Here is a 50,663-nt window from a genome sequence, read left to right as displayed (position 1 = left end):
CCCAGATAAATCGTCTGCCCAATCTTCACAAATGGTTTGTGGAAATTTTCGCTAAACCCACATAGCTATTGGATCATTCTTTTTGTGGAGGCCTCTAATGCCACAAGTACCACTAATGCTTCCTGAGCATAGTAGTCAATTTTATGACCCGAGTTATAGGGAAGATTCAAGTTTTTAGCGACTGGCTGGAGAACGGTAGCAGCATCTTTTGGTGTAACTTTACAACCCTTAAGTTTGTTGTATAGATACTCCACAGCTTTGTCAGGAATGTCGTAAGAGTAAGTCACTTGTTCCCGATTAGGGTTGATTTGCTCTACTCGGTAATAATCCTCTAGGTAGTAGACTCGGCGAGAGTTACGCAGTTCGACTTGCCCAATAAACTTAATCAATGGTTCCTCCTCTTTTAGTTGAGCGGTCGCATTTTTATAACTTCGTTTTGTAGCGGTAAGGAGGCATTGTCCACCTACAGATAGAGCTGGTGCGTAAATCCTGTTCGTATTTAGAAAGAGATGGTTTGCGAAGCCTAATTCTACCTATCTATTAACGGCCCAAATCTTCCTCAAGTTTGCGTTTCATGTCCCCAGAGAGAGGTAAATTCCGAATTTCTCCACACAGACGCGATCTTGATTCTCCGTTTTGAAGGCGCTGTCTGTAAATCCCAATTAGCACTGCTTCAAGACCATACTTAGACAACATTTCTGTAGCTAAACCTATCATTCCAAGCATTGCGATTCCGCCTAACATACCTGCTGGGCCACCTAACGCTGCTAAAGCTGCTGTAATTGCAGCCGCACCTGCTAAACCTGTAGTTCCCATCACAATTACCAGCATAATTGCGGGTAATCCCAATGCCGCAGCTTTTCTAACAAATTCATCCATTTTACGATACCCCACTCTTTTAATTAAAATGTCCATTCATGGCCTGGAACGACACCCCGCAAGAAGTGAGTCTTCCCGTGACAGCTAAAGATCGAGAATTAACCTGTACTTTTTAATATAACTTAACCAACATTAGCTGAGAAACTAATAAGCATTAGAAATTGTGTTAGAATTTGATTAGGAAAACTCCAAAAACCTATCCCCTCCAATGGCATCCTCTAACGATCGCTTCCCCGAAGCTGCCCGCGACTGGGACTTAGAAACCCTTTATACAGACCTCGCATCCGCCAAAGGCAAGCGTCTCACGCCCACAGAGAAACAACATCTACGGGGCCTACTCTGCGGTCACAGTCCCACCGAAATTGCCGAAACGCTCAGTAAAAACCCCAAAGGGATTGCCGTAGATTTCTGTAATACTTTATACCAATATGTCAAAAATCTTGTAGGCAAAGCTGATGAAAAGGTAGAAAACTGGAGGAAGATTTGTGAATGGCTGGAGGACGCAGGATATAAAACTCAGTCGTCTCCCGAACCTGAATCAGGCGATTGTTTATCGGCAAAAATTATAATAAAAAAAGCAAATGTAGTTCTTGATAAAAATCAAATCATAGTTGATATCAATCTGCGAATAGTAGCCTCCTCAACTTCAGAAATTCCCATTATAGAAAAGTTTGATATCAATGGCAATGGTGCAAACTAAGGAAAATGCGATCGCACGCATCATACCAAATCATACTTAAATACCCCTTTATTCTTCAGTCCGCGAAGGCGGACGAAAGTTTGTGTAGACGCGGTTTCAACCGCCGAGTATCTTTTTAACATAATTTGCGACTTTAGATAGGGGCGAATTCTCAAAGCACAAAGTTATACTCCTAAAATCCCTGAAAACCGATCGCCCGCCCCAACCAAAATGCACTCCCAAATATTGCGAAAACCAGACGGCCGCCCACTGACACTCTACAGCCGCTACCCAATCCCAGAAGGAATCGCGGCCGTAAGTCCCAGCAATGAACCCGTACAGGCAAACCCGCACTTTCGCTGGCATCCTTTGCGGGGGGAATGGGTAGCATACGCCAGCCACCGTCAGGGAAGAACTTTCATGCCGCCGCCGGAATACAACCCGCTGGCTGCGACAATTAATCCCAAATTCCCGACAGAATTGCCACCTGGAGATTACGATGTAGCTGTTTTTGACAACCGCTTTCCCTCGATGACTTTTCAGGCAAAAAACGCACCTGCAAATATTGTCGAAACTTTGCCTGCTAAGGGCATTTGCGAAGTCGTTGTTTTCACTCAAGATCCGCTGGCTTCCCTCGGTTCTTTAGAATTATCTCACTTAGAATTGCTGTTAGAAGTATGGGCCGATCGCACTTCAGTTATCGGCAGCAATCCAGAAATTCAATACGTCTTGCCTTTTGAAAATCGCGGCGTCGAAGTTGGAGTGACTTTGCACCATCCCCACGGTCAAATTTACGCTTATCCCTTCGTGCCACCGGTGCCGGCCCGGATGTTAGAATGTCAGTCGGTTTACTATCAAAAAAACAGTTCCGGTTTGCTCCAAGATTTGATTCAAAAAGAGATTGCTGACAAACAGCGAATTCTTTATTTAGATGAAGAGGCGATCGCCTTTGTGCCCGCTTGCGCCCGCTACCCTTACGAAGTTTGGATTGCGCCCATAACTCCCGCTGCCACATTTATCGATTTGACGGAAAAACAGCGTCAATCCCTCGCTAAAGCCTTAAAAACAGTCACCCTTAAATACGACGGTTTGTGGCAGCGCCAATTCCCTTATTTGATGGCTTGGTTTCAAGGGCCGACAGACGGGAATCCGCATCCAGAGGCGCATTTGCACGCTGAATTTTATCCGCCCTATCGATCGAGCGATCGGCTAAAATATCTAGCAGGAACCGAACTCGCCGCCGGAATGTTTGCCAACGACGCATTACCTGAAGAAAAAGCCAAAGAATTGCAAGCAGTAGCTGTAAATCTATTTTAGATTTTAGATTTTAGATTTTAGAGATTTACCGTGGAGAGGGGCGGGTTTAGGAGACGAGCGTTTTTAGGCAATTATTGTTAGTAAACCCGCCCCTACAAGATTGCGGTTAATCGACCAGACATGATATTATATCCGTTACACAATCCGCTGCCGAACTTTCATCTATGATAAACTCATTAAATCCAGAAGTCGATCGCAAACTCGAATTCATCCGCAAAACCTTAACCGAAACCAGAGCGATCGCCCTGCGGTTGCGCGGCACGGATTGGTTTGCCTGGGCCACAGCGGGCGGTTCCAATACAGTATTGCTAACCGCAGAAACCGGAGTTGCAGAAATATTAATTACCGCCGAAAACGCTTTTGTGCTGACAGATGAAATCGAAGCTCAACGCTTGCAAGATGAAGAACTTCCCGCAAATTTTCAAATGCACATCTATCCTTGGGCGGATGTTGCACAGCGCGAGAGTTTTGTCAAAGAAATCACTGCGGGCGGTAACGTGATGTGCGATCGACCAAATTCCCAAGAAACGCCAATAATCGCATCTTTACAATCCCGCAAACAGACAATAATGTCAAGCGAATTAGAGCGCTATCGGCGAGTCGGAAGTTTAGCCAGCGAAGCAATGACAGAGGTACTTTCAGCAGCCAAACCAACATGGACAGAATATCAGCTAGCGGGTGCCGGTGCAGAGGCATTGTGGGCTAGAGGCTTGCATCCAGCCCTGACATTAGTTGCTGGAGAAAGGCGTTTGCCGCTGTACCGCCACGCCACCGCCACCGCCGAAAAAATTGGGCGACAAGCAATGCTAGTATTTTGCGCTAGGGGAGGCGGTTTGTATGCCAATTTAACCAGATTTGTCTGTTTTGGTTCTCTGGAAAAACAGCATTCAGAATTGCACCGACAAGTTAGAGAAATTGAAGCTGCTGGTTTAGATTCGTGCCGCCCGGGAGTATTGCTTAATGCTGTTTACGAGACACTAAAAACTGCTTACGAACAGCACGGATATCCTCAAGCAATTCGGGAACACCATCAAGGTGGAACTACGGGATATTTGGCGCGGGAAATTGTGGCGAATCCGGCTACTTCAGATATTTTAACAGAGAATACGGCTGTGGCTTGGAATCCGAGTTTGTCTGGAGCAAAAATTGAGGATACGTTTGTAATTTCCAGCGATGGAAAGTTGGAAAATTTGACATTCGATGCGAATTGGTCGAGTGTAGAAGTAGCAGGCAGGTTGCGCCCGGTGCCGCTGGAAATATAGCCGAAGCAAAGCACGACGCGGATTTTGATACGGATACACGAATTAATTATCGAGTTATATCAAATCCGGTACATCGGAATTAATAATTACCCACAATCAGGACACGGCAGTGCCGTTTCCCTACCCCGATTAATTGTAGGGACAAAGGCCAAGCCCTGTCCTCTGGATTTAGTCTTAAACTCTCAATACAGGTCTTTCGGGATTTTCGGGATTGGGAACTAGACGCTGATTCTTGCAATCTACCAGCAAATCTAATGTTTCTAACACAGTTTGACCGATTAGCACCATATCCCCTAAAACCATTGCTGCCTCAATCGTCTCGCGTCCTTCCAGTTCAATCAGAATAGGCCCGGTCAATCCCACAGTTTCTTGTCTGCCATCAGCATATTTGGCTATTTCTTGACTCCGAATTCTTAAGCCGAGGTGTTCGCAGACTTCTAGGGGAATTGCTGTGCGTACTGCACCACTATCTATCAGTGCTTCTGCTTCATACACGCGCAACAGATTTGGATTGAGCAATCCTCTCTTGACTAACTCTTCATCAATGGCATTCGTTAGCTTAACTTTGACTCGAACTGCGCCCATATTTTTGCTGATTTGAATTCGATCGCAATTTATCATAAAAATCGCCTCTCTTTCGTCTACAAAGTCTACCTTTGATTCTAGCTTGAAATTTGTGCAGCCACAGGTTTTAAGGGTACATCTCAATTTTGTAAGGGCGAAGCATTTCGGCAGACAATTTATTAGTAATAACCAGAGATTTACTGCCGAAATGCTTCGCCCCTACGAGTATATTTGCAAAAATGGGATGCTCCAGGTCTTAACCTGTAGGCTGCAACAACATTCGGCTAAATATGTCTAAAGACTATTCATCTTCAGCATAGATATACCGATACAATTCGCTCGGATCGGGTTCGGGGCTTTTCTCCGCAAACTCTACCGCATCATCAATTACAGCTTCGATCTTTTTGTCGATCGCCTTTAATTCCTCAGCAGTCGCCAAAGTGCGATCGATCAAATCAGCAGCCAACTTCTTAATCGGATCGCGCGGGAACCAATATTCCTTCTCTTCCTTAGAGCGCAATTCGTCAGGATCTGCCAAAGAATGTCCGCGAAAACGATAAGTCAAAGCCTCGATCACAGTCGGCCCTTCGCCGGCCCGCGCCCGCGCTACAGCTTCCTTCGCGACTTCCCGCACCGCCAAAACATCCATCCCGTCAACCTCAACTCCAGCCATGCCAAAAGCATGAGCTTTCTTGAAAATCATCGGGTCAGAAGTAGCTCGCTCGTGGGCCATGCCGATCGCCCATTTGTTGTTTTCCACAACATAAAGAATCGGCAATTTCCACAAAGCCGCCATGTTCAAACACTCGAAAAACTGCCCGTTATTTGCCGCACCATCGCCAAAAAAACAAGCAGTCACGCCATCGGAACTTTCATCTCCCAAAGCTTCGCGCCGGTACTTCGATTGAAAAGCCGCCCCCGTAGCTACAGGAATCCCCTCAGCCACAAAAGCATAGCCTCCCAACAGCCGATGTTCTGCCGAAAACATATGCATCGAACCGCCGCGGCCCTTCGAGCAACCGGTTTCCTTTCCGAACAACTCCGCCATTACTTCCCGCGCCGGTACGCCCGCGCTCAAAGCGTGAACGTGATCGCGGTAGGTGCTGCTGACGTAATCCGTACTATCGCGGCGCATCGATCGAATCACCCCAGTAGACACGGCTTCTTGGCCGTTGTACAAGTGGACAAAACCAAACATTTTGCCCCGGTAGTACATCTCAGCACACTTGTCCTCAAAAAAGCGCCCCAAAACCATATCCTCGTAGAGCATCAAGCCCTCATCCCGAGAAATAGTTACGCTTTGTGCGTCAAAAACTGGTAGAGTCCGTTCCATAAAAAATTAATACCCGATCGGCTGCCTAAACATCTAAATGTAAACCGACAGAGGACACAACCGCAGCATAAAATGGGCGAACATTTTCCCAGCAGCAGTTACAAGCATTGTTAAAATGAGCTTAGTATGGGAAATTTGCCAAAATAGGGAGAGCCAACTGCCACATCGACCCGCTGCGGTTGTGTCTAAAACTTAAGATCGGTCTTGTTCAAAGTGGGGCAGGATGCGAACCTCACTCTAAAACGCCGTAGAGGGAAACAGTCGGAGTACCTTGAAGGAAGTTCTCGATATCCTTAACAGGACTCAGAAGCTCACATCAAAATCATATTTTTGAGATTTGATGTGAGAGCATCACCTAAGATAGGCTAATTCAGTTGCTAGCGCTTTGGGGAAGTGGACAGTGCTCATTCCACTAGATTACTACCGTATTTTGGGTCTACCGATTCAAGCTACTGCCGAACAGTTGCAGCAGGCTCACCGCGATCGCACTTTACAGCTTCCACGCCGGGAGTATTCCGAAGTTGCGATCGTCGCCCGCAAACAACTGATCGATGAAGCCTGCGCCGTTCTGTCAGACTCAGACGGGCGCAAAGCTTATGATGTCAGTTTTTTAGCCAAAACTTACGATCGAGAGTCGGAAGCAGCCATGGCGGCCAAGCAGAGGTCGAAAACCTCTACTGGGCCGGCCACAGTCCTGCAAGATGCAGGAGAAACCGTTGCGGCAGAGTCTAAGGCTTTAGACGCTGCTCCTGACCCCCACACTCCAAGTATTGAAATCGATGACAACCAATTCGTAGGAGCCCTGCTCGTACTGCAAGAACTGGGGGAATACGAACTCGTACAGAAGCTGGGGCGCCCGTATCTCAACAATGGCAGCATCGCGATCGACGAAGGCCGCTTCGGCGACCCGCAGCTCGTGCGGCCCGATATCGTTTTAACCGTAGCCCTGGCCTGCCTAGAACTCGGCCGCGAACAGTGGCAGCAAGGTCAATACCAAAATGCGGCAAAATCACTAGACGCAGGTCAAGAACTGCTGCTGCGCGAAAGCTTATTTCCAAGCGTGAGGGGTGAAATGCAAACCGATATATACAAACTCCGTCCGTACAACATTTTAGAATTACTATCGCTCCCCGAAGAAAAAGTCTCCGAGCGCCGCCAGGGACTGCAAATCCTGCGAGAAATGCTGGAGGAACGGGGCGGCATCGATGGCTCGGGGGACGATCGATCGGGTTTAGGAATAGAAGACTTCCTCCGCTTCGTCCAGCAACTCCGCAAACACCTAACCAGTAGCGAGCAGCAGACCCTATTTGAAGCTGAAGCCGGCCGCCCCTCCGCAGTGGCCACTTACCTCTCGGTCTACACTCTGTTAGCCCAAGGATTTGCCGCCAGACAGCCTTCGATGATCCGCCGCGCCAAGCTGATGCTGATGCAGCTCGGCCGCCGCCAAGACGTTCACCTCGAAAAAGCTGTGTGTTCGCTGCTGCTGGGCCAGACAGAAGAAGCCAGCAGATCTCTCGAACTCAGTTCGGAAAAAGAACCCCTCGCGTTCATTCGCGAACATTCCCAAGATTCTCCCGATTTGTTGCCAGGACTCTGCTTGTACGCCGAACACTGGCTGCAAGAAGAAGTGTTTCCTCACTTCCGCGACTTGGCAAACCAGTCAGTCTCTTTGAAAGATTATTTTGCCGATCCGAAAGTCCAAGCTTACCTAGAAGCTTTGCCCTCGGATGCCGAAACCGCCAACGAATGGGTCGTCGTGCAACCGAGATCGGGCAAACCTCAGGGGAAACTGCAACCACCCGGCGATCGCCCGCCTGCACCTCCACAGCCTCCCGCCGCCAAACAGGCAGCCAGTAGTCTCACCTTGACCCCCGTACCGACTGACAGATCCAGCGCAGCTTCAGCGCCGAAATATCAGGCAACGGCGGCAGGAATTGGGGCTGCGGCGGCCGTCTCTCTCCCGACAGCTACGGCGGGACGGCCTGCGGCCTCGACCTCCAAACCGCGCAGGAACCCGAGTTCGAGCCGGCGCAGCGGAGCGATCGGCCAGGGGTTAACAGGTTCTTTTGCCGATCGGGCGCGCACCCTAGCAGCCCAAATTGGGGCCCAAGTCAAGTCCCTGCCACCAAACAAGCTGGCTCTGCTTGTCGTCGCAGCCGTCCTGAGCCTGTTAATTCTGTGGTTAATACTCAGTCTGTTTTTGAGTGCCTTGCAAGCCCTCTCAGGCCCATCTCTCCAAGGAGAACAAGCCCGCGTCAGCCTCGATGCACCGCCCATAGAAATCCCCGCACTAGCCCCTGCCCCAGAGCCTGGCGCCCCCGCCCCCGCCCCAGTGTCGGGAGCAATGACGGAAGAAGGAGCCAAACAAATAGTTCAAGACTGGCTGTCGGCGAAAGCAGCGGCTTTGGGCCCCAATCACGCTGTCGAAGAATTACAGAAAGTTCTCACAGAACCGGCTTTGTCTCGCTGGCAATTGATGGCAGATGCCCAACAGAAAAACAACGCCCACCAGCGTTACGTGCACAAGCTAGAAGTTAAAGGAGTTAAGACAAATCCGACTAATCCCGATCGCGCCGAAGTAGAAGCCCAAGTCAGCGAAAAAGCCGAAACCTTCGATCGCGAACAGTTAGTTACTTCCCGCAACGAAAACCTCCGCATTCGCTACGACTTGATCCGCCAAGAGGGACAATGGCGGATTATGGATTGGCAAGTGATGAAGTAGGGAATTGGGCATTGGGAATTGGACATTGGGCATTGGGTGTCCCAAGTAACGGAGGAGACGGCAATGCCGTTTCCCTACTCCAAAATGATCGATTATCCTCGGGCGAGGAGGAGACGGCAATGCCGTTTCCCTACCACGATTAATTGTAGGGAAACGGCAGTGCCGTTTCCTGATTTTGGGTAATATTAAATCCGTTTGCATCGGAATGATATAAATGGAGGAGACGGAGGAGACGGCAGTGCCGTGTCCCTACGATCAATTGTAGGGAGACGGCACTGCCGTCTCCTCTATATTATTCCGGTGCAGCCGGAATTGATATGATATTACATCCCGTACATTGCTCGTTAGCCGAACTTTCTTCTGCTAGAATTTTAAATTCTTAGATCGGAGTTTTGAATTGCAAATTATTGTTGAATGCTGGCGTTTTATTTGTCATTCCTATTGCGTATTCAATCAATTTCAACTATTAGAAATGCTCGTAGGCGTAAGCCGGGGCGTAAGCCATCGCCCTCCAGGACAAATTGAGCTTTTTCACCGGGATACGCCCTACGTAGACGCAGCTTGGGAGACAAAAGTTAGTTTGTTCGATCGCCCGAATGACCGATTACTCCGCAGCATTCCGAGCCCTCGGGAAAATCAGTCAGCCGACGTGACGCTGCGAATGCACTGCCCGTGGGACTTTGCAGCATCCAGCAGCACCGAAACTTGGGTATTTGCAGCGACAGAATGGGGGATTATTACCAGTACAGTATTGCAGGCGATCGGCGTTAAGTCGATCGCCCAAACTCCGGTTAATTCAGAAGTAAAAATTATTACACCTTCGGCGTGGTCAAAAGCGGGCTTAATTCGTAGCGGAGTTGAGGGCGATCGAATTGCGGTTGTACCTTTGGGAGTCGATCCTCATATTTATTATCCTGTTTCGGGCGATCGGCGTCAATTGCTGCGCGAAAGCTTCGGTTGGTCAAACTATTTTATATTTTTAAACATCGGAGGACAAACCGATCGCAAAGGGATTCGTCCTTTATTAAAAGCCTTCGCGGCGGTAGTTGACAAATATCCAGATGCGAGATTAGTTTTGAAAGGTTCAGAATTGCTTTATCCGTCTAGAGACGAGATTGCTGAAGCCTGCCGAGTTGTGCTCAACGATGCTGAAAGAGCGAGGGTTTTACCGAGATTAATTTATACTGGGAGCCAGCTATCTTTTGCTCAAATAGCGGAGATTTACCAAGCAGCAGATGTTTATGTTTCTGCTTATTTGGCGGAAGGTTTTAATCTGCCGGTGTTGGAAGCTGTGGCTTGCGGTTTGCCGGTGATTTGTACGGAGGGCGGGCCGACTGATGATTTTACTCGATCGGACTTTGCACTGCGAATCGAGAGTAAATTGACGGCTGTGGTAATTGAGGGAGAAACCTTATTTATGTTAGCTCCGGAGTGGGAACATTTGACTGATTTGATGCAGCGGGCGATCGAGCAGCCTGGAATTGCCGCGAGAGCTCGGGTTGCGGACCCGGGTTTTGTGGCTGATAATTTTAGTTGGGGGCGATCGGTCGATCGGCTACTTGAGGTTATGGGAGGGGATAAAAGGAGTGAGGAGAAGTCTATTTTTGAGCCAATAATTTTGTAATTTGGGCGTTTCAAGCCCTAGATGGGGAAATAGGTATTTTCCGGCGTAAATGACATAATTGAACAGCTTCGGCATGGAGGAACCCCTGGTTTCAATCCCTGATAGGGTTTTAGGTATTTTCCGGCTCACGCATAAGATATACCAATTTAGATAAGATATCCTGTTTCAATCCCTGATAGGGTTTTAGGTATTTTCCGGCACAAGGTTTTGGTTCCTTACACCTACCCGATAGGTATGTTTCAATCCCTGATAGGGTTTTAGGTATTTTCCGGCAAGGTAAGCGTTTTTGGCTTTACGTTGGTTTACCCGAGTTTCAATCCCTGATAGGGTTTTAGGTATTTTCCGGCTCTGAGCAGTTTTGTTGAGCGAGAATTCATTGATTGTTTCAATCCCTGATAGGGTTTTAGGTATTTTCCGGCCTTCCCCTGACGAAAGATCCCAGCCTGGCACTCAGTTTCAATCCCTGATAGGGTTTTAGGTATTTTCCGGCTTTAATTTAGGTAGGTAAATATGCCGATTGCTTTGTTTCAATCCCTGATAGGGTTTTAGGTATTTTCCGGCCAGGGAGGGAATCAGTTCCTCGCTTCGATCGGACGGTTGTTTCAATCCCTGATAGGGTTTTAGGTATTTTCCGGCTTTAACACAGCAAAGAATTGATGTCAACAAACAAGTTTCAATCCCTGATAGGGTTTTAGGTATTTTCCGGCTCATGAGCCGACCTCGGCTTTGGGCAGCTCCTGTGACCAAACCAAGTTTCAATCCCTGATAGGGTTTTAGGTATTTTCCGGCGAAAAAATCGATGTCTTTGTCTCTCTGTGCAAAGTTTCAATCCCTGATAGGGTTTTAGGTATTTTCCGGCCCTGATGTGTTGTTGAAAAAGATTGTGTTCTGAACGGTGTTTCAATCCCTGATAGGGTTTTAGGTATTTTCCGGCACCGAAGATCCGTCTCTACATCCGCGACGAGAATGTTTCAATCCCTGATAGGGTTTTAGGTATTTTCCGGCCGCCCGCTCCAGAAGCCTTGGTGTATTTGGTTTTCAAGGTGCAGTTCCGTGAATCTAAAACAAAAGTACCATTCCAGCCCTAGGCTTGTCAATCCCCAATTTTTCATACTCACCCCAAAGACGTTATCCTGTAAAGCTTTCAGATTTTCCGTGAATCGTTTTTTGAGACTAGGGGCATCAAACTCTTGCTGCACATCAGTTTCAGCCAAAAAATTTGATACCCCTATTTTAACACCTACTGGTTCACGGAAACTAGGCAAAAAATATTGTGCGATCGGCAGGAACAACCCCACCAATACGTTCAATCTTACCCTGACAGCACGCGCACAGCGGAAAAAACATAATACTGTCTTCGTTTGGTTTGATGACTTTGTTCAGGCGCGATCGCAATTTAGCGTATTGCGTCTCAGTCAAATCGGCACACTCGAATACACTGTACTGCATCCACTGCCCATAAGACTTCAGCATTTTGTGAATCTTTGTCCGGCGCTTGTCTTCCGAAATATCGTAAGAAATCAGAATGTGCATATCTAGTACAAAACTAAAGGTGGATATTTGTCAATCTCGCCCATCAAATATTTCGCCAACAGCCGCCCCTGAATCTCAAAAGCCTCTCGATAAGTGCACTTGCGTTTCAAAACCGGATGCTTAAACTCAGACTGCTTTTTCTTTTCATACAACCTCAAAAACTCTTTCCGTCCCGTTTCCGACAGTCGCATCACATTACTCAGCGGTTCCACAGTAAAATCATTCGGCGTCAGAATCCGGCGGTTAATCGCGTTGAGAATTACACTGTCAGCCACCAACGGGCGGAACTCTTCCATCAAATCAAACGCTAAACCCACGCGGCCGTAGCGCTGGGTATGAAGGTATCCTAAATAAGGGTCAAATCCCACAATATTAATCGCGCTTTGGACATCGTGACGTAGCAACGTGTAAGCAAAATTCATCAAAGAATTCACCGGATCGGTAGCAGGGCGGTGTCGGGGTTTAAACACAAAGCCTTCCGCCCGAATTAATTGGTTGAAAACTCCGAAATACGCCGCACTCCCAGCACCTTCGTGTCCGCGCAAAGAGTTAATGTTGTCAGTTTTGTCAAGTTTGGCGATCGCATTTGAAATCTGCATAATTGCCGAACTTAAATTTAGTTCCGAATGTTCCCGCTGAGTTTGAGATAAACTGGTGCGATAGTTCTTCAATTTTCCCCGAATAAAACCCTGGACAACATGAATAGCTTGCGGAGTTTCCCCCGCCGCTTTCCACTGAGCATTCCGAACGAAAATGTTTTTACTTAATTCCGGTTCCAGCTTACCCAAATAGTGACCAGTATCGGTGATAAAAGTCAGAGGAATTTTCCGCTGAAGCAATTCTGCAACCGCAGCCGGGGAAATAGTCGCCCGTCCCACAATCACCACTCCATCTAAATGAATCAAAGGCACATCTTGTAACGTTTGATTTTTTGCTTTGACATTGAGGCGTTCATCTGTTTTGCCGATAAACACATCATCTTGATTGATATAAAGTGTTCCCATGATCGACTCCAAAAAACGACGTTTAATTAGCTTCTTGATAGCGCAGAACTCTCTCAGCAGCTTGAGGCAAACATTGCTGATAAAGGCTGCAACCCTGACAGCGTTTGCTATAATGCGCTGGAGGAATTTTGCCAGTTTGCAGTAAAATTTGGATAGCGTTGATAGTGGCGATCGTCTCCTGTCTCAACCCCTCAGAAATCTCCACTAATTGCCGTTGATGCGACAGCGCGTAATACACATATCCAGTCGCAATACTTTTCCCCGTCATCTCCTCCAAACAAAGGGCTTGAGCGCAAACCTGCAACTCATCGTTATCCCATTCGCCCTTGCGCCCCCGCTTGTACTCAACGGGATACAACTCACCATCGGTTGATTCAATCAAGTCGGATTTCCCAATCAGCATATACCTTTCAGACTTCAGCCAAATCGCCCGCACCTGCCAAGTCTCATCGCGGTTGATTTGACTGAGAGTGTGAACGCGATCGTGCAAACTCGTCCCTTCGATGGTATACTGGTTATCCGTGAATTCCCCCGCGCAAGACATTCGCCAGCAGCGGTGGGGACAGTAAGAGTATTGGTTCAAAAGTGCGATCGAAATGTAATCAAAATCGTTCATAATTTTGATAGTTTGTAGGAGATTAGTAATTGAAATTAGCAACAGGCAAGATGCCTGTTCCACAAGAGTTTAGTGTTATTGTGGGGTGGGCATCTTGCCCGCCCTCAAAATTGGGAATTAGCAACAGGCAAGATGCCTGTTCCACAAGAGTTTAGTGTTATTGTGGGGTGGGCATCTTGCCCGCCCTGGACATCCATAATTAGCAACAGGCAAGATGCCTGTTCCACAAGAGTTTAGTATTATTGTGGGGTGGGCAGCCCGCCCTGGACATCCATAATTAGCAACAGGCAAGATGCCTGTTCCACAAGAGTTTAGTATTATTGTGGGGTGGGCATCTTGCCCGCCCTGGACATCCGGCATCTTGCCCGCCCTCAAAATCGGTTCAACTCTTATTAACAACAATCCGTCGAGTCATCCCCATCCCCATCGGAGTTTTCCTCCCAACCCCGCAGTAAAGAGCAAAATCCGCCAAAGCATTAATTTGCTTAATCACCAAAGGCTCCACATCACCCAAAATCCGATAACTAACCTCCCCAACCATGCCCACAAAATTGCTTTCATAGTTAGTCAATCTTTCAGTTTTGATATTGACAAAAGTTGAAAAAAGTGCATCCAATGGCAAATTAGGAATCTCAATCCCGCTGTACTTATTCCAGCGACTCAGTAGACTATTAAAAACGCAATCTCTAGTAGGAATCACCGAATCGAACTTCCCCTGTCGAAAGGTAGTAGGCGTCGCAAAACTGAAGGCAATTAAGCGATTAGTTTCCGAAGCTTGTTCGTAAAGTTGAGAGTAAGTACAAGCATTCGCCCAAGGTTGATCTACTTGAGGTGTTCCGAGAATCTTCGTAATCATCAAATCCGCCGGGCCAAGATGCCACGGACGGGATGGATTGAGATTCAGCCAAAGGTGAGTTAATTTGCCAAATAAAGTGTCATCCAGCAGACTAATTCGCCACCAACAGAGAGAGTGTTCTGGAATTGGTTCTGTGTGTTCCCATTGGAGGGAATGGTGTTTTTTGAAAGGGCATTTTTTAGTTTGCAAAGGGCTGAGGGTGAAGGATTTGTCGGCTGTGGCATCGTGGAGGCGATCGCCGAGTTGTTTGTCAACGGAGCTCACGAGGGTGAGAAACAGGGCGTGCAGGTGTCTTCCCGTGAGGTATCCGGGGGGAATTGGGGCGATGGGAAGAAGGTTGAGGATGAGACTGTGCGGCATGATGGTTATGGTTGGTTGTGTTGATTAAGGTGCGATCGCTCTGTTAAGTCGTCTCCTCTAATGCCTTGGTGTAGGTAATAATTACTGATTTTTTCTGAGCCGTGTTGCCATACTGATATAATAATTTTTCATCAAACCCATTTGTTTTCAGCTTGATGAAAACTCCTGGAAGTTTCACAAAACCTAGTTCTGGCTCATAGGAATATTCTGGATTCCCATCTAGCATGGATGCACCATCATTACTTCGATGTATTTTGATGATAATATCTTTTTGATAGGCAAAGCCCCAGCGTAAATCACGCCTTTCCCATGATGTCTTTTCTTGGTCATAGTAGCGTTCATAAACATGAGTATTGGCATACTGATTACTCTTATCTTTTTTGATGGTTAAACGGTCAATTGGCACTGTCACTTGAGGCATATTCTCAATTTTGTCGCCATGAGTTCCATCGTCATAAACTAATGTTGCGGATGGTGTCCAACTTCGAGTAACGACTAACCCTTTTTCGTGAGCCGGTTGACAAGCTAAGTCGGCACTGTAAACATAGTCATGAAGCATGGAGAATAATTCGACTACTCGGTAGTCATCAACTTGTTGCGATCGCAAAATACATTCAGAAATTTTCGCAGTGTTAAAATCAGTTAGCTTTTGTAGAGTCTCTGTATAAGTTTCCCATCCAGATTCATCCAGCGTATTAGCAAATTCTTGGATAGTATTCCCCACCAATATCACCTTAGCATTTGGAACATTACCTCGACGATTGCAGCGTCCAGCCCTCTGAATCAGGTTTTCTGGCGGACACATTTCAGAAATTAAGACCTCACTATTCAAATCGCACCCAACTTCGATCGCACTGGTAGTTATCAAAATATAAGGCAGATGGTTTTCATCGCGATTTTTCAGGTTTTTGTAGCGAGTCGAACGCGAAAATTCTGAGTCTTTTGGAATGTCAGAAATGCGGCCATGATAAAGAAACAAGAATTGTCCTTGAGTATCAGTATTAAACGCCAACTCATTTTTAACCTGCGTGTAAATTTCGACTGCATCTGTGACAGTTTCAACTACAGCAATAATGCGACGGTTAGATTTAGATTTCCACTCTCTTAAAACAATTTGAGCAACTTGAGTTTGGAAATGGAGAGGATTAGTTGAATCGCGCTGAACTTCATTCAGCCATTCAAAAGCTTTTGTTTCATAGCTTTGTTGCTGAAATTCGCGCAGGGAATTAACATTTTCAAGATTATTGATGTAATCAATTACTTTCAGATAATCAAAGCGATCGAGATGTTGTTGTGGCATTGTAGCAGTCATTAAGACGATGGATCGTCCCGCTTCATAAAGCGACTGCACCAAGCTATGAAAGTTTGTGAAAGATATATTGTCATAGCTATGAGCTTCATCAACACAGATTAGAGTTTTTTCACTATGAGTTTTATCCCGATGAATCCTCAAAGGAAAAACAAATGACTTTTGCTTGTCTCCAAAAGCAAAATAGCGATAGAGAAACTTGTCCAGCGTTGTTAAAATGACATCTCCTTTATAAAGATGACGGCGAGAATTGATTTTACGCTCGACTCGCTCCCCGTTTTGGTAAATTAATCGTTCCATTTGGGAACCCGTATCTACTACTAACGAAAATTCCAGGTCTTTATTTTCAGGTAAGGCCGAAAATGTCTTGATATACCGCTCAATCCGTTGTTTCTGATCTTCTACTAAACTTCGGGATGGCAAAGGTAAAATTAAGCGATAACCTTTAGCTAAACATGGAAATAGAACAGCCTCCATTTTGCCAGAACCAGTGGGAGCTTTGAGTAAAAATGCTGGGTTGGGATTGGCGATCGCATCCCAGACATCTTGTTGCATGGGGTTAGAAATATACTTGCCTTTGCTGAGTGCTTGATACGCAGTTTCGCAATTCCAATCCTGAGAACTATCTACTAATGAGTGAGATTTAATACCAACCCTCTTTGGGTTCTCTTCTTTAGCTTTTCCTTGATGAGGCTCTTTTTTAGCTTTTCCTTGATGAGATTGCCACCATTCTTTGACAATATTGTTGATTTTATCTTCCAGCTTATGAGGCTTATCTAACAAATTTCCTAGCTCTTTCTTGTCCTCTTCACTAAGTTTCAGTGACCAATAGGCAAAAGACAAGGAAATTTCGTCCTTATTAAAAGGAAAATTAAAAGGAAAAGGATCTATCAGATAAGTTGAATTGTCTAATTTGAACGTGGTATAATCCATGAATGCACGAGACTCTGCTTGTTCATCATTTCCAATTACCCGACAAGCTAATTCTGCCTCAATCTGATCGCACATTTCCAAGATGTACAGTTCACGGCCATAAGTCAGAGGTTCTCTTGTCAAGATTTGTTCATATTCTTGTGACTCTTTTTTCAATTTATAAGCATCACGACTAATATCACCCACAGAGAAATCGTGATGTCCTATAGCCAGATACTTTGCCCAAATATCAGGACTATCAGCTAAGAATCTATGCCCTTTGAAGGAGTAAATATATTCTTTAAATTTACCTTCTTTCGTGGCTTTAGCCTCCAGTTTAAATTTAGGCGGTTTGCCAATGTCGTGAATTCTAGCAGCTTCATCAACTCGTGCTTTTGATTCTTCCCGTTCAGTTTCAGTGATCCCTGGAAAATCCTCAACTTTCCAAGCTTTGACTAGCTTTCTGACATTACAAACATGATTGCCAAGGGGCTGAAAGTAAATTACATCAGGAATAGGATTAGTTTTGTCTGGAAAAAATACTCGACCGAAATCGAAACTGCGCTGGCGTTTTTGCTTAGACATTAACTTCACCTCTTAACAAGTTAACAAGGGATACGGGAATATAAATTTCCCCATCGGTGTAGTAATCCAGAGTTGGAAAATCCTCCCCAGGTTTTGGGTAATAGGCAGTAACAAAGGGAATAAATCCATCTACAGGAGTTCGAGTATTATCTAAAAATCCTGCCTCTTCTGAATCTGTTTCATCATTAGTTTGCCAGTGGTAGCGGTAGAGATTGTAAATATCACAGCCGCCGATAAATTGACCGCTTTGCAACAAGGCTTCCATCGGTACAATGGTTGATGGATAAGCTTGAACTGTCTCGCATTTCAACTCAATGAGTTCAGAAACTTCTGTCACTACCGCAAAACCTTCTTTGCCTAGTTTGCAACCATAGGTTTCTAAGTCTTGGAAATGTTCTAAACCTTGTAAAGATTCGCTGACAACATAGCCCGTTAGTTCTTCTACAATTAAATATTCCCAAGTGTGGAGTTGAAAGTTAGCTTTGTCTTTTTCTACATACAATCGGGAAAACACATCGTGATTAAATTCCCGCATTCCTTTGCGGTAGGTTTTATGCACTCCTCGCCAACTTTTTGAGCTAGGATAGGCTCCCAGCGCTACATAATGACGGGGTAAAGCATAAAATGGTGGGTCATCTTTGTTGATTCGAGTTTCAGGAATTTCTAAGCCTACACTGAGCATTCCTAGCCTTCGTAAAAATCCTGATAGAGTTGTTGGTGGTACAAAAGGATAGGTGGCAATATTGAGAATTGACCCTGGCAGAATGCGGAATGTCATTGCTGCGGTAGGTGTGATGGTGAGTTTTATGCAGTACATAGATCACGCCTGTAAAACGGTTTCAACGAATTTCGCAGCGTATTCTTGTAATTTCTCTAATGCTGCATTTCCAATCCAGCGATCGAAGTAAGTTGCTTGGATGCGATCGGTGTTATCTTCTGGATATTGGGCAAGACGGAGGAAGTCTGCGATCGCCTGTTGTGGATCTGTGACAGATGGAGAAATAATCGGGCGTTTTCCTCTGGGTACTAAGTAGCGATCGACAACTAGCAAAGGGGTTTGATTATCGGATTCGGCGATCGCAATTCCCTTGGGATTTCCTGAACCAATGCGCGGTAAAGAATCCAGAAAAGCATAGGCGACAGAGGAAAAATCTCGATCGGTAACACTCAAGGCATGATTAGAAACTGGATAGAGAATACCAGGCTGATTGTACTGACGCTTAAATGGTATCGGCGTTTCATCTTTTTGATTTACCAAACGTGCCGGGTGCATTGCCCGTTGCTTCTCTACTGGGTAGATATCTTGAACCGCAACACCGCCACCGTGAGTAACGCGACCAATTAAAGTGCTTTTTCCGGGGTCAAGTGCACCATAGGTGGCACAAATAGGACAGTCTATTTTGGCGCAAGTTTTAGGAATACCACATTGTTGTTTATCTCCTAGTAATTCCCCACTTTTTACAGGAGCCCACAGCAAGCAACGTCGCTCAACGCCTCGTCGTTTCGTTGGGGAAATATAACATTTTTCAAGCGATTTCCCATCCTTAGTAGTTAGCTTCACTATCTCCACCAAGTTGACATTTACTTGTACTTCATGCCCAAAATAAAGCTCTTGCGAACCTTCAAGAATGGCATAAATGTCAAAGTGCATTCGAGGATTGTTTTCATCAGTTTTAGGTAATCCACTCGTTACTTTGGATTGCTTAACCGTCTCAGAAGTGTTTTCGGATTCATCATTAGTTGTTTGAGATTTTTTAGTTGGCATATTTACTTCTCCGTTGTGGATTTTTCTTTGCGAATCAATTCAGGAAAACGAGTGTATAGTGAAAGCTTGACCTGATAGGTTAAATCTTTCCAATCTTTCTCTTGTTTATAACCATTTTTAGGATTTGAAAAATAGGTATAAACTCTTGTCAGATCCTCTGGATACAGAATCATGGAAACCGATTTAGTTTCTGGATTTTCTTTTTCTCGTTCTGAAATACCCAATTGTCCCAGTAACTCCTCTTTTGCTAATAATGCCTTGGCTTGTTCATAAACAAACTGGGTGTCAGGGTTACGGTAAAGTCTTACTTGAGTCAATGTTCTTTTGTCACTTTCTATGGCTTGATCGCTTCCAATGGTAACGATTGTGCAGTATTTACAGAAGGAGTAACAAAAGGCCGCCGGATTCTTTTCTATTTGTTCAATTAATTTGCTAACCTCTCGTTTGGCATCTTCTGGCTTTTCCATTGTCATAGCATTTTTTTTAAAAGCCAAAACAAAAGCATAAATTAAGCCAGTCAATGCAGCTACATCTCCATATAAATTGGCTTGCTGTAACATGGGGTTATCTGACTCCATAAGGCCTCCTTTTAATTTCAAATTCAAACCTTCACAAATTTTCTTCCAGTAGGCTGCACGAGTGTGTTCTAATCCCCGACTATAATCACTACCGGAAACTTCTGATATTTTTGCGAGGGTATACTCTGCCATTACTGGTAAATCATCCTCTACATAGCGTACAGCATCACCCAGTTTCATATTGATATCTTTTCCCAAAACAATTATGGACTGCCCATAGCCTTCTATCAAACCCTTAATAAAAATTAGATGTCTGCTACTCAAAAGTATTGACTGACTTCCCTGAATAATCAGTGAGAATTTAAAATCAGCTAAAACCTCAAGGGGAAAAATTGAAGCTACTTTGGCTAGTGCATATTGAACCTGGCCGAGTTTCTGAGATGCTAAATCACCGCCACCAGTTCGATCGGAGGCTAAGACTATATATCGACCTGCACTTAAATGTAACTCTTTATTAGTTAACATTCTAATGTAGTCTTTAACTTTGAGTTTAGCAGGTTCACTTCGATCGACTGGTTCAAGCTTCAAAATGATACTTTCATCAGTCACTTTTAGGGGTGACGCAAATGCTAATGCTGAACAAGATGCACAAATATAGGGTTGCTTTTCCCTGGATGATGATTGACAACGCTGGGAAGGTCGCTCGAACATAAATCTGGCTACTTCCCATTTAGCATTTTGGAGAGTAACACCGCAGGAATAACAAAAATGTTTACCGTCATCTCCCGCCGATCGCACTTCTTTGATACTTGGCTGTTCACTCAGCAATGGTTCAGGGAATGGATCGCTTGGCGGATTTTCCAAAAGGCGATACATCTCTAGAATACACTGAGTAAAAATATCTCCACGAGTTGCATTGATCTGGTCTGTAGCAGTTTTAGTGAAACTTTTGGAAATGTTAACAATGTCTTTGAACCGAGCGGGGTTTTGTTGGCGATCGCACTGAATAAACTTAAATGGTTCACCCTCAGACTCTGCAAATAAGCGAATCTTTTGCTGGACGGAATCTTGAGTAAAAATGATTTGAGTAACTAGCTTATCTTGCTGTTTTTGTAACTTGTTTTTCTGTGCTTTTGTCAACCCTGAGTCTGCTAATTCACTGTTAATTTGAGTTAGATTTTGCCAAATACACTTTTGTTCATCAAGGACTTTACCAAAGGACTTTTGAAAAGCTTCGTTGTACTTTTTCGCTTCCTTTAACTGCATCTCCTCCTTGTCTAGTAACTTTTTTTCTAAAGATGTGCGGTCTTTATCACTTGTGTCAGGATGATTTATTTCTGTTATGAGAGCCTTAATTTGCTTCTGACGATCTGTTTGACGCTTTTCTACCTCCCGAATAACTGCCAAATACCAAGCCGCTAAAACATTAGATTGCTGCTGTGTCAAAATCGGAATTTCCAAGGTACTGAAACCGCGTCCGGCTAAAGTGACACTATTGAGCATGACAATGAATGTCTGTACTAATCCTGGTAAATTGTGCTTGGGAATGCCATAAGTTGAGAAAGCAATATTTTCGATGAACTCTCGCCAATATTGATTAAAATCTGCCGGCTCTTTTCGATGGGGAATGAAAACGTGTACGTGATAGTCACTTTCGTGGAGTACCGCTATTTGATATTGCTTCTGCAAATACTCTAAAAATCTATCTATGGCGCTTTCAATAGATAATCTTGCCTGTAACTCTCCTGGTAATGGCGATTTGTACAGAATCTGAGTTTTGCCAATCTCTTGACCTTGATATATGACTCGATTTTTTTGAAAATCAAGTTTTTGTAACTTCTTAGTATTGAGGTTGCGGGTGAGTCTTAATTCTCTAATTAGCTTGGAGTTTGCAAAGGTTTTCGCGATATCTATTACCCCTGGCTGACTCGCTAATGCCCCAATCAACTCTGACTTCTGAGTAGATATCACACCCGCAGCCGAGGCACTAATTAGTATTGTGGTTTGATTGCTCTCATTCATCCGATTTAATCTCTTGATGAAGTTTTTGTATGTGGGAGTCGGCAAAAACGATGCGGACTCCCATCTTTTGGTTGCTCTAAAGCTTCTACTGACAGTCGGCGTAAGATATCACATCACCTTCAGAATTAGTGATGTCGAGCCACATCAACTCTGTAACTCGCCTTTTGAGCTTCTCAACCTGCATCAGAAGGTTCTCAATCTGTTCCTGATACTCAGCAATTTCTCTTGCAATCAGATCTGATTCGTACATTAGCCGTCTCCTTAGTAAAAAAGTTTTCACCAGAGCCAGTCGCCATGCTACCTTTGAGATTGCGAGTCTACATTGGTAGTCTGAGCTTCCTGCTCTGGCTGCCTTTCAGATTAGCACAAAATTTTAACGTCCGAGAAATATAGAGCTAATCACCGAAGCTCATTTGTGCTATCATGGTATGTAGCCTCTAAAAAAATCCCTCTATCAGAGATTGAAATCGAGACATATATGAGGTTGAGGATTTTATCCTCCACACAACCACAAATCCCTATCAGGGTTGTCGGCCAGAGTTTTGCTCTGGCTTTTTTAATAGCCTGTATAAAACCCTCATACTCTATCCGTAAATAACTTATAATCTGAGAATAGCGCGACTCATAGAGGTTGTCAAGCAATTACACAGCATAAGTGTCCGTATAAATGACTCGTCAAGATCAGTCCATCACCCTATCGGTTTCCGATCGCGACAAAGCCGAGTTAGAAGCCCTAGCCCTAGAATTCGGCATGAAGTGGGGCGATCGCCCTAATATCTCTAAGCTGGTAAAAGCGATCGCCCAACATAAACTCCTAATTGCCCCTAACAACGATTGGAAAGACAGCCGATTAAAAGCCCTTAAACACGCCGTCGATGCCTTAACCGACCTCGGCAAAGTTCAAGAAGCCAAAATTATTGCTCAACTGCTAGTCGATCGCAGTGAACTTCCAGATCCCCTGCGGAGAGAAATAGAGGCATTTTTAAATAACACCTCTATTCCTTGGCGGTTAGAGATAGACCGTTATATGAAGCGGAACCAACCGTTTGAACTCACCTACCAAGATGCAGCCGATCGCACTTGGCACTTCCACATCCGCCATGCTCAAATCAACCCGCATGAAGATCGAGAATATCTCGATTGTTGGTGTGAAGAAACAGAGGGGAATTACGATTTGCCAGAACTGAAGCATAATCGGTGCTTCCGTTTAGATCGGATTCCAGAAGCCGCGATCGCACCCATTGACGGAAAATGGTTGCCCAGTTTAGCCGAGATTGAGGTAGAAATGCACCTCTTCCGAGGTTTGGCGTTTGCCTACAAAACGAAAACGGGTGAAGATACGTTCAATGAATGGTTAACAGACTCTCCGCAAGTCCGACGAATAGTGAAGAAAGTATCCAATACTTTTTGGTTTTTCCGAGAAATATTGCGGTATGGGGAAGATTGCGTGATTGTGTCTCCAGACAGTGTGCGCGATCGCTTCCAACAAAAACTGATCGCCCTCTGCCGTCAGTACAACCTGGAAATCCGCGATTAGAACACGAGATTAGACTCTGACCCAAGAAACCGGGTTTTTTAGCGAATCTGTCGGTCACAGTCAAGTATTCTCGTAAAAAACCCGGTTTCTGACCACCCGTGCGATCGCGAAATCCGCGATTAGCCGTCCAACAAAAAGCAGCCCGTTACAGGCTGCACATCGAAAAAAACCGTTGTTTTGTTGGAGGAGAAAACTTTACATCGAATTCAAATTGCCGTTATATCAAGTCTCTGGGACTCCGGCGGGCGATCGGCTGCCAACCAATTTCGCCATCTTTATCTACCGCTAACTCACCTTACCATCAGAACAAAACTGCAAATCCTCGTTACGCTGAAAGTTCGTTGACCATTCTCACCCGGCCTTTGAGCACTGCCCGCAGCAGGCGGTTGACACAGCATCTATCTTCGTCATTCAGCGACTCGTCTAAGGTGGCGGCCATCAAACCGTAGCGATCGGCTAATGTCAAAACGCCTGTGTCGGTTACAGAAGCGAGGATTTCAGAGATAGCGCCGGGGAGGAGTTGTAAAGCTTTCATGGCAGTGCGGTTGAATTCGATATATTCATAATCGCTTGGTTTCCTCAAAAGATCGGTGATATTAAGTAGGTTCCGCAGGTGATTATTTTGGATGAAAGCAAGTGATCGGAGTAGAGTAAATGTGTGACACGAATCACAGCACTACAGGTGCGGCAGGTAATTGCATCCCAGCCTAACCTTTGGTAGAACGCGGGATTGATGGCGTTTCGCTAAAATGATTTAATCTCTCAACCAGTTGAAATTTTACCCCTGTACCGAAAATGCTTGATTTTCTGAATCCCATTTTGGGCCGCAAGCCCGATCGCATCAAAGCCAATGTTGAAATTTATACTTGGCAAACCTGTCCGTACTGTATCCGCGCCAAAACTTTGCTGTGGTGGAAAGGCGTCAATTACACGGAATACAAAATTGACGGCGACGAAGCTGCTAGAAATGCCATGGCCGATCGCGCTAACGGAAAGCGCAGCGTGCCCCAAATATTTATTAACAGTCAACACGTCGGCGGCTGCGATGACATTCACAAACTTGATGGAGATGGAGAGTTAGATGCACTGCTAGCTCAAGCAGCCGTTTAAATATTGTTCATAAAAGGTTCGTAGTAAGGACTTTAGTCCTTGAATTCTTAAAGAAAGGACTAAAGTCCTGACTACGAACCTTTGGCATATGAGGTTCGTAGTCAGGACTTTAGTCCTTAAATTTCCCAAGAAAGGACTGAAGTCTTTACTACGAACCTTTGGCAAATTTACTTAGGTTATCTTGCCGCCATTTAGCATCTGTACGCCTGTTTGTTGGCAATTCTAAGACCCGAATCCCGTTATTTGGTAGAAAACTTAATTTTTGTTGGAACTGCTCCCAATGCTCAATTATCTCGTGTTCCACGCCGTAAGTTGCACACAATTGAGCAAAATTGATATCCTGCGGTGTGGCAAAAAACTCTTCAAAGGGCGGGTCAAATTTAGCAACTGGCAACATTTCAAAAATCCCGCCACCGTTGTTATTAATTAAAACAATTGTCAGATGACCGACAAATTTATTTGTAATTAAAAAGCCGTTGGTGTCGTGCAAAAGTGTTAAATCACCTGTTAACAAAATGCTGCTTTGATTGCGGTGGGCGACTCCTAAAGCTGTTGACAATGTGCCGTCTATGCCGTTGGCGCCGCGATTGACAAAAGGTTTTATTTCTAAGTTGTTCGGCTTCCAGAAAAACTCGACATCTCGGACTGGCATACTGTTGGAAATAAATATGGGTGTGGCTGGTGGCAATATTTGGGAAAGCAGCCAAGAAATTTTTGGTTCGATGATGTTGTTAATTGCTGATAGTTTTTGGTCTATTGTTTGTCTGACTTGGGTTTCGGTGTTTCGCCAAAGTTGGAGGTATTCGTGGGATGGAGAGGTGAGAACCCCCCCTAGCCCCCCCTTATTAAGGGGGGGGATTTGAGGGGAGTTTGTGGGAGAGGTGAGAACCCCCCCTAACCCCCCCTTGCTAAGGGGGGGGACATGAAGGGAGATAGCAGTTGCGAGGTTTTCTATGGAGGTTCGTAGGTGAATTGTTGGGCCGTGTAGGGGATCTAAGTTGTGGTGGCCCGGATCGATTATGTAGCGTTTGGGTTGGGTTTTGTCTAACCAGTTTCGCAATTCTTTGCTTGTGGGTAAGTCTCCGATTTGAATGGCGATTTCTGGGGTTAATTTATCTGCTAGTTCGCGGTTTCGCAGGATTAAATCGTAGGTGGAAATTAGATGGGGGTTGAGTTGGGCGCGGTTTCTTAAGGGCGATAGTCCTTCTGCTAATACTGGCCAGTTTAATAGTTGGGAAATTTTGCCGATCGCACTACAATACTTTTCTGCATCTTCAGGCTGGGCTACACCTGCAATAATAATCCCTTTACTGCATTCGGGCCATTGTTCTATTGCACTTCTTACTCCCCCCCTTGGCAAGGGGGGGCTGGGGGGGGTAGAAGTTTCTGCTGCACAAATCGGTTCTATTGCACTTCTTACTCCCCCCTTTAACAAGGGGGGGCTGGGGGGGGTAGAAGTTTCTGCTGCAAAAATCGGTTCTAATCCTGCAAAGAAATATTCGATATCGAATTGTGTTTCTAAAGCTTCGACAGCAATGTCTGAAACTGGTACAAGCGGATCCCGAAGGGGGATGTTGAGGTGGACTGGGCCTGGTGTCGGAAAGGTCGATCGCTCGATCGCGTACACGATCGTCTGTCGCACATAGTCTAGCATTCCTATGGACGCTGAAGGGATGGCTAATTCCGCTTGCCAGTTGGGATAATTGCCGTATAGTTTAACTTGGTCGATCGCTTGTCCGGCGTGACAGTCGCGCAATTCGGGGGGTCTATCTGCTGTGAGAATTAGCAGCGGAATTCGACTTTCACGGGCTTCGATAATCGCCGGATAAAAGTTGGCTGCGGCGGTTCCTGAGGTACAAATTAGGGCGGTTGGTACACCGGATTTTTTGGCGATTCCTAAGGCGAAGAAACTCGCAGATCTCTCGTCGAGGATGGGGATAGTTTCTATTAACTTATTCTGGGCGAAGGCTATGGTTAGCGGGGCCGATCGCGAACCGGGACAAATTACGGCTGTGGTTAGTCCCAGTCGCTGCAATGTCTCGGCTATGATGGAAGCCCAGAGGGTGTTTGTGTTCCGAAAGTCAAGCATTTTGTTGTTTTGGCGATCGCTAATATTTTATGACATCTAACGGTTCTCAATCAAAGCTCAAGAAACCGGGTTTTTTCGAGATTGAGGGTTTTTGGCTAGTATTGGCTGAAAAACCCGGTTTCTGGCTACCCATATCTAAGTCTTAAGTTACCAAATTTGTCGCTACATAGTTATGAGATATAGCAGTTATCGCAAAAGTAAGGTATGCCCTATGCCCTATGCCCTATGCCCTATGCCCTATGTCTTATCTCATTTTTCGCTCGAAAGGCTATATTATTCTTAAACTAAAGCATTTAAAAGTGCTTGCAGTTTCAGTTGAATTTCTGCTAGTTCTTTATCAGGTTCGGAACCTGCCACAATTCCAACACCAGCATGAAGTATAGCCCGAGATCCATCGATTAAAGCCGATCGAATGCCGACAGCAAATTCGCCGTTACCAGTGCGATCGATCCAGCCCAGGGGTGCTGCATACAAAGAGCGATCGCAGCTTTCGCAGCCCCGAATTTGCTGTAGTGCAATATCCCTCGGTACCCCCGCTACCGCTGGCGTTGGATGCAGTTGGGCTAAAATTTTCAATAAGTGAATATCTGGGGGAATTCTAGCCCTGATGGGTGTCCACAAATGCTGAATGTTGGATAGTTGCAGCAGTCTCGGTAGCGGGGAAAAGTCGGGATGGATGCCGAGACTCGAAAGGCGATCGATTATAAAGTCAATTACAGCTTGATGTTCTCGAATATCCTTTTCGCTGTTGAGTAAATCTTTGCCTAAATTACCATCTTCTGCTTCAGTTTTTCCCCTCGGTGCAGAACCGGCTAAAGCATCTGCGATCAACTGATTGTTGTGAATGCTAATTAAGCGTTCTGGACTGGCACCGATAAATTGCTGACCTTTGCCGTTACTGGTAGAAAACACGTAGCAACCTGGATAGGTGAGGCGCAAGTTATTTAAGGAATCTATTACGCTAAAAGGTGTTTGGCAAATGACATTTATAGCTTGGGACAACACAATTTTACTGAAATATTTAGACTCGATTAATTCTAAAGCGGACTTGACAGATCTTTTAAATTGAGCGGCATCATTGACAGGAATTTGTTTTAATGGAAGTGAGTTTTGGCTGTTAATTAATTTGATGTATTTTTGAGAGGCAATTTTATCAAATTGTTTGCTAATGGTTTCAGTAATAATTTTAACATTTATATCTCTATCTATTTTGGCATTGGCGACAATTGTACAGCTATCGTTGAGGCGAGTAATCTGCCATTTGGGTAAAAATATGGTACCGGGGGGAAAGTAAGAATTGGTGGCGACATTCTCATCAAAAAAAGCAAAGCTACAAAAAAAGTGCGGCCCGCTAAAGGGCAAACGTTCCGTACCGATGGTAATTGTCCGGGCTAGACTTGATTGAATAAAATTTTGAGCGAGGGCAAATCGATCGCTTCCTGCTACTGTGAGATGGATTGCCGAATCTAGGGCGGCGATCGCAAAACTGTTGCCGACAATGGGGTCTCTTTTTTCAAAATAAAAGTGTCTGTCATCGGGTGTGGCAATTTCTTGCAGTACCGCTAGCGGATCGACGGGGGAAATTTCCTGAGAAATACTAACTATTTTTGTTTGATCTTTTTCGGTTAAAGACTGCTGGCAATCTAACAGCAACTGATGCAGTTGATTGCGGTCTTGCAAAAGATTGGCGCGGTGCGGTATTACTGTCATGAAATCGAGAATAGCAGATTTGTCAGAAAGAGTGCGGTTTTGTCCCGCTATAATCCCTATTTCGATCTAACCACGCTCGGGCGATCGCCAAACATGACCTTTCGAGTTTCCCGACTGTTTGGGCACGCTGGAGGGAGAAAACAGACGATTGCGCGATCCATCGAAACATTTAGACATAAAACTTAAGATTGAGAGGGCGACTCTCGGTAAAAGGCGATCGACCCCGCAGAGGTTTGCAGGTGGGCATTACCGGGCGTGCGATCGCCCGCAAAGACTATCAACGGATGCCGGAGGCGCACTCAAGCGGAGACTTAGCAGACATTCTTCACCAATAAAATTGTAAAATTACTGAGCTGCTATCAATTGCATCAAGTTTGTGTAATGACAACAAAGATAATTGAGCGTTCAAATAGTAAATTGTGGCTGGCGGCAATCAAGCCGCCCATGTACAGCGTTGCTGTTATTCCTATTTCAGTAGGAACTGCAATTGCTTTTGCCGAAACTCAAACGATTAATGCGTCAATTTTTTCGACATTTTTAATTTCAGCCATTTTAATTATAGCATGGCTGAATCTCACCAATGATGTATTTGACTCGGAAACAGGGATAGACAAAAATAAAGCACATTCCTTGGTAAACTTAACCGGAAATAAAGCTTTAATTTTCTGGCTTGCCAATCTATTTTTAGCAATCGGAGTGTCGGGAATCTGCGGTATTTCCTGGTGGCAAAAAGACCCAACAGTAATTTTGCTAGTAGTTTTGTGCTGCGCCCTCGGCTACACTTATCAAGGGCCGCCGTTTCGTTTGGGCTATCAGGGTTTAGGCGAAATTATTTGCTTTTTTACCTTCGGGCCGCTAGCTTTAGCTGCTGCTTATTACAGTCAAAATCAAACTTGGTCTGCTACTAATTTCGCAGGTTCGGCAATAGTGGGAATTACTACGAGTATCATCTTATTTTGTTCTCACTTCCATCAAGTTGAGGACGATTTGGCGGCGGGTAAAAAATCGCCGATTGTCCGAATTGGTACGAAAAAAGGCGTGCAGTTGTTGCAGTGGTTGTGCGGCAGCGTTTATGCTTTGACTCTGCTGTTTGTGGCGCTGCGAATGTTCCCAATTTGGACGCTGTTGATTTTTGGAAGTTTGTTTTTTGCGATCGACCTTTGCCGCCATGTCGCAAACTATCACGACCAACCCGCAAAGGTCAGCAACTCTAAGTTTATCGCAGTGGCGCTGCATTTTACGAGCGGTTTGCTGCTAGCGCTGGGGTTTGTGCTGTAGTTTGGGCGATTATCGAGAATTTCGGTAAAATAGAACTATGGTTCGTAGTCAGGACTTTAGCCCTCTCTGCAAGATTTTAGTCAATAAGGACTAAAGTCCTTACTACAAACAGTTTGATATTGAATCGAAAACAACGAGAAGGAAATCATGAGTACGCCAGTAAAAACTAGCCCAATCCTCACCCTAGAAGAAATTTTTAGTCTGTATCCTGATGAGTGGGTACTCATCGTCAATCCTGAATTAGATGAAGAATTAAGCGTGATTCGAGGTGAAGTTTTAGCCCATGCAATAGAACGCGATGAAATTCATAGTAAGCTTTCATTAAGGAATGGAAAATCGGTGGCAATAGAATATACTGGATTGATACCTGACAACCTAGTAATGATATTGTAATAAAAATAGGAGCTTAATGGTGTAGATGAACAAATCTAAAAAATATCAATTTTACTATTCTTTAACTGAAAAAAAAATCAGCCACTAATTTTATTACTCCACGGATTCACGGGCGACAGTCAAGACTTTGACCAAATCATTTCCTTACTATCTCAAACTTATTGTTGTCTAGCAGTTGACCTTCCCGGCCACGGACAAACCAGAGTCAGCGGCGACGAAAGTTGCTACAATATGTCAAATACAGCCCAAGCATTGATTCACTTATTAGATGACTTACAAATAGACAAATGTTTGTTGTTGGGCTACTCAATGGGCGGGCGATTGGCGCTGTACATGACATTACATTTTCCTGAAAGATTCGAGAAAGTCGTATTAGAGTCAGCTTCTCCGGGATTGAAGAGTGAAAAAGATCGATCGCACAGACGGCAAGCCGATTCACAAACAGCACAAAACCTCGAAAATAGCAACATCAAAGATTTTATCTTAAACTGGTACGATCGCCCTTTATTCAAATCATTAAAAAAATCCCCCAAATTCGAGAAACTCATAGAAAGCCGTTTAGCAAACAATCCCTTAGAATTAGCAAAATCCCTCCGCAACATGGGAACTGGCCACCAGCCCTCTCTGTGGGAAAAACTCGCCCAAAATCAAATCCCCATTCTCTTGCTAGCGGGAGAAGATGATGATAAATTTCAACGTATCAATGCAGAAATTGCCAGCTTGTGTCCGGCTGCTACTCTCAAGATTATACCAAACGCTGGTCACAATATCCATTTTGAAAATATTGATGACTTTGCATCAGTTGTGAGACAATTTTATGATTAACGGGTAGTCAGAAACCGGGTTTTTTGCGAAAATCATTCGTTGTTACCGACAAATTAGGTAAAAAACCCGGTTTCTTTGGCCTTAGTGATGATTAACGGGTAGTCAGAAACCGGGTTTTTTACGAAAATCATTCGTTGTTACCGACAAATTAGGTAAAAAACCCGGTTTCTTTGGCCTTGGTGACAATCGACTAAAAAACAAATGCTATATAAATTTGAGTTTCGCACCTATCAGCGAAAATTTAAGCGCCCGCTACAAACAAGTCACGGCATCTGGGATATGCGAGAAGGAATCATCCTGCGGCTTATTGACGAAAATGGTAGCATTGGCTGGGGAGAAATTGCCCCGCTGAGTTGGTTTGGTTCGGAAACTTTTGACCAAGCATTAGATTTTTGTCAACAGTTACCTGCTAATATTTCAGAGGAAATAATCTTCAGTATTTCCGCTGAATTACCAGCCTGTCAATTTGGCTTTGAGTCAGCTTGGGAAAATCTGGGCCAAGCAATCGAAAATACGCCTCGTCAAGACAAAATTCCGAAAAATCAGTGTAGCGGTTTATTACCCGCAGGTGAAACAGCTTTGCAGGTTTTACCAATGCTTTGGTTGGAGGGATATCGCACGTTTAAATGGAAAATTGGCGTTGCTGTAATTGAGGAAGAATTAACGATTTTTCAGCAGCTAATCGCAGCAATGGATGATTTAGCCGATCGCCAAACAGCACTTTTGCGCTTAGATGCTAATGGGGGACTCACCTACTCCCAGGCTGAAAAATGGCTGGAAGCTTGCGATAGCGTGACAGCAACACCCGACTTGGCCGCCCAGATTGAATTTTTGGAACAGCCGCTGGCGATCGCACAGTTCCCAGAAATGGTACGATTGAATGCTACTTATACAACGGCGATCGCCCTAGACGAATCCGCAGCCAATCTCGATCGCATCCAAGAATGCTACAACCAAGGCTGGCGGGGAATTTTCGTCATCAAACCTGCGATTGGCGGTTCCCCATCCCAACTCCGCAAATTTTGTCAAACTCACAATATAGACGCAGTTTTCTCATCAGTATTTGAAACCAAAATCGGCAGACAAGCCGCCTTAAACTTAGCAACAAACTTATCTGTAAATAATAGAGCCCTAGGCTTCGGTACCGATAGCTGGTTCGACGACAATCAAGACACCTGGTTACAGCATCTATGGTAACAAATCTCACAGTAAATACTCTGAATCTTCCCTTTGACTTCCCCGACAACTGGCTAATCGGTGGTGACAGCGGCGAATTTGCTCGAATTGTCGATCGGCAATTGCAACAAATAACCCAAAATCAAACAGGAGAAACACCCCTAAAAATTTGCCTAGCCGAACCAAAACCCCTGCAATTTCTTGCCAGTTTCATCGCCGCCCGCACCGCCAAATGCCAAATTTTTCTCTGCAATCCCAACTGGGTAAAAGAAGAATGGGAACAAGTCTTTGATTTAGTCCAACCCGAACTAATTTGGGGACAAAATACTAATCTTAAAAACACATTTCCCCCTCTCCCAGTCCGCGGAGGCGGACTTCGTTTGTATAGCCGCGAATTCCATTCGCCGGGATTCCATCATTCACCCGAATTCAATCATTCGCCGGGATTCCATCATTCGCCGGGACTCAATCATTCGCCGGAATTCCATCATTCACGAGAATTACCTTCACCCGAAATAGACGAATTAGCTACAATAATGATTCCTACCGGAGGTTCCTCGGGAAAAATCCGTTTTGCCATCCACACTTGGGAAACCCTCACAGCCTCAGTCCAAGGTTTTCAACAATATTTTAACCTTGACAAAATTAACTCATTCTGCGTATTACCATTATACCACGTCAGCGGTCTCATGCAATTTATGCGATCGTTCACAACCGGGGGAAAACTGGCAATTGCATCATTCAAAACACTAGAAGCAGGCGAAAAATCCGATGTCGAACCCGAAGAATTTTTCATTTCTTTAGTACCAACTCAACTGCAACGGCTGCTGCAAAACCCAGATACAACTAATTGGCTATCCCAGTTTCGTGCCGTACTTTTAGGCGGTGCTCCCGCTTGGCCCGAACTTTTAGCCACAGCTAGAAAGAATCAAATCAAATTAGCGCCGACTTACGGCATGACAGAAACCGCCTCGCAAATTGCTACACTCAAACCCGAAGATTTTCTCGCGGGAAATAACACTTCTGGTCAAGCTTTACCTCACGCGAACATAACTATTCGCAGTGCAAGCGGCGAGATTTTGTGCTACAATCAAATTGGGAATATTAGCGTTGATGCTAAATCTTTAGCCTTGGGTTATTATCCTGAACGATTTGGCGATCGCCCATATTTCCAACTAGATGACTTAGGATTTTTTGATAAAAATAACTGCTTAAATATCATCGGACGTAGTAGCGACAAGATTATCACGGGCGGAGAAAATGTATTTCCTGCCCAAGTCGAAGCCGCCATTAAGAATACCAATTTAGTGGCAGATGTTGCTATAATTGGCTTACCAGACAAAGATTGGGGGCAAGTCGTTACGGCTGTTTGCGTTCCCGCTAATTCCGAAGTTACTGTCAAAAACTTGCAAGCAGCAATAGAAGATAAGTTGAGTAAATTTAAGCGACCAAAAAATTGGGTTGTCGTCGAAGAAATGCCTCGAAATGCTCAAGGCAAACTCAATCGAGAACAATTACAAGAAATTGCGGTGTCATCTCTGGCGAATCAATAGTATTAACCGAATTTGACAGTAATTTCCGTAGGGCGGGTTCATCAATATTTACAACACAAGTGAGAAATCTCAAAAACCCGCCCAATGCCCAATGCCCAATTCCCAATTCCCAATGCCCAATGCCCAATTCCCAATTCCCAATTCCCAATTAATCCACACCTAACAGCCTTCTCGTCTTCTCAGCTTCTTGCCTTTGAACATCCACAAACTTCAACATTTGGTAAAGTACCTCTATTTGTGGCAACTTAATACCTGCTTTTTGGGCTACCCGCATGGGATTGCCAAAAATTGCCTCAACCTCCAGAGGACGCGATTCATCGTAATCGATTTTCATGCTGGTGCGGTAAGGCTTCATTTTATGAGTGTATTCCAGCATATGCGGGATAAAATCATCGGGAATAATGCGATCGCAACTTTTGGCCCCTGCTACCACTTCCCTCATGATTTGCTCAACTAAAATCAGAGTATTCGGATTCGCCATCAGTTCGTCGGTTCTCGCATTCAAAACCACAGACAGCCCGTTATAAGGAATATTCCAAACGAGCTTTTTCCACCTAGACAATAGCAAATCTTCGCTCATTTTAATCGGAATGTGAGCGCGTTTAAAATCCCTAGCAATATGGTGCAATCTATCAGTAATACCGATGGCTTTGTAGTCTTTGGCATATTCGCCTAGCGTGATCGTACCGTAATCTAGGTGGCAGATATGACCGGGGCTGACTTTATAAGAACAGAGAAAGCACAGCCCGCCCACCACTCGTTCTGCACCGACAATTTTAGCTACTTCCGGTTCGGTATTCAGTCCGTTTTGCAATACTAAAACCGCGCCGTTATCCTTTAATAGAGGAGGCAAAAGTTTTGGCAACAAGTGATTTTGAGTTGTTTTCAACGCGACAATTACTACGTCGCACTTAGGCATTTTGTGCGCGTCGCGGTAGGCGCGGACTTGCGGGAGGGTGAAGTCGCCTTCGGGAGACTCGACAATCAAACCATGTTTTTTGACGCGCTCGTAATCGCTCCGCAGCAAAAAATTGACTTCTAAACCAGCTTTTTGCAGTCTAGCACCGTAGAATCCGCCTAAAGCTCCCGTGCCGACTATGGCATAATTGCGATTTGTCATAAGAAGAAGGAAGAAGGAAGAAGGAAGAAGGAAGAAGGAAGAAGGAAGAAGGAAGAAGGAAGAAGGAAGAAGGAAGAAGGAAGAAGGAAGAAGTCATTAGTCAGTAGCGCGAGCGTCCCCGCTCGCGAACGTTATCAGTCATTAGTCAGTAGCGCGAGCGTCCCCGCTCGCGAACGTTATCAGGAAGAGGGAAGTCGGAAGAAGGAAGAATGCTTCTTATAGAGCTGGTTTTTAAGTCATCTGTATTTACGTTTAATTAAGTGGAACTACTTAATATAAATAAGTCAGAAGAAATTTTAAACTAAACAGAAATTTGACTGTCATTCCCTGCTATTATTTAAATATTGAAGTTATCTAAAATCTCAACTCTCAAATTGCCTCATCCACTGCATTAAGTCTTCAGATAGCTGTTTTTTGGTTCTGCTAACTGCATCGATGCAGACGTGCTTAGTCAGAGCTTTAGCCCAGCTTCTGCCTGCAACTTCCCCTGAAAATACTTGATAGGCAATTTCAAATTCATCGCCTGCAACTTGTGTGGGCGTCAATTGAATCGTCAGCCGATCGCCCGCAAATAGTGGACGATAAAAATCTACACTAGCATGAATTATCGGAAATGCAACCTCTCGATCGCCAAAAAATGCTCTGAGATTGACTCCTGATGCTGCTAGAGATGCCTCGTAAGCTTCGTGGCACATCGCCAAAACGTTTGCAAAGTAAACGACTCCAGCAGCATCGGTATCTTGAAAGCGCACAGTGCGGGTGTAAGTAAAAGGCATTTGAGGTAGTCGCGGGCGATCGCAAATTAAAGCTGAATTTTACCAGAAAGAATTGGTTGAAAGCCAGAACCCTTTGAGGGAGAAGTTAAGATCGGGCTATTCATTACTCCAATACTCAGGCTTCTAGATAGAGGTCGCTCTCCAACTGTCAACTGTCAACTGTCAACTGTCAACTGTTGAACAACCATCATATCGGTAAACCAGCACTTTTGCAGCAGCGATCGCCTAACTAAGCAGGCGCTAATTTTTGATCTTCTCAAACTCACCCTCCTCACTCCTGCCCCTGCCCCTGCTTTCTTAACCTTTGTTTTTAATCAACATCACGTCTATAATCTTGAGGGCAATTTCTTCGGAAAGATCCAATGCACAGTAAAGATCGTTCAAAAGTTGTTCTTCTTCTTCTGAAACCTCGCCATCTGCTAAAGCAATATCAGTTGTCACAGCAAAAACTGTTTCTTTAAGTTCGTCGGGAAGTGTTGCCAAAGCCGCATTAAACAGTACCTGAACTCCTTGCCGTTGCAGAATGTTCAGCAGCCGATCGAGCATTTTTCGCATCACATCATCTGGATAGCTGCGGAAAAGTTGCATCCGAGATAGTGTCATGCTAATCGCTTTACTTTCGCTGTCATTGATGTAACCGTCGGCTGCTACGGCAATTAGCGCGATCGCCGCAAATGCTTCGGCAGGCCCTAACGTGACATCAGTTTGTTGGCGAGTCTGCGATACTTTGTCAAATAAACCCATAATACTTTCCTCATTCTTTAGTAGTGGATTCACGGAGTCCCTATGGGCTCTGGCTTTGGAAGCTTCCTTGGCTGGGGATTTCAACAATTATATCAAATCTGCTGAATTATTTATTATTACTAAAATTATGAAAAAATTAAGATTTTTAATTTTTTCCTTCGGCGCTGTAAGGGCGGGTGACAGTTGACAGTTGACAGTTGACAGTTGACAGTTGTCAGTTGACGGTTGACGGTTGACAGTTGACAGTTGACAGTTGAGCGACTAATGACTAATAACGTTCGCGAGCGGGGACGCTCGCGCTAATGACTCAATGATATCGTTTCCGGTTGCATCGGTATTGTTTAAACAGTCAACAGTTAACAGTCAACATCACCTGACGGTGCAACCGGAATAGATATGAATCGTCTGATTTTAATTTCTCCATAAAAGGGAGAGGCTTTAAACCAATTTTTTCTGGTAAAACTCGCTCTAAGGGCGCAGACAATCTACTTGTCAAACAAAGCTAAATCAGCTTTCAGAAAATCAACAAACTGCCGCGCAGTCCTTCCAGAGCGCCCGTTGCGGCGAGTTGCCCATTCCTTAGCGCGGTGTTCCAAATCCTCAACAGCGAGCTTGATGCCAGCTCGTTCGGCGAGATGTCGGACAATTGTTAAATAAGTGTTTTGATCCGCAGGTTCAAAAGTTAAAGTCAAGCCAAAGCGATCGCTAAATGAGAGTTTTTCCTGCACGGTATCCCAAGCGTGAACTTCATCACCGTCGCGAGGGCGAGGCCTGTCATCAAAAAACTCTCGAATTAAATGCCTGCGATTAGATGTGGCGTAAACAACTACATTTTGAGGCCGGGCGGTGACATTTCCTTCTAAAACAACTTTCAAGGATTTAAAAGCATCATCATCTTCCTCAAATGAAAGGTCGTCTACAAAAACAATAAACTTTTGAGGAACTCCCCGCAACTTCTCCACAATTAGCGCTAAATCTTGCAAATCCGATTTAGATACTTCAATCAATCGCAAATTGCGAGATCCAAATTCATTTAACAGCGACTTCACCAACGAAGACTTACCCGAGCCGCGACTTCCGTACAGCAAGACGTGCAAAGCCGGATAACCAGCCAGCAAAAACTCTGTATTTTTCACCAGAGCATCCCGCTGCCAATCGCAGCAAACCAACTCTTTCAAATTTATGCGATCGGGATGCGGAATACTCGCTAACTGCCCGGACTTCCACCCAAAAGCACGATACTCTGCAAACAAACCCGTGCCAAACTGTCGGTAATATTCTGCCAAAGATTCCGCAGCGCTAGACCATTTTTCTAGTTTTCCGTGCAGTGGCTTTTCGGCGTTTTCTAGTACATTTTCGCAATACCAAATGGGAGGAACTGAGTCAAGTTGACCCGCTACTCGCACCCACTTACTCAACTGCTCGCTGGTGCAGTCATAAATATTTTGCAGCACTTGTAAATCATGTCTGGCTGCTTCGACTAAAGCGGGCGACAAACTCGCAAAATCTGTTTGCTGAGCTTGGCGAGAAAATGGATTTTCGTCTTTGAGAATTTGCAAAATCAGGGAATCTTTCCAGCTCAAATTTTGAGCAGCTTGAATTTTGAACCAGTTACCGTAAGCTACCTGACACTCTACACCGCTGAGTTCGCTGTGGTGGAGAGCTTGCAGCAAGTCGAGAAAAGCTTGACCTGCGCGGGTTTGGAGAACTGATTGATATAGCAACAGGGATGCTGCTTGGCGTTGGAGGTAACGGATTTGGGCGATCGCACTAGAAGTTAGGGCTGACATAATGCCAATTGTATAACAGTTAGATATCTGGACTGGGTTTAATAAATTTTCTAACAATTTGTGACCGCAATCGCAGCTATCGCTGTATAAATTGAGATGCAAAGAGTGAAAATTGGGGAATTAAAAATGAATTTAGGTACAGCAGCGGCGATCGGCTACGGCGTTTTGACACTAATTGGCGGCATCATGGGTTACATCAAAGCCAAAAGCCAAGCCTCGCTCATTTCCGGCCTCGTTAGCGGTTCGCTGCTAATTTTTGCCGGCACCGCACAACTCATGGGACAAACTTGGGGTTTAACATTAGCAGCAGCAATTTCCGCTGTTTTAGTAGTAGTTTTTATTGTACGGCTGGTCAAAACTCGCAAGTTTATGCCCGCTGGGATGCTGATTTTGGCTAGTTTGGCGTCTTTGGGTGCGATCGTTTACGAACTCAGCGGTCAATCGATGTTAGGTTTTTGATTTGAGATGTTAGATTTTAGAGTTGAGATTTTAGATTAACTCCACAGCATTTACTGGGAGATTGAACTCAAGTCTAAACTTTTTTATGTCTATGACTTAATTGGGTGGCTTGTATCTATCTTTGCGTGGATTGAGCAGACATTAGTCAGTAGTTACATCCTTCCGTTTGCATCGGAATAATAATTGTCCGAGAGCAGTGCGAGCGTCCCCGCTCGCCTCCTCTATAGCGGGGAAGCTCGCCTCCTCCATAGCGATCGGGAAGCTCGACACCGTACTCTCCTAGCGATCGCGAAGCTCGACACCGTACTCTCCTAGCGATCGGGAAACTCGCACTATAGAACCCATTTGACATCTTTAAGTTTTTCGGTTGGGTGACGAGAAATATAGAGAGAAACCCGTTGCTGAGATTTACGCTCATGTCGAGAAACCGGGTTTCTACGAGTTTTTGGGTTGGATGACGAGAAATATAGAGAGAAACCCGGTTTCTCAGATTTACGCAAAATAGATCAGATCTCAAATGGGTTCTATAGTTAAAACACCAATTACCAATTACCAATTACCAATTACCAATTACCAATGCCCAATGCCCAATGCCCAATGCCCAATGCCCAATGCCCAATGCCCCATGCCCCATGCCCCATGCCCCATGCCCCATGCCCCATGCCCCATGACTAATGACTAATGACTGATTCAATATACTGCTCGACTTCCCTGAGTTGCTGCCGCTGGTATTCAATCCAATCCTTTTCCGCCGCGCGCTGTTGGGCTGTCTCTAGTTGGTACCGCGCCTGCTTCTCTAAAAAATTATTGTAGAACATAATCGCTTTTTCAACTGTTTGAATTCCCAGTTTCATGCGCTCCTCAAAAATTGCTAAAATTAAATCATCCAGGATTGAGCTAATCACTTTACAAGACTCTTCAAAATCGCTCAAGCTGATTCCCATTTTACTTTTATGAACCAGAGTTTCTACAGGATCTCTCAGAGTTTCTTTAAAAGTCTTCATATAAGACTCCGGCAAATATCTCAGAGGTTCCGTAAACTTCGATACAATCTCGCCGCCTATTGATTGCAGTCGCTCTCTAAATTTCGATTGACTCTTGAAATCGAAGCATTCTATACAATATTCAACTTTTTCTATATCAATAGATTGTAATTCTTTAAAGATAGAATTGAGTTCATTCTCCACAATTAAAATTACTCGTTCGCCTTGGTAGTCTACTTCATTTCGCAATTCTTTGTACAAATTATCTTTGTCATAAAAACCGATAGAATCTTTTTTAAACACTTGCTGGTTTTGATCCCACAAAAACCACTTATTTTTTAACTTTGTAGCTTTGTCGCTCCACGATTTGCGAACTTTAACAATAGCATCATATTTGCCTTGTTTTCCCAAACTGCGAATTCTCACGTCGCATCCGCTTAGTTCGCCAATTTGCTCCCAGACATCAACAGCAGATGCTTTAGCAATTCTCGGCTTGCTATTCCAGACATCCTCAGCCTGAGATACATCTTTGAAACATACGTGAGCTAACGCCTTGAGTCTGAGGGCTGATTGCTTGATTTCCTGAATACAAGGTTCCACGTCTAGACTGAGGTGGGTAGCTGACTGTTTAATCTCCACGGATTGATATTCATCTGCGAGCAATCGATCGCTAAACTGGGTAATAGCCTGGAATACCTTGAGATACTCATTCATTTCGTTTCATCCCTCCTTTCCCTAAATAGCATACAATACAGAACATCTCCCTTTTGGAATGCAAACTGAGTCAGACCATTTTAGATTTTAGATTTTAGATTTTAGAATTGGGAATGGGAATGACTGATAACTATCAGGGTTTGGAGCGCGGGCCTACAGTTGCATTCTTGTTTTAAACTGGTGTCACAACATGGATTATGTATTCACCCCTACAACTCAGGTTAGGCTCAATACTGGCAACCTCGTACAGCCTGCCACCACAACTGGAAAATTGCTCCCCGCAGCTAGAGATCCGGTGACAGGGGAGTTTGTGGAGATTGCCAAAATATTTTATCAATCAACAACGACAACTCTATGCGATCGCGGAGTTCTAGGATTGCTCTCACACTTAGGCGGAGGCGGGCCCGTACAGCCACTGATAGCTCCCGTGTACGTGACAGTCGCGCCCTTGCAGCTTGCTCAAAGTCACCAGGGGTTTCAGAAAATATACAGAATGCTTAACTGTCTCAAAATTAATTTGGCAGTGATGCAAGCGACTGCTGCCGTCATTGGTATTGGGGCTGTATCGAGTACAGTTTTGTCAGCAGTAAACCTCGAACAAGTATTAAAAATCAGAGATGAGGCAAAACACCAGAAGCTCAAAATTAAAGACGGGTTTATCGATCTCAGGCATATCCTCAAAGATAAGGGAGTAGAGGTAATTCAGCAGATTTTTAAGGTGGCTCATGACTCTAATTTTCAAAGGCACCGCCAGCAACTGGTTAACGGTTACGATATTTTTTCTAAAGCTATTAAACGCTGCCAGTCAGCCCTGACAGTGCCGGATCTCAAGCTGCGGAATTCGGAGATTAATAACGGGCGAGATATGCTGTTTGAGGCTTTAAAAATTTACGATCGTCCCGGTTTGTTGGAGGGGCTGTGTTCTGCCGGAAAGCTCCGGCAAATGGAATGTGTTTGGGCGATCGAGCTGGCGCTGGGCATTACGTTTCAGTTGCAGCGGGCTTACGATATAGTGAGCGATCGCCTGCTCAAACTTCAATCAAAAATTCGTCACGATCTTCTCACTGTTGTGAAAGGATGTCAATCGGAATCTGAACTAGATTTTTTATTTCCAGAAGTTACCAGGATTCTCGGTCACGATCTAAGTGTAATAGAATTTTGGCAAAACGAGGTAGATTGGATGCAAACTTTGTCTCCCAAAGAGCAGCACCAGTTAGCTAGTTTAGATAAACTCAGCGGCGACCATCATATAAAAAGCAGCATCCACACGACATTCGCGGTATTAACTGCGGAACCTTCACTTTATCAAAGTTTAAAGCAAAAGTCTCACTTTCTATCCTTGCGCGACCAGCTAGCCTTCGCCCTGAAGCCGGAACTGCGCGGGGGATACGAGTTTTATGTGTGCCAGCAGGCGATCGCAACTGGCTATCCAGCTTTAGCGGTCTCGAACTGGCAAGAAATATCCGATTTAACTGTGGCTAACCTCTACTACTTTTTCCAAAGTCGAGAGGATTTAAGTGAAATTTATCCCACTGAGGACACAATAGAAACTCCTGCTTGGCACTTTCCCAAATCCTTAGAAAAAGAGTTAAACTACTGCAATTAATTGAAAGCGCAACTACGTACCTAATTTGTCTGACGACAATAAAACCGCTCTGCTTAGTCGATATTGTAGGGTGCGTCAGCGAGTAGCCTAATTTTCAGGTGAGGAACCAGAATTGGCTGACGCACCCTACTACAAATCAGACTATAAACCGCAGATGTCAAACAGATAAACACAGATAAACGCAGATAATTTCAGGGTGTTTTCCGATTTTTGCAATTCAAGTCTATTATCTCAGCCACAACTTAATAGTATTGTCTTTAGAGCCGCTAGCAATAGTTTTGCCATCGGGACTAAAAGTCACTACATAAACCTCATCGGTATGTCCCGTCAAAGTATTCAGCAATTCTCCGGTATCAAAGTCCCAAATTTTAATGGTTTTATCCTTGCTGCCGCTGGCGATAAATTTCCCGTCCGGGCTGATAGCAACCGAAACAATATCGTCAGAATGTCCCTTGATCGAGCGAATTAAATCTCCACTTTCGAGATTCCAGATTTTAATGCTTTCATCGTAGGAGCCGCTAACAATTGTCTTTCCGTCCGGGCTAACTGCCACAGACCTCACCGCGTCGCCGTGTCCTTCAATAGTTTTGAGCAACCTCCCTGTTGCTACATCGACAATTGTGATTTTTTTATCCTTAGAAGCGCTAACTAAATTTTTGCCATCGGGAGTGAAAGCAACAGAATAAACAAAATCTGTGTGATCTGGTAAATTCTGAAGCAAATTGCCCGTTGTGGCATCGGAAATTTTGGTGGTTTTGTCTCCGCTGGCGCTAGCAACGAGCTGTCCGTCGGGGCTGATAGCGACTGACCAAACAGAGGCACTATGATCGAGACTGCGAGTAGCTTGACCTGTTTTTAAATCCCACAACATGACTCTCCAAAAACCTGTTCCTGTGGCTAGTTTCGTACCTTTTGCATCGAAAGCAACCGACCAAACGGTGGATGAATCTCCTGGGAAAGTGCGGATCGATTTGCCTGTGGCTAAATCCCAAATTTGGATGGTTTTGTCTTTGGAACCGCTGGCTAACATTAAGCCGTCTGGACTAAAAGCAACAGATCCAACTGCATCTGAATGCTGGGCGAAGTTTTTGACTTTGGCGTTTTTCCATTGGAGACCTGCTTGGCACTTTTGTTGTAAGTTTTGGGCGGAGGTATAGGTGCTGGAAGTTTTGGCAATTGTTGGGATTTGGCTGATGCAGCCTTCATAATTGCTTTCTTGATAAAAAGCTTCGATTTGATTGAATTGTTGGGTTTCTTGCTGCACTTGCTGCTGTCTTTCTTGCCATTTGAGGTATCCGTAAATTCCGCCGATCGCAGTTAAGAGGGCTGCAATCGTTGCTCCGGCGATATAAGGATTGATTTTGCGAGGTTCTTTGGGGACAATTGCTGAGGCGCTGGTGCTGTCTGGGGCGATGGATAAACTCCCTTTTCCGTTCAAATTTACCTCTGGGGATGCCGCCGGAATTGCCTGCACTCCCAGTGGAAGAGTGCTGCTGGCTGGGGGCACAATGGCGTTGGGGTTGCGGTGTCCTTCCAACACGATCGCGATCGCCTTGTACAATTTACCGAATAAAGATTTAGGAACGACTAATTCTTCGATTCTGGCCGCATCTTCGTCGGTAAGCCCTAAAACTTGCTGCAACCGTTTTAATTCCTCGCGAGTGTTTGCAGAAAAAGGATATTCTTGCTGCATGGTTTCTTGCAGCGATTGTTCGTAGCGTTCGCCTTTTTCCCTGTATTTGCGGTAAGGGTTCAATACCTCATCTTCGATCGCCTCTGCTTCTTCTGGTTGCAATTCCAAACTGACGCGCAATTCTTCTAATATTCTGCGACCGACGACTGTAATGTCACCGCGACTGCTGCTGCGCCGATCGACTTCTTCGCGATAGATTGTGAGTTTGGGTACCCGCGTGCGCGATCGATCGCCAATTTTCCGCAAATCGGCCAAAGCCTCCGCCGCCGACTGGTAGCGCTCCCGAAAATCGTAGCGCACCATATTGTCCAAAACATCGGCCAGCGCTTGGGAGCAGGAGGTTAAATGGCGCCAAACAATTTCGCCTCGATTAGAATTTTTCAAATCCCGCAGTTTCGGCAAATCGTAAGCCGGCAAACCCGTCATAGCTTGGATGCCAATCATTCCCAAGGCGTAGATATCGCTGTTGAGTTGCGGGTTGTATTGAAATTGCTCGATCGGCATATATTCCAGCGTCCCAATCCGCACAGTTACCGGTGCTTGTCTTTGAGCGATGTGAATTTCTTTCACCGAGCCAAAGTCAATCAAAACTAACTTGTTGTCTGCATAGCGACGGATTAAATTTGCTGGTTTAATATCTCGGTGAATTACTCCCTGTCCGTGTACAAACACTAAAATTTCTAATAGTTCCTTCAACAAAGGAATAATTTTTTCTTCGGGAACCGGCTTTCCCGGGACAATCTCTGTGGATAGCGAGTGACCGGCAATAAAGGATTCTACTAAGAAAAATTCTTCATTTTCTTCAAAATAAGCGAATAGCTGAGGGATTTGGTCGTGTTGACCGAGCTTTTCTAGAACTTCTGCTTCTTTTTGGAAAAGACGGCGCGTAGTATTAATTAATTTGGGCTCGCTGGTACCGGGACGCAGGTGCTTGACAAAGCACTGCGGTTCACCGGGGCGACGAGTATCTTTGGCCAGATAGGTTTGCCCAAATTCTCCTGTTTCTATGACTTCAATGACTTGATAGCGTCCATCTAAAAGTTGGCTCACCATGATAATAACGCAGCCTTTTTTTGGTTGATTTTCGCAAGAAACAGTTTCACAGCAGGCAGTTTTTAGTTGTAATTAGGTCAGTCGATTTGAGATTTAAATTGCTATTTTGTGGCGGGTTCGATGCCCACCAGAGAAGCATTTAACTGTATTTCTCTACAACGATTTGCCGAATTCTCAATTGACTGATATAGCGATTGTCAATCAAGGGAGGTACTCGCCAGCCAATCACTCATTACCCATCACCCATCACTCACGATCGATCGCATATTACCCATTACCAATCCGTACCTCACTCACCTGACGATGGGTGCATCTGTGCGATCGCATTTGTAGTGGGATCTTAAGAACTCGCGTACTATACATAGCACGCGAGAGGGGACAGCACTGTATAAAAATGCTTTTTGCAAAAATGAGATGTTCCCTCTGACAATTGCCATACTTTATTTTTTCAACATCTGCAAAGCTTGATATCCCAAAAAGAAAAAACCCAAAGCACCGAGTATCGCTATGGTATTCGCAAACACATCCACTGAAACAAATTCGCCCATTGCAAGATCCTCTGACAACTGATATCTATCCTCGGCTTTTCGGTCTCAGACTGGGTGAGGGGTCTTGCCCCTTGCTGCGGTAGAGCCGAAAGATGCTCACAAATTATAGCAAAGGAGATGCTGAAAATAACTTTTTGGGCGATCGACTAGCTTTTTGTTTTAATATTTTTTAATATTTAAGGACACAAATTGTGCACGTAAATTTTGAGGTCAGTTCGCTTTGATATTGTTAACCCTGGTAATTTTTTCTCTCATAGTCAGTAGAGCTTACACCAAGAATTTGCGCCAATCGGTCAAAAATGCGCCTCGCACCAACGGCAGTGTGGCTCAGCAGTTATTTCCGTCGGCGGGTGACTTCCCCAAAATTTCGGTAATCGTACCAGCATACAACGAAGCCGAGAATATTCGGGATTGCGCGATCGCCATTTTGGAGAGTACAGCCCTGTCTGCTGACAAGCTAGAGGTTTTGATTGTAGACGATCGATCGACAGACGACACGAAGGCGATCGCCCAAACTCTGCAACAACAGCCGGGCGACCCCCGCCTCAAAATATTAGCAGGTGAGGCGCGACCGGAAAACCAATATTGGGCGGGCAAAAACTGGGCCTGCGCCCAAGCTGTTCGGGAAGCAACCGGAGAATTCCTATTATTTATCGATGCCGACGTGCGGCTGAAACCGGGGGCGATTGAAACCGCTATCGCCACAGCCGAAACCGAGAAAATAGACCTGCTAACCTGTATGCCAGCGCTGGTTTGTGGGTGTTTTTCCGAGTGGTTGGTGCAGCCTTTAATGTTCAATAACCTAGCTGTTTGCTTCGATTTTACAGCCGTTAATGATGCTACAAAAACAGACAGTGCCTTTGCGGGTGGCCCATTTATGCTGTTTAGGCGATCGGCTTACGAAAAAATCGGCGGACACGAAGCAGTTGCAGGCGAAATTGTCGAAGATGTGGAATTAGCTAGACGCATCAAGCGTGCGAGTTTAAAGCTCGGACTTTATTCCGGGTCAAATTTGGCATCCGTGCGGATGTATCGGTCTTGGAGCGCATTGTGGGAAGGCTGGACAAAGAATCTGTATCTCGGCGCTAACCGCAGTTGGGGTTCGATGTTTTATATGGCAGCAATTATGTTCTTTCTTTATCCGATGCCGTGGTTGGCATTAGCTATTTTGCTGGCTAACGGCGAAATTGCCAACATAATTAACAATCACCAATTAGAAATTAGCAATTACCATTTGCCGATTACGTTGTTAACTATCTGTTTATCTGCGATCGTAATTGGGTACCATTACACTTTGCGCCGTTTGGGTGCCGAAATTTCTGAGTGTCCGACGAAATACTGGTGGTTGGGAGGTTTGGGAGGGACGTTAATTGCGGCAATTGCGATCGGATCTGCGATCAAAACCGAAACAGGTTGGGGATGGACTTGGCGCGGGAGAGCTTTGCAAATCAAGACTTAATAGAAATTGTAGCGATCGTATTTCGAGATATCTCGGGGCGATCGCTTTTTTGAAGAATTGGGTAACAACTTAGATTTTGATAAATTACTAGAAAGTAGATTACAATCAAAGCAATCACCCCTGTCAAGGTGACTGCCGAGCCTAGTCGAAAAGCCTTGCTGTAGAAAGATGACGGTGACTTGAGTCAGCAATCAAAGGTAGTTTCTTCTTTTTGGGGGAGCGTGGCTGCTTAAGGAAAGACTTCAAATTCACTCGCTGGGCAAAATCCAACAGAAAATCATATAATTGAGACAATGAGCAACCTTGAATACGCGCCCAATTATCAGGCGAGCATAGCGATCGTCATACCCCGATAAATCCCAGGGCTGTTTCATTACTTGTCTGAGTCAGGTTATTTATAATTTTTTGTATAGGAATTAAAAAAATGATTTATGAGTACCCCCAAGGCATACCCGAGCAGTATGCAGGCATCGTAGAGGAACTGTGGAATCAGGCTCAAGAAGTTCGATCGACCCATATTCAAAGACCCCGTTCTGGTAATGCTGCTGCTGCCAAACTACAACTAGATACTGGTGCAGTTTATAATAAAGAAGCTACCAGCAAGCAACATCCTCTAAATATTCCTGGTGAAGACGATGGGCCAAAGTGTTTTTTTGAGCCAAGGATTGACAGAGCAATTGACAGAGCGGGAGAAAATTACAACGAGAAGCACGCTGAGCACAAGCTCTTCAATGCAATTGCAGAAGACTTGGAAACAAATAATGTGTCTTTGGAGGTAGAAGGGACACTCTACCTCTACACTGAAAGAAATATGTGTTCTGGCTGCTATATGAATTTGCAAGACTTTAAGGAGAGGTTCCCCAATATTAAAGTGATTATTTTCTACGAACATCCATATCCGTAGAAATAGAGAATAGAAAACCAGTAGAGCCTGCCAGGGCTTTACTGGCTTCTATATCTGAGGTAAAATAGAGGTCATATAAAGCGTAAAATTAGCTGGCTCCTGATTGACGATTAAGGAAAATATATATTGAGGGAAGATCGATGATTAAGTTTGAGATAGGTCATTACACCAATTTTAAGTTGCCCAACAATTTAGATATTCCAGAGCAATTGCAGCAAACTCTTCAAATGGTCTGGGACAGAAAGTATCGGGATTTGTACGAAAGAGGTGGAAAGTACAATGTAGAAGAAGCTTTTGTGGAAGTATTGCAAGCATTTGGAATGCCGAATGATAAAGTATCCCATCAGCGATATGTGTACATGGCTTATGGAATAGCATTAGCAGCTAAACCGACCATTAAACATTACTTTCCTGAAGAACACAAGGCTGATATCGTTCAAGCAATTGTATCGTGTTGGCTAAAGGATGGTGGTGAAATCCCAGAAACTTGGGCAGATACCTTGTTTCCTCATATCGACAAAATTGGAAAATATCAAGCTGCTGATGAAGCTTATAATATCTTCTACGGGTTGCTGCAAACACTCAACACCGAAACAGCTTATAATGCCATCTTGGATATTTTGTATGATGCAATTACCGGTGATGCCATTTCTGGCTTTGCTGCGGCCCAACGAGATATGTTTAATTGGTGGCTGATCGAAGTAATTCCTGCTGCCTATTGTTTAAATTTGCCATCTACTTTATATTCGGGAAAATGGGAATTTCCGCCCCTGAGTCAGTGTGCGTAATTGCGATGAGGCAATCAATAGTATTCTGTTTTTACCTTTGGGCGTAGACAAAAACAGGTACCCGTTTGTAAGCAGGCGTGCCCGATCGCTTTTCAATTTCCGGGTGAAAAATCACATTAACTTCAGGATAAAACATCAAAGCAGCACCCTCACGAACCGCCCCGTAAATCACCTCAACATTTTCCATTTTCCCCACATTTCCCTGCACAGTAACCCGCTGATGTTCTTGCATACCAGCACTTTCTGCATCCGCGCGATTCATCAAAATGCAGTTGCGGTGCGGCATTCCCCGGTACTTGTCATCATTTTTGTAAACCACAGTATTGTGCTGAGAATAACTGCGTCCCGTCATCAATGCCACAACTAAACCCCGCACCGATTTCGATGCACCAAAATCCTTTATTTCGGGTAATTTTAGCACTGGTAAAGGCGTGACAAACATCTTGGCTTTGCCAGAATCAGTGGGAAATTTGGGTTCGGTAAAAATCCGCCCGCTGATGGTAAATTCCTCTTTAGTTTCATCAATTGTTGCGATTTTTTCATAGCCGGGAATGGTTTGAGCAATCAATTGCCGCACGTACTTGGTATCTTGAAGCTGGCGCCAGTTTACCGGATAAGTGCCGTGAATTCTGGCAGCCAATTCTGTCAAGAAATGCACTTCAGAAATCAAATCAGCATCTTTGAGATGAGTTTCACCTTCATCATTGAAGCGCACAAAATTATTACCCGATTCTACCGTTGTCTTGTGGGGATTTTCAAAGCGATTCAGCACCGGCAGAACAATTGTATTGTGCTTTGCTAATCCGCTAAAATGTCCTAAGTTTGGTTTGGTGGCGAGGTAAATAATGGTTTCAATCTTGCCTAAAGCGCGTTTGGCTTCAGTTAAATCTGGGTTGGCGCCGTACAAGTTGCCGCCCAAACAGATTAGCGTATCGACTTTGCCTGCATCTGCTGCTTCAATGAGCGATCGAGTTTCATAACCCTTAACACGGCTCAGGGGACGCCCCAACAGCTTTTCGAGAGCGGCTTGAACTTCTTTTTTCAGCTTCACAGTCACGCCCATAGAGCCGAATCCTTGGACGTTTGAGTGTCCTCTCACCGGCAATAATCCCGCCCCGACTTTGCCGACATTTCCCGTCATCAAAGCTGTATTGGCGATGCTGAAAATATTATCTACGGCATTCTGTTGTTGAGTAATTCCCATCGCCCAACCGAAGACAACTCGTTGAGAAGTGCCGATTATTTTGGCTGCTGCCTCAATTTCTGGTTGAGAAACTCCGCAGGTTTGAGTAATAGTTTTCCAGTCGGTTTCACGGGCGTGTTGCACTACTGCTTCCCAGTTTTCTGTATAAGATTGCAAATATTCTTCATCGAGCAATCCTTGTTCAATTACAGCTTTTTGAATCCCGACAAATAGGGCTGTATCACTGCCGGGAATTGGCTGCAAGTAGAGCGACGAAATCTCGGAACCTGGGACGAGAGATTTGAGGGGAAATGCTGGAGAAGCAAACTTGACTAAACCGATTTCCATCACTGGATTGATGACAATTATTTTACCGCCTTGTTCGCGGATTTTAATTAATTCGTTCATCAATCGGGGATGGTTGTAGGAAGAATTGCTACCCGCGAGTACGACGCAATCTGCTTGCTTTAAGTTTTCTAAACTGACTATGGAGGTGCCGGTGCTAAACATTTCCTTTAACCCGGTGGTCGAGGGAGCGTGGCACAAATCTGAACAATCTGCTAAGTTGTTAGAGCCGATCGCCCTCATCAACAATTGCAGCAGAAAAGCCGCCTCGTTGGAAGAGCGACCCGAACTATAAGAAGCTACTCGTTCCGGGCTTTTACGAAATCCAGCCTCGGCAATTTCATAGACTTCTTGCCATGAAATGCGATCGTAATGAGATGCACCAGCCCGCAAAATCATCGGAAAACTCAACCTTCCCAGTCTATCTGCTTCCCTGGAAGTTAATGGTTGGAGTTCTGCAATACTGTGCTGTTGAAAATAGTTAGTCGAGATAGCAGGTTTAATTTCAGCCGAAATTGCTTCAACACTTTTCATACACCGCTGAAGTTTTTCGCCATCTTCATTCGTAAACCCTCCTTTCTGCCCGCCAGTGCCCCAAGCACAGGACAAACAAGCACTTTTGTGCAGCAAAGTTTGCCAAAGTTTCGGGCCTTCCGGCGACAAAGTATGCTTTGCCCAATATTCAATTATGGGCAAACCGCCGCCGATGTCTGGCGTTTCGTCATTTTTGTCGCTAAATGGCGGAACGGGTTGGATATTTTGGGAGTTGGTGTCCATACGGTTTATTTTTTGTTTGAATTGCGAATTGATGTACAGTTAAGTTTATTACTATAATTTACCGCAAATTTACAGCCCATAAATTAGTCAATAGATAGATTTCTTAAAGGTACGTTGTTGCGCTTGAGCGCTCTTTGCTATAAATAGTAGTTCCGAATTAATTGTACGAGATTTTGCTAGATAGATTTCT

Annotated in this window: 44 protein-coding genes and 1 CRISPR repeat array; of the genes, 20 read left to right on the top strand and 24 right to left on the bottom strand. The window is 44.7% G+C overall.

Annotated elements, in window-relative coordinates; genetic code table 11:
* Positions 1 to 65: 65 nt before the first annotated feature.
* Together JGK11_RS16280 and JGK11_RS16275 are read right to left on the bottom strand one after the other, a co-directional pair.
* Positions 66 to 389, bottom strand: coding sequence for a hypothetical protein (locus tag JGK11_RS16280; RefSeq protein WP_293212280.1), 324 nt, complete (start codon positions 387 to 389; stop codon positions 66 to 68).
* A gap of 151 nt (positions 390 to 540) precedes the next feature.
* Positions 541 to 879: a hypothetical protein gene (locus JGK11_RS16275; RefSeq protein WP_293205496.1), complete on the bottom strand. Its 339-nt coding sequence runs from the start codon at positions 877 to 879 to the stop codon at positions 541 to 543.
* A 208-nt stretch (positions 880 to 1,087) separates the two neighbouring features.
* Here JGK11_RS16275 and JGK11_RS16270 point away from each other — a divergent pair, with 208 nt between their 5' ends.
* The 3 genes from JGK11_RS16270 to JGK11_RS16260 all read left to right on the top strand — a co-directional run bounded on the left by JGK11_RS16270 (position 1,088) and on the right by JGK11_RS16260 (position 4,137).
* On the top strand, positions 1,088 to 1,579 hold the full coding sequence (locus JGK11_RS16270) for a helix-turn-helix domain-containing protein (RefSeq protein ID WP_293205494.1): 492 nt from the start codon (positions 1,088 to 1,090) through the stop codon (positions 1,577 to 1,579).
* A 210-nt stretch (positions 1,580 to 1,789) separates the two neighbouring features.
* Positions 1,790 to 2,875: a galactose-1-phosphate uridylyltransferase gene (gene galT / locus JGK11_RS16265; protein WP_293212279.1), complete on the top strand. Its 1,086-nt coding sequence runs from the start codon at positions 1,790 to 1,792 to the stop codon at positions 2,873 to 2,875.
* A gap of 164 nt (positions 2,876 to 3,039) precedes the next feature.
* On the top strand, positions 3,040 to 4,137 hold the full coding sequence (locus JGK11_RS16260; RefSeq protein ID WP_293212278.1) for a M24 family metallopeptidase: 1,098 nt from the start codon (positions 3,040 to 3,042) through the stop codon (positions 4,135 to 4,137).
* Between the two features lie 174 nt (positions 4,138 to 4,311).
* Here JGK11_RS16260 and JGK11_RS16255 read toward each other — a convergent pair whose 3' ends face one another.
* Together JGK11_RS16255 and pdhA are read right to left on the bottom strand one after the other, a co-directional pair.
* Positions 4,312 to 4,758, bottom strand: coding sequence for a clan AA aspartic protease (locus JGK11_RS16255; RefSeq protein WP_293212276.1), 447 nt, complete (start codon positions 4,756 to 4,758; stop codon positions 4,312 to 4,314).
* A gap of 244 nt (positions 4,759 to 5,002) precedes the next feature.
* Positions 5,003 to 6,034 carry a pyruvate dehydrogenase (acetyl-transferring) E1 component subunit alpha gene (gene pdhA / locus JGK11_RS16250; RefSeq protein WP_293212274.1) on the bottom strand — a complete coding sequence of 344 codons (1,032 nt, stop codon included), beginning with the start codon at positions 6,032 to 6,034 and terminating at the stop codon, positions 5,003 to 5,005.
* 400 nt (positions 6,035 to 6,434) lie between these two features.
* Between pdhA and JGK11_RS16245 the strand changes: the two genes are divergently transcribed.
* The 3 genes from JGK11_RS16245 (at position 6,435) to JGK11_RS16235 (ending at position 10,380) form a co-directional block, all read left to right on the top strand.
* Positions 6,435 to 8,756 carry an IMS domain-containing protein gene (locus JGK11_RS16245; RefSeq protein WP_293182275.1) on the top strand — a complete coding sequence of 774 codons (2,322 nt, stop codon included), beginning with the start codon at positions 6,435 to 6,437 and terminating at the stop codon, positions 8,754 to 8,756.
* Positions 8,723 to 8,899, top strand: coding sequence for a hypothetical protein (locus JGK11_RS16240; RefSeq protein WP_293182277.1), 177 nt, complete (start codon positions 8,723 to 8,725; stop codon positions 8,897 to 8,899). Before JGK11_RS16245 ends, JGK11_RS16240 begins: the two co-directional genes overlap by 34 nt.
* A gap of 329 nt (positions 8,900 to 9,228) precedes the next feature.
* Complete coding sequence (locus JGK11_RS16235) at positions 9,229 to 10,380, top strand: glycosyltransferase family 4 protein (RefSeq protein ID WP_293212273.1); 1,152 nt, start codon at positions 9,229 to 9,231, stop codon at positions 10,378 to 10,380.
* 8 nt (positions 10,381 to 10,388) lie between these two features.
* Positions 10,389 to 11,385: a CRISPR direct-repeat array (repeat unit 37 nt; unit sequence GTTTCAATCCCTGATAGGGTTTTAGGTATTTTCCGGC).
* Between the two features lie 252 nt (positions 11,386 to 11,637).
* On the opposite strand, the gene cas2 is transcribed toward JGK11_RS16235, so the two are convergent.
* From cas2 to JGK11_RS16190, 9 genes are all read right to left on the bottom strand, one after another.
* Positions 11,638 to 11,913 carry a CRISPR-associated endonuclease Cas2 gene (gene cas2 / locus JGK11_RS16230; RefSeq protein WP_096830500.1) on the bottom strand — a complete coding sequence of 92 codons (276 nt, stop codon included), beginning with the start codon at positions 11,911 to 11,913 and terminating at the stop codon, positions 11,638 to 11,640.
* 2 nt (positions 11,914 to 11,915) lie between these two features.
* Positions 11,916 to 12,917 (bottom strand): type I-D CRISPR-associated endonuclease Cas1d, encoded by a 1,002-nt coding sequence (gene cas1d / locus JGK11_RS16225; protein ID WP_293205488.1) that lies wholly within the window; start codon positions 12,915 to 12,917, stop codon positions 11,916 to 11,918.
* A 22-nt stretch (positions 12,918 to 12,939) separates the two neighbouring features.
* The gene (cas4, locus tag JGK11_RS16220; protein WP_293205486.1) at positions 12,940 to 13,533 is read right to left on the bottom strand and encodes a CRISPR-associated protein Cas4; all 594 of its coding nucleotides are present in this window, start codon (positions 13,531 to 13,533) and stop codon (positions 12,940 to 12,942) included.
* Between the two features lie 382 nt (positions 13,534 to 13,915).
* On the bottom strand, positions 13,916 to 14,749 hold the full coding sequence (cas6, locus tag JGK11_RS16215) for a CRISPR-associated endoribonuclease Cas6 (protein WP_293193239.1): 834 nt from the start codon (positions 14,747 to 14,749) through the stop codon (positions 13,916 to 13,918).
* A 43-nt stretch (positions 14,750 to 14,792) separates the two neighbouring features.
* Entirely contained in the window at positions 14,793 to 17,555 is a 2,763-nt protein-coding gene (gene cas3, locus JGK11_RS16210; protein ID WP_293193238.1) for a CRISPR-associated helicase Cas3', read from the bottom strand.
* Positions 17,548 to 18,372 (bottom strand): hypothetical protein, encoded by an 825-nt coding sequence (locus JGK11_RS16205; RefSeq protein WP_293212272.1) that lies wholly within the window; start codon positions 18,370 to 18,372, stop codon positions 17,548 to 17,550. The genes cas3 and JGK11_RS16205 overlap by 8 nt, the downstream gene beginning before the upstream one ends.
* Positions 18,373 to 18,375: 3 nt before the next feature.
* Positions 18,376 to 19,320 (bottom strand): hypothetical protein, encoded by a 945-nt coding sequence (locus JGK11_RS16200; RefSeq protein ID WP_293193236.1) that lies wholly within the window; start codon positions 19,318 to 19,320, stop codon positions 18,376 to 18,378.
* A gap of 2 nt (positions 19,321 to 19,322) precedes the next feature.
* Entirely contained in the window at positions 19,323 to 21,785 is a 2,463-nt protein-coding gene (locus JGK11_RS16195; RefSeq protein ID WP_293193235.1) for a hypothetical protein, read from the bottom strand.
* 160 nt (positions 21,786 to 21,945) lie between these two features.
* Positions 21,946 to 22,110, bottom strand: coding sequence for a hypothetical protein (locus JGK11_RS16190; protein ID WP_293193234.1), 165 nt, complete (start codon positions 22,108 to 22,110; stop codon positions 21,946 to 21,948).
* 417 nt (positions 22,111 to 22,527) lie between these two features.
* Between JGK11_RS16190 and JGK11_RS16185 the strand changes: the two genes are divergently transcribed.
* Positions 22,528 to 23,397 carry a WYL domain-containing protein gene (locus tag JGK11_RS16185; protein ID WP_293212270.1) on the top strand — a complete coding sequence of 290 codons (870 nt, stop codon included), beginning with the start codon at positions 22,528 to 22,530 and terminating at the stop codon, positions 23,395 to 23,397.
* A 325-nt stretch (positions 23,398 to 23,722) separates the two neighbouring features.
* Here JGK11_RS16185 and JGK11_RS16180 read toward each other — a convergent pair whose 3' ends face one another.
* Positions 23,723 to 23,932: a hypothetical protein gene (locus tag JGK11_RS16180; RefSeq protein WP_293182340.1), complete on the bottom strand. Its 210-nt coding sequence runs from the start codon at positions 23,930 to 23,932 to the stop codon at positions 23,723 to 23,725.
* 260 nt (positions 23,933 to 24,192) lie between these two features.
* Between JGK11_RS16180 and grxC the strand changes: the two genes are divergently transcribed.
* Positions 24,193 to 24,507 carry a glutaredoxin 3 gene (grxC, locus tag JGK11_RS16175; protein WP_293182299.1) on the top strand — a complete coding sequence of 105 codons (315 nt, stop codon included), beginning with the start codon at positions 24,193 to 24,195 and terminating at the stop codon, positions 24,505 to 24,507.
* Between the two features lie 148 nt (positions 24,508 to 24,655).
* Here the strand turns inward: grxC and menD are convergent, their stop codons facing one another.
* Together menD and JGK11_RS16165 are read right to left on the bottom strand one after the other, a co-directional pair.
* Positions 24,656 to 26,596, bottom strand: a complete 1,941-nt coding sequence (gene menD / locus JGK11_RS16170) for a 2-succinyl-5-enolpyruvyl-6-hydroxy-3-cyclohexene-1-carboxylic-acid synthase (RefSeq protein WP_293212268.1) — start codon at positions 26,594 to 26,596, stop codon at positions 24,656 to 24,658.
* Positions 26,597 to 26,875: 279 nt separating this feature from the next.
* The gene (locus JGK11_RS16165; protein ID WP_293193231.1) at positions 26,876 to 28,306 is read right to left on the bottom strand and encodes an isochorismate synthase; all 1,431 of its coding nucleotides are present in this window, start codon (positions 28,304 to 28,306) and stop codon (positions 26,876 to 26,878) included.
* Positions 28,307 to 28,494: 188 nt separating this feature from the next.
* Here JGK11_RS16165 and JGK11_RS16160 point away from each other — a divergent pair, with 188 nt between their 5' ends.
* From JGK11_RS16160 to JGK11_RS16135, 6 genes are all read left to right on the top strand, one after another.
* Positions 28,495 to 28,641 (top strand): hypothetical protein, encoded by a 147-nt coding sequence (locus tag JGK11_RS16160; protein ID WP_293182305.1) that lies wholly within the window; start codon positions 28,495 to 28,497, stop codon positions 28,639 to 28,641.
* Positions 28,642 to 28,687: 46 nt separating this feature from the next.
* Positions 28,688 to 29,584 (top strand): 2-carboxy-1,4-naphthoquinone phytyltransferase, encoded by an 897-nt coding sequence (menA, locus tag JGK11_RS16155; protein ID WP_293182307.1) that lies wholly within the window; start codon positions 28,688 to 28,690, stop codon positions 29,582 to 29,584.
* Positions 29,585 to 29,731: 147 nt separating this feature from the next.
* Positions 29,732 to 29,977, top strand: coding sequence for a hypothetical protein (locus JGK11_RS16150; protein WP_293182309.1), 246 nt, complete (start codon positions 29,732 to 29,734; stop codon positions 29,975 to 29,977).
* An 87-nt stretch (positions 29,978 to 30,064) separates the two neighbouring features.
* On the top strand, positions 30,065 to 30,802 hold the full coding sequence (gene menH / locus JGK11_RS16145; protein WP_366053792.1) for a 2-succinyl-6-hydroxy-2,4-cyclohexadiene-1-carboxylate synthase: 738 nt from the start codon (positions 30,065 to 30,067) through the stop codon (positions 30,800 to 30,802).
* A gap of 201 nt (positions 30,803 to 31,003) precedes the next feature.
* Positions 31,004 to 31,999 carry an o-succinylbenzoate synthase gene (locus JGK11_RS16140; RefSeq protein ID WP_293212267.1) on the top strand — a complete coding sequence of 332 codons (996 nt, stop codon included), beginning with the start codon at positions 31,004 to 31,006 and terminating at the stop codon, positions 31,997 to 31,999.
* Complete coding sequence (locus JGK11_RS16135) at positions 31,993 to 33,531, top strand: 2-succinylbenzoate--CoA ligase (protein WP_293212266.1); 1,539 nt, start codon at positions 31,993 to 31,995, stop codon at positions 33,529 to 33,531. The genes JGK11_RS16140 and JGK11_RS16135 overlap by 7 nt, the downstream gene beginning before the upstream one ends.
* A 148-nt stretch (positions 33,532 to 33,679) precedes the next feature.
* Here the strand turns inward: JGK11_RS16135 and JGK11_RS16130 are convergent, their stop codons facing one another.
* From JGK11_RS16130 to JGK11_RS16115, 4 genes are all read right to left on the bottom strand, one after another.
* Positions 33,680 to 34,651 (bottom strand): putative 2-dehydropantoate 2-reductase, encoded by a 972-nt coding sequence (locus tag JGK11_RS16130; protein ID WP_293182315.1) that lies wholly within the window; start codon positions 34,649 to 34,651, stop codon positions 33,680 to 33,682.
* Between the two features lie 362 nt (positions 34,652 to 35,013).
* Positions 35,014 to 35,427, bottom strand: a complete 414-nt coding sequence (locus JGK11_RS16125; RefSeq protein WP_293193227.1) for a thioesterase family protein — start codon at positions 35,425 to 35,427, stop codon at positions 35,014 to 35,016.
* Positions 35,428 to 35,724: 297 nt separating this feature from the next.
* On the bottom strand, positions 35,725 to 36,171 hold the full coding sequence (locus JGK11_RS16120) for a tellurite resistance TerB family protein (RefSeq protein ID WP_293182342.1): 447 nt from the start codon (positions 36,169 to 36,171) through the stop codon (positions 35,725 to 35,727).
* 485 nt (positions 36,172 to 36,656) lie between these two features.
* A complete protein-coding gene (locus JGK11_RS16115) occupies positions 36,657 to 37,961 on the bottom strand; it encodes an ATP-binding protein (protein WP_293197668.1) in 1,305 nt (434 codons plus the stop codon).
* 126 nt (positions 37,962 to 38,087) lie between these two features.
* Between JGK11_RS16115 and JGK11_RS16110 the strand changes: the two genes are divergently transcribed.
* Positions 38,088 to 38,420 carry a TMEM14 family protein gene (locus JGK11_RS16110; protein ID WP_293182321.1) on the top strand — a complete coding sequence of 111 codons (333 nt, stop codon included), beginning with the start codon at positions 38,088 to 38,090 and terminating at the stop codon, positions 38,418 to 38,420.
* Positions 38,421 to 38,565: 145 nt separating this feature from the next.
* On the opposite strand, the gene JGK11_RS16105 is transcribed toward JGK11_RS16110, so the two are convergent.
* Both JGK11_RS16105 and JGK11_RS16100 read right to left on the bottom strand, forming a co-directional pair.
* A complete protein-coding gene (locus JGK11_RS16105) occupies positions 38,566 to 38,772 on the bottom strand; it encodes a hypothetical protein (RefSeq protein ID WP_293212265.1) in 207 nt (68 codons plus the stop codon).
* A 319-nt stretch (positions 38,773 to 39,091) separates the two neighbouring features.
* Positions 39,092 to 40,117: a hypothetical protein gene (locus JGK11_RS16100; RefSeq protein ID WP_293182325.1), complete on the bottom strand. Its 1,026-nt coding sequence runs from the start codon at positions 40,115 to 40,117 to the stop codon at positions 39,092 to 39,094.
* 190 nt (positions 40,118 to 40,307) lie between these two features.
* On the opposite strand from JGK11_RS16100, the gene JGK11_RS16095 reads away from it, so the two are divergent.
* Positions 40,308 to 41,723 (top strand): hypothetical protein, encoded by a 1,416-nt coding sequence (locus tag JGK11_RS16095; RefSeq protein ID WP_293182327.1) that lies wholly within the window; start codon positions 40,308 to 40,310, stop codon positions 41,721 to 41,723.
* Between the two features lie 226 nt (positions 41,724 to 41,949).
* Here the strand turns inward: JGK11_RS16095 and JGK11_RS16090 are convergent, their stop codons facing one another.
* A complete protein-coding gene (locus JGK11_RS16090; RefSeq protein ID WP_293182329.1) occupies positions 41,950 to 44,469 on the bottom strand; it encodes a serine/threonine-protein kinase in 2,520 nt (839 codons plus the stop codon).
* Positions 44,470 to 44,663: 194 nt separating this feature from the next.
* On the opposite strand from JGK11_RS16090, the gene JGK11_RS16085 reads away from it, so the two are divergent.
* The 4 genes from JGK11_RS16085 to JGK11_RS16070 all read left to right on the top strand — a co-directional run bounded on the left by JGK11_RS16085 (position 44,664) and on the right by JGK11_RS16070 (position 48,168).
* Complete coding sequence (locus tag JGK11_RS16085) at positions 44,664 to 44,813, top strand: hypothetical protein (RefSeq protein WP_293182331.1); 150 nt, start codon at positions 44,664 to 44,666, stop codon at positions 44,811 to 44,813.
* Between the two features lie 424 nt (positions 44,814 to 45,237).
* Positions 45,238 to 46,476 carry a glycosyltransferase family 2 protein gene (locus tag JGK11_RS16080; RefSeq protein WP_293182333.1) on the top strand — a complete coding sequence of 413 codons (1,239 nt, stop codon included), beginning with the start codon at positions 45,238 to 45,240 and terminating at the stop codon, positions 46,474 to 46,476.
* A gap of 424 nt (positions 46,477 to 46,900) precedes the next feature.
* Positions 46,901 to 47,380: a deaminase domain-containing protein gene (locus tag JGK11_RS16075; RefSeq protein ID WP_293182335.1), complete on the top strand. Its 480-nt coding sequence runs from the start codon at positions 46,901 to 46,903 to the stop codon at positions 47,378 to 47,380.
* A 140-nt stretch (positions 47,381 to 47,520) separates the two neighbouring features.
* On the top strand, positions 47,521 to 48,168 hold the full coding sequence (locus tag JGK11_RS16070; protein ID WP_293182336.1) for a hypothetical protein: 648 nt from the start codon (positions 47,521 to 47,523) through the stop codon (positions 48,166 to 48,168).
* Between the two features lie 31 nt (positions 48,169 to 48,199).
* On the opposite strand, the gene JGK11_RS16065 is transcribed toward JGK11_RS16070, so the two are convergent.
* A complete protein-coding gene (locus JGK11_RS16065) occupies positions 48,200 to 50,473 on the bottom strand; it encodes an FdhF/YdeP family oxidoreductase (RefSeq protein ID WP_293212264.1) in 2,274 nt (757 codons plus the stop codon).
* Positions 50,474 to 50,663 lie beyond the last annotated feature (190 nt).

This window comes from Microcoleus sp. PH2017_34_RAT_O_A, assembly GCF_020737885.1.
Lineage (GTDB): Bacteria > Cyanobacteriota > Cyanobacteriia > Cyanobacteriales > Microcoleaceae > Microcoleus.
This window is presented reverse-complemented; position numbering and strand designations above follow the sequence as displayed.

Coding starts and splice junctions, on each gene's coding strand:
- grxC (WP_293182299.1), top strand. CDS start 24,193: ATGCTTGATTTTCTGAATCCCATTTTGGGCCGCAAGCCCGATCGCATC.
- cas4 (WP_293205486.1), bottom strand. CDS start 13,533: ATGAACGATTTTGATTACATTTCGATCGCACTTTTGAACCAATACTCT.
- JGK11_RS16090 (WP_293182329.1), bottom strand. CDS start 44,469: ATGGTGAGCCAACTTTTAGATGGACGCTATCAAGTCATTGAAGTCATA.
- JGK11_RS16135 (WP_293212266.1), top strand. CDS start 31,993: ATGGTAACAAATCTCACAGTAAATACTCTGAATCTTCCCTTTGACTTC.
- JGK11_RS16100 (WP_293182325.1), bottom strand. CDS start 40,117: ATGAATGAGTATCTCAAGGTATTCCAGGCTATTACCCAGTTTAGCGAT.
- JGK11_RS16270 (WP_293205494.1), top strand. CDS start 1,088: ATGGCATCCTCTAACGATCGCTTCCCCGAAGCTGCCCGCGACTGGGAC.
- JGK11_RS16110 (WP_293182321.1), top strand. CDS start 38,088: ATGAATTTAGGTACAGCAGCGGCGATCGGCTACGGCGTTTTGACACTA.
- JGK11_RS16075 (WP_293182335.1), top strand. CDS start 46,901: ATGATTTATGAGTACCCCCAAGGCATACCCGAGCAGTATGCAGGCATC.
- JGK11_RS16150 (WP_293182309.1), top strand. CDS start 29,732: ATGAGTACGCCAGTAAAAACTAGCCCAATCCTCACCCTAGAAGAAATT.
- cas6 (WP_293193239.1), bottom strand. CDS start 14,749: ATGCCGCACAGTCTCATCCTCAACCTTCTTCCCATCGCCCCAATTCCC.
- JGK11_RS16125 (WP_293193227.1), bottom strand. CDS start 35,427: ATGCCTTTTACTTACACCCGCACTGTGCGCTTTCAAGATACCGATGCT.
- pdhA (WP_293212274.1), bottom strand. CDS start 6,034: ATGGAACGGACTCTACCAGTTTTTGACGCACAAAGCGTAACTATTTCT.
- JGK11_RS16260 (WP_293212278.1), top strand. CDS start 3,040: ATGATAAACTCATTAAATCCAGAAGTCGATCGCAAACTCGAATTCATC.
- JGK11_RS16105 (WP_293212265.1), bottom strand. CDS start 38,772: ATGTCAAATGGGTTCTATAGTGCGAGTTTCCCGATCGCTAGGAGAGTA.
- JGK11_RS16180 (WP_293182340.1), bottom strand. CDS start 23,932: ATGAAAGCTTTACAACTCCTCCCCGGCGCTATCTCTGAAATCCTCGCT.
- JGK11_RS16140 (WP_293212267.1), top strand. CDS start 31,004: ATGCTATATAAATTTGAGTTTCGCACCTATCAGCGAAAATTTAAGCGC.
- JGK11_RS16275 (WP_293205496.1), bottom strand. CDS start 879: ATGGATGAATTTGTTAGAAAAGCTGCGGCATTGGGATTACCCGCAATT.
- JGK11_RS16120 (WP_293182342.1), bottom strand. CDS start 36,171: ATGGGTTTATTTGACAAAGTATCGCAGACTCGCCAACAAACTGATGTC.
- cas1d (WP_293205488.1), bottom strand. CDS start 12,917: ATGGGAACACTTTATATCAATCAAGATGATGTGTTTATCGGCAAAACA.
- menD (WP_293212268.1), bottom strand. CDS start 26,596: ATGCTTGACTTTCGGAACACAAACACCCTCTGGGCTTCCATCATAGCC.
- JGK11_RS16095 (WP_293182327.1), top strand. CDS start 40,308: ATGGATTATGTATTCACCCCTACAACTCAGGTTAGGCTCAATACTGGC.
- JGK11_RS16070 (WP_293182336.1), top strand. CDS start 47,521: ATGATTAAGTTTGAGATAGGTCATTACACCAATTTTAAGTTGCCCAAC.
- JGK11_RS16235 (WP_293212273.1), top strand. CDS start 9,229: ATGCTCGTAGGCGTAAGCCGGGGCGTAAGCCATCGCCCTCCAGGACAA.
- JGK11_RS16205 (WP_293212272.1), bottom strand. CDS start 18,372: ATGTACTGCATAAAACTCACCATCACACCTACCGCAGCAATGACATTC.
- cas3 (WP_293193238.1), bottom strand. CDS start 17,555: ATGTCTAAGCAAAAACGCCAGCGCAGTTTCGATTTCGGTCGAGTATTT.
- JGK11_RS16065 (WP_293212264.1), bottom strand. CDS start 50,473: ATGGACACCAACTCCCAAAATATCCAACCCGTTCCGCCATTTAGCGAC.
- JGK11_RS16165 (WP_293193231.1), bottom strand. CDS start 28,306: ATGACAGTAATACCGCACCGCGCCAATCTTTTGCAAGACCGCAATCAA.
- JGK11_RS16185 (WP_293212270.1), top strand. CDS start 22,528: ATGACTCGTCAAGATCAGTCCATCACCCTATCGGTTTCCGATCGCGAC.
- JGK11_RS16115 (WP_293197668.1), bottom strand. CDS start 37,961: ATGTCAGCCCTAACTTCTAGTGCGATCGCCCAAATCCGTTACCTCCAA.
- galT (WP_293212279.1), top strand. CDS start 1,790: ATGCACTCCCAAATATTGCGAAAACCAGACGGCCGCCCACTGACACTC.
- cas2 (WP_096830500.1), bottom strand. CDS start 11,913: ATGCACATTCTGATTTCTTACGATATTTCGGAAGACAAGCGCCGGACA.
- JGK11_RS16190 (WP_293193234.1), bottom strand. CDS start 22,110: ATGTACGAATCAGATCTGATTGCAAGAGAAATTGCTGAGTATCAGGAA.
- JGK11_RS16255 (WP_293212276.1), bottom strand. CDS start 4,758: ATGATAAATTGCGATCGAATTCAAATCAGCAAAAATATGGGCGCAGTT.
- JGK11_RS16130 (WP_293182315.1), bottom strand. CDS start 34,651: ATGACAAATCGCAATTATGCCATAGTCGGCACGGGAGCTTTAGGCGGA.
- JGK11_RS16240 (WP_293182277.1), top strand. CDS start 8,723: ATGGCGGATTATGGATTGGCAAGTGATGAAGTAGGGAATTGGGCATTG.
- menA (WP_293182307.1), top strand. CDS start 28,688: ATGACAACAAAGATAATTGAGCGTTCAAATAGTAAATTGTGGCTGGCG.
- JGK11_RS16200 (WP_293193236.1), bottom strand. CDS start 19,320: ATGCCAACTAAAAAATCTCAAACAACTAATGATGAATCCGAAAACACT.